Here is a 50,682-nt window from a genome sequence, read left to right as displayed (position 1 = left end):
GCGGACGACGGGATTCGAACCCGCGACCCTCACCTTGGCAAGGTGATGCTCTACCAACTGAGCCACGTCCGCATGCGACCGATTCGGGAGGTGCCCCGCATCAGGTGCGTGGAACACCTTAGCCAACCTCGCGAGCCGAACACAAACTGAGCCGCGCCTCGCCCGAGACCCCCGGACGCCGATTGTGCAGCGGCCGCGCCTCTGCGCTAGCCTTGTTCCTCGCGGGCGATTGGCGCAGTGGTAGCGCGCTTCGTTCACACCGAAGAGGTCACTGGTTCGAACCCAGTATCGCCCACCGCACGAAAGCCGCTCTGACGAGGTGAAACGAAACCTCGACGGAGCGGCTTCGCTGTTGCGTGCAAGACACGTGCAACCTCGCTCCTCACGTCGGAGAAGGCCGCCCCGCGACCGTCCGATGCAGCAATCCATCTCGTCGCCGAGACGCCCGTCGGCTCGGCAGCAGCGGTCGTGGCAGAGGCGGTTGATCGCTCCTCAACTCGCGAGGGGTGCTCAGGTCTCAGCGTGCGTGTCCGCGAGTAGGCGCAGCAGCTGATCGACACGACCGTCCCCGAGCCGGCTGTTCCGGCGCCTTCCCCTGACCCACACGTCGCACGGGACATCTCCGAACAATCTCGTCATTCAGACGAAGATCTCGCCACGCGGACCAGGGGCTTGCATCACAGGTTGATAACAGTCACGATTCAATTAACAACCGGCAAAGAAGCCGTCTTCCACCTATGCAAGTTAGGAAGGCACGGCCATGACCGCTCCCACCTTGGTGATGGTTGCTCGCAGTAGCAGCGACCCTCGCGTTGCCCAGGTGACGCACGTCCTGCGGCAAGGGCTGCAGACGATGCGCCCCGACCTGGACATTCAGGCTGCGTTCCGCGACCCCTGCACCCCGAGCGTCGCCCAGGTCGCCTCGCAACTCGCCGAGCGCGGCGTCCGCGAGGTCGTGCTCGTCCCGCTCGGGCTGACACACGCGATCGAGATCGACCCGGCGGTGCTCGCGGTCATGCACCAGGTCCGCGCTGATCACCCCGAGGTCGGCTTCGTCACCTCCCGGCCCATCGGCCCCGAGTTGAGCCTGCTCAACATCCTCGACGGACGCCTCCGCGCGGCCCTGCACCGGGCGCGCGTGCTGGAGTTGGACGGGCTCATCCTCTCCTCCGCCAGCACCGGCGACGTCCGCGGCTCGGCCCTGCTGGCCCGCCGCGCCCGCCAGTGGTCCACGCACCACCGCCTGCCCTGCCTCACGGCCGTCGCCGACGGCTCCGGCCCGTCGGTCGCGCAGGCGATCCAGGGGCTGCGCGCCCAGGGACGCCGGCACATCGCCGTCGGGTCGTTCTTCCTGTCCTCCGACGAGCTGTACCACGCGCAGGCCGACCAGGCCCACCGCAGCGGCGTCGTCGCGGTCTCCGACCCGCTCGGGCCGGCCCGCGAGGTGCTCGACCTGGTCCTCGCCCGCTACGCGTTCGCAGCCATGGACCTGCTGGACTTCGAGCAGGCCGACGAGCCCGCCCGCCACGACGACCTGCCCCTGGACGCCTTCAGCGCCTGATCACGCACGCGGCCGGCCGGGGTTCGTCCCCGGCCGGCCGTTGCGCGTTCCGGGGCCGAAAAAGCGCCCGTGCCCGCAGGACACGCCCGCCAACCCAGGACGCCGGCCCGGCCGGCGGCGTCCGGATGCAGCGGGAGGGTCACAACTCGGCCAGCCGTGCCTTCTCGGCCTCCACGTCGAAGTCGGCCGCCGGCCGGCCGAGGCCTAGGGCGTCTAGCTTCTCCCGCAGCAGCTCGGCCACCGCCCAGTTCCGGTACCACTTCTTGTTGGACGGGATGATGTACCAGGGCGCATGGTCGGGGTTGCAACGCCCGAGCAACTCGTTGTAGGCGTCGGCGTAATCGTCCCAGTGAGAGCGGGAATCGAGGTCGCCCGGGTTGTACTTCCAGTGCTTTTCGGGGTCGTCGAGCCGCGCCGCCAGCCGCTGCTTCTGCTCGTCGGCCGAGATGTGCAGGAAGCACTTGATGATCACGTAGCCCTGCCCCGCGAGCTCGGCCTCGAAGTCGTTGATCGTGGTGTAACGGCGGGCCCAGATCGCCTTCGGGACCAGCTCGTTCACCCGGACGACCAACACGTCCTCGTACTGCGAACGGTCGAAGACCCCGATCATGCCCGGGCCGGGCAGCGCGCGCCGGATGCGCCACAGGAACGGGTGCTCCCGCTCCTCCGCCGTCGGCACCTTGAACGCCGTGAGATCCACACCCTGCGGGTCGACCATGCCCACCGCGTGCCGGATCGTGCCGCCCTTGCCCGACGTGTCCATGCCTTGCAGCACGAGCAAGACGCGCGGCGCCGTCTCCGGGTTCTCCCGGCCCGCCGCATACAGCCGTTCCTGCAGGTCGGAGAGCACGGGGGCCAGGGCGTCGGTGAGCGCGGGGGCGTCCGACTTGCCCTCGCCGACGAAGCCGGGCGCAGCGTCGGTCTCGATGGTCCGAATGTCGACCTCGCCCTGGGGCGCGCGCAGCACCTCCGACAGCGGACGCCGCGGCTCCGGCGGCGCCGGGACGGCTTTCGCGGCCTTCTCCGCCTTGAGGGCGGCCTTGACCGCCTCCTTCTCGGCGGCCTTGGCGGCCTTCGCGGACTGCTTCTCGGCGGCCTTCTTGCCCTTGTCGGACTTGGACTTGCCGTCCTTCTTGCTCTTCTTCGCCATCCTCGCAGTGTGGCCGATCCGGGGGCCACGGCCAAGGGCTACGCGCCACGAACCGGGAACCGGACGCCGTCAGCCGGACGCCTCCCCCGGCTGCTGTCTGGCCCGGCTCGGCTGGACGCGCGGCGGTTCGCCAGGCATCTTCGGATACTCGGGTGGGTAGGGCATCTCCCCCTCGCCGGCCGCGGCGTCCCGGTCGTACCAGGCGAGCGCGGGGGCCAGCGAGGCCGGCGGCGTCGTCGCCAGCGCGGCCCACGGGTCGCCCACCGCGGCGAAGCGCGCGGGCATCGTGACGACGGTGTAGGCGGCGGGGTCGGCGTCCGGCAGTTCGTCCCACGTCAGCGGCGCGGAGACGCGCGCCAGCTCGGTCGGCCGGATCGAGTACGCCGACGTCATCAGCCGGTCGCGGGCCATCTGGTTGATATCGACGAAGATGCGCTCGCCGCGCTCCTCCTTCCACCAGTTCACGGTGACGCGGTCGGGCATCCGGCGGGCCAACTCGCGACCGATCGCGATCGCGGCGTGGCGAGCGTCGATGAAGTCGGTGGGCCCGACCGGGGCGTACACATGGACGCCCCGGCCGCCGCTGGTCTTCACGAACCCGGTCAGGCCCAGCTCCGTCAGGACGCCGCGCAATTCGAGGGCCGCCGCGACGGCGTCCTCGAAGCCGGTGCCGGGCTGGGGATCGAGGTCGAGGCGCAACTCGTCCACCAGGTCGGGCGCGGTGCCGCGCACGGGCCACGGATGAAAGCGGAGCGTCCCGAGATTCAGCATCCACAGGACGGTCGCGAGGTCGTCCGGACACACCGTCTCAGCCGTCCGCCCAGACGGGAACGTGATCGTCGCCCGCCCCACCCACTCCGGCACCGCCTTCGGCAGCCGCTTCTGGTAGAACGACTCCTCTCCCCCGACGCCGCCCGGCCAGCGCTCCATCGTCGTCGGACGCCCACGCAGCGCACCCAGCAGCCCCGGCCCGACGGCGAGCATGTACTCGGCCACGTCGCGCTTGGTCAGCCCGAGCTCGGGAAAGTACACCTTGTCGGGCGACGACAGCCGGACGCCGCGGCCGTCGACGTCCAGCGTGATCGCGGGGTTCGCCATGAGCGAGAGATTACGGGGCGGCGGCGTCCGGGGCCACGGAGGCGTCCGGGTAAGGTGGCGAGGAAACCCGGCCCGAGAACGGCGAATCGAGCGAGGAAGCGAGGAGACCATGACGACCAACCCCATCCCGCGCGTGCTCAAGACCCCTGACGAGTGGCGCGCGCAGCTCTCCGCCGCGGAGTTCCACGTGCTGCGCGAGGGCGGCACGGAGGCCCCGTTCCGCGGCGAGTACACCGACACGACGAGCGCGGGCACCTACGCGTGCAAGGCATGCGGCGCGGTGCTGTTCACGAGCGAGCAGAAGTTCTCCTCGCACTGCGGCTGGCCGTCGTTCTACGCGCCGGCGGCCGACGATCGCGTCCGCTACCTCACCGACGACTCCCTGCCCGGCGCGCCCCGCGTCGAGGTGCGCTGCGCCAACTGCGACAGCCACCTCGGGCACGTGTTCACCGGCGAGGGCTACCCCACCCCCACCGACGAGCGCTACTGCATCAACTCGATCTGCCTCGTGCACGACGAGACGCCCGCGGAGTAGCGCCCCACTTTTCCCGCCAGACGTCGAGCGACGGCGTTCGTGGGCGGCTGAGCGGTGGGCGATCGCCTCGTCAGGGGCTGAGCGTCGTCCTTCTTGGTCTCACTCGTGGAATCTCGGGGGCCCATCCGGCGGCTCCCAGGTGTTGTTCTGCAGAGGCCACCCGGCCGTCTCGAGCTTCTGGCCGACCCGGGCAAGTTCGTCGGGCGAGGGCAGCACCTCGGTGCGTTTCAGGAAGGCGGCTGCCACGTCGCGCCTGTCGGCGGGCAGCAGGTGCTTGCGCTCCAACTCGTGGCCGACGTCGCGAATCTCATCGTCACTGAGACGCCGAGACAACAGGGCGAGCAGCGGCACGACGTCGGCCTCGGGGATTCCGGTCGGATAGCCTTGCTTGAGCCAGGCGATGATGCGATCGAGGGCCGGGAACAAGGCGCCTCCTTCGGCTAGTGGGGGTCCGGCAGCTCGTGCACCGGCGTCAGCGGCCAGCCGCCCTCGGCGAGGCGTCCGGCCACCCGCCGCACGTCCGCGTCCGCCGGCGTCTGCCGCGCGAGTTTCCTGATCGCCGCCCGGATCTCCTCGTCGGTGATCGAACCGTCGATGCCGGCGGGGCCATCGCGAAGCTCGCGGGCGAGCTTCTCGACCTCGAAGTCGGTCAACGAGCGGTGCAGGACGCCGAGCAGCACGACATAGTCTTCTTGCGGGACGCCTTCAGGATACCCCGCCCGTAGCCAACGCAGGATTCGCTGCAGAACGCCAGGCGCGGGCTCGGTCATGTCAGTGGCCCCCACGCTTCACGAACGTCGGGAAGATGTGCTCGAACGAGACGACGTAGCCGAAGCCCGACGAGATGATGATCGCCAGCCCCAGCCCGATGACCGCCAGCACGACGGCGAACGCAATCGCGGCGCCGACCTTGCCGATCGGGTGCCCGGCCTCGTGGTCGACCTCCGCGTCGCCACCGGCCCCGTAGGCCAGCGAACGGACGCCGAGGGCGAAGATCGCCGGTAGCCCGGCTCCGATCAGCACGCCGATCAGCAGCACCTGGCCGATCGCAGAGAAGAACAGCTCCCACATGTCAGGCCTCCTGCCGTTCGAGCGTCGAGGTCGCACCGGGGGCGTGCGACTCGGCGGGGTCGTTTCCGTGCCAGTCCTCGTTCACATTGTCGGCATGGACCGGTTTGCTCCTGGAGCGTCGCACGAAGAAGAGGGCGAGCGCGCACAAGACGGCGAACACCGTCACGACGCCGGCGTACCCACCGATGGCGTTGCCGACCAGGTACATGACCGCGCCCACGACACCCGCGGCGGGCAACGTGATGAGCCACGCGGCGAGCATGCGGGCCGCCACGCCCCAGCGCACCTCGGCGCCCTTCTTGCCCAACCCGGTGCCCAGGATCGAACCGGTCGCGACGTGCGTCGTCGACAACGCGAAGCCCAGATGGCTGGAACTCAGGATGACCGCGGCGCTGGACGCCTCGGCCGCCATCCCCTGAGCCGGCTCGATCTCCACGAGCCCCTTGCCGAGGGTGCGGATGATCCGCCAGCCGCCCGTGTAGGTGCCGAGCGCGATCGCGGCGGCGCAGACGATCTTGACCTCCCACGGCACGGCGTGGGTGTCCTGCCACGCCCCGTAGGCGATCAAGGCCAGGGTGATGACGCCCATCGTCTTCTGGGCGTCGTTCGTGCCGTGCGCCAGCGAGACCAGCGACGCGGTGCCGATCTGGCCCCAGCGGAAGCCGCCCTGGCGGTAGCGCTCGGCGACGTTCACCGTGATGCGGTACACCAGCCAGGTGCCGATCATCGAGACGATGCCGGCCACGAACGGCGACGCCACCGCGGGAAGCACGACCTTGCCGAGCACGCCGTCGAGCTTCGTGCCGTCGCCCATCCAGTTCACCCCGGTGAAGCCCAGGCCCGCGATCGACGACCCGATCAGACCGCCGAACAGCGCGTGCGACGAGCTGGACGGCAAGCCGAGCAGCCACGTCAGCAGGTTCCACGTGACTCCCCCGATGAGGCCACAAAAGACGATCATCAGCAGGACGTGGCCGTTGTCAGCCAGGAACTCAGCCTTCGGAGCGCCGCTCTTGTCCTGGATGTTGACCACGGCGTTGGTCACGGTCAGTGCGACCTCGACGGACAGGAAGGCGCCGATGAGGTTCAGGATCGCCGAGAGCGCGACGGCGGTCTTGGGCTTGAGAGCCCCGGTAGCGATGGACGTCGCCATAGCGTTCGCGGTGTCGTGAAAGCCGTTCGTGAAGTCGAACGAGACAGCCGTGATGATCACGAGGACGAGCAACAATAACTCAACGGTCACGGGCAGCATTGTCTCGCCTGAGCGGGTGCCCGGAAAGCGTCGTCCAGGCAAACGTTGGATGAACTGCCAAGTCAAGGGCACGGACCTGCAACAAGAGGTTTGTAGTTACCATCGTAACCGCCCCACTTCGGCGCGTCAGGCGTCCCAGACCACCCCTGATTGTTAGCCTGATTCGTGTGGTTGCCAGCATGAACCAAGCCCATCGCCTATTCGACGAGGCGGTCGCCGCGGTCATGCGCACGCCCTGGCGTCCCGAGCTCATCATCGAAGAGATCCCCGCGCCGCAGCGTATCGCGCCGCAGTCGGCCGCGATCGCGGCCGACGTCGAGGTCAACGACTCCGAGTTGGGGAACGGACGCCTCGTCCTCCTCCACGACCCCGCCGGCAACCCGGCGTGGGACGGGGAGTTTCGGTGCGTGACGTATGCTCGCGCGGAGGTCGACGCGGAGATGATCACCGACCCGCTGCTCGCCGAGGTCGGTTGGTCGTGGCTGATCGACGCGCTCGACCGGCATCAGGCCGAGTACACCGCCCCCTCGGGCACCGTGACGGCCGTGGCGTCGCAGTCCTTCGGTTCGATGGAGGACGATCCGCAGCGCGCCGAGATCGAGATCCGCGCGTCCTGGACGCCGGTCGTCACCACCGGCGACGACATGATCGCCCACGCCCACGCCTGGCAGGATCTGCTCTGCCTCGTGTCCGGCCTGCCCATGCTGCCCGACGGCGTCGTGCCGATGCCCCTGAACCGTTCGGCCTCGCGGCGGCGATGAGCGAGGTCGAGGCCACCGACAGCCCCCCGAGCTACGAGCTCGTGGCGTCGCCCGCGGGCGGCGTCCCTCCCGTCGTCGACGACGCCGGCGCCTACGCCGACGCGAAGGCGTCCCTCGCCGGCGCCAGCGGCCCCCTCGCCGTGGACACCGAGAGGGCGCAGAGCTTCCGCTACTCTGCGAAGGCGTACCTGATCCAGCTCGCGCGCGGCGACGCCGGCACGGTTCTGCTCGACCCGGTCGCCTTCGAGGGGGCCGCCCCCCGGGCCGACCTGTCGGACCTCGGCGCGTCGTTGGCGGACGCGGAGTGGATCATCCACGCCGCCACCCAGGATCTGGGCTGTCTCGCCGAAGTCGGCCTCGTGCCCCGGCGGCTGTTCGACACCGAGCTCGCCGGACGCCTGCTCGGCCTGCCCCGCGTGTCGCTGTCCAGCCTGACCGAGCGCGCGCTCGGGAAGACCCTGGCCAAAGAGCATTCGGCGGCCGACTGGTCGAAGCGGCCGCTGCCGGCCGACTGGCTGAACTACGCGGCGCTCGACGTCGAGTTGCTCGTCCCGCTGCGCGATTGGGCGGCCGACGAGCTGGAGAAGGCGGGCAAAGACGAGTGGGCGCGACAGGAGTTCGCGTGGCTCGCCGAGCACGCCGCCGACCCGCCGCACCGGCGGGAGGACCCGTGGCGGCGGACGTCCGGCATCCACGAGGTCCGCGCGCCCGTCGCGCTCGCGGCTGTGCGGGAGCTCTGGCACGCCCGGGACGAACTCGCCGAGTCCCTCGATCGCGCGCCCGGGCGCGTCCTGGCCGACCAGGCCATCAGCGAGGTGGCCAAGAAGGTCAACGCCGGCCACCGATCGATCACCCGGCAGGAGCTCCGCTCGGTGCGCGGGTTCACCTGGCGGCTGGCGGCCCGCCACGAGTCGGTGTGGCTCGACGCGATCGAGCGGGCCGCCGCGCTGACGCGCACCGACCTGCCGCCGGCGTCCGTCTCACCCGACGGCCCGCCGCCGCCCCGAACCTGGTCGCACCGCAACCCCGACGCCGCCGCGCGCTGGGCGAAGGTACGGCCGCTCACGGTCGCTCTCGCCGAGAAGCTCAGCGTGCCCGTGGAAAACCTCATCTCCCCGGACGCCATCCGCCGACTCTGCTGGGAGCCTCCCGCCGAGCACACCGTCGACGCCGTGGACGCCTACCTGGCCGGCCGCGGGGCGCGCGCCTGGCAGCGCGAACTGGTCGTCGGCGCGATCACGCCTGCGCTGGGTTGACCCGCCGGTCGGCCGGCAGGTCGGCCTCGCCCTCCACCACGAACTCCACCACCGTGCGCGCCAGCGCCTGAGCGGTCAGCCCCAAATCCTCGAGGATCTCCGAGCGCGACCCCTGCGCGAGGAACCGCTGCGGGATGCCGAGCGGGTACACCGGCGTCCGCACTCCCTGCTCCGCGAGCTCGAGCGCCAGCCGCGTGCCCAGGCCGCCCGCGACACCACTGTCCTCCAGCGTCACGACGGCGGCGTGCTCGCGACACAATTCCACCAGGTCGCCCGACACCGGCAGCGCCCAGACCGGGTCGACGACGGTCGCCCCGATGCCCTGGACGCCCACCCGCGACCCGACCTGCACGGCCAGGGAGGCGAACTGCCCGTAGCCGACGATCAGCACGCGCGGATCGGACGCCTCCGCGAGCACGTCGACCGACCCGCGCCGCCGCACGGCCGGCACCGGGTCGGGCACCGCCTCTTTGCTGAACCGGATCACCGTCGGTGCATCCGACACCCCCACCGCCCGCTGCAGCGCCTCGTCGAGCCGCTGCTCGTCACGCGGATCGGCGAGCTGGAGGCCCGGCACCAGCCCGGCGATCGTGTGATCCCACATGCCGTTGTGGCTGGGCCCGTCGGTGCCGGTGACGCCGGCCCGGTCGAGCACGAACGTGACGCCCAGCCGGTGCAGGGCGACATCGAGGAGCACCTGGTCGAACGCGCGATTCAGGAAGGTCGCGTACACCGCGAAGACGGGGTGGAGGCCGCCGCGCGCGAGGCCCGCTGCGAACGTGGTCGCATGCTGCTCGGCGATGCCGACGTCGAACACCCGCTCGGGGAACTCGGCGGCGAACGCTCCCAGGCCCGTCGGGTGCAACATGGCCGCGGTGATCGCGACGACGGACGGATCGCGGCGCCCGATCTCCACCATCTGGTCGCTGAACGCCTCCGTCCAGGTGCGCCGGTGGACGCCGCCGCCGACCGGCAGGCCCGTCACGCAGTCGATGCGACCGACGGCGTGGAACCGATCCTCCTCGTTCTGTTCAGCCGCCTCGAACCCCTTGCCCTTCTCGGTGATCGCATGCACGATCACGGGCCCGCCGAAGGTGCGCGCCGCGTCGAGCGCCCGCTCCAGCGCGCCCAGGTCGTGGCCGTCGATCGGCCCGAGGTACTTCATGCCCAGGTCGCTGAACAGGCCCTGCGGCGCGATGACGTCTTTCACCCCGGTCTTGAGTCCGTGCATGAGGTCGTACACCGGGCCGCCCACGAGCGGGGCCGACCGGACGCCCCTCTTGATCACGTCGAGCGCCTGCTCGTAGCGCGGGTCGGTGCGCAGGCCCTGCAGGTGCCAGGCCAGGCCGCCCACGGTCGGCGTGTACGAACGGCCGTTGTCGTTCACGACGATGACGAGCCTGAGGTCGGGCTCGACCGCGATGTTGTTCAGCGCCTCCCAGGCCATGCCGCCGGTGAGGGCGCCGTCGCCGACGACCGCCACGACAGTCCGGTCTTCTCCGCGCAGCTGGAAGGCCTTGGCCAGGCCCGCCGACCACGACAGCGACGTCGACGCGTGGCTGTTCTCGACCCAGTCGTGCTCCGACTCCTCCCGCGACGGGTAGCCCGACAGGCCGCCCTTCTGCCGGAGATGGTCGAAGCCGGCCTGACGACCCGTCAAGATCTTGTGCACGTAGCTCTGGTGCCCGGTGTCGAAGACGATGGGGTCGTGCGGCGAGTCGAACACGCGATGCAGCGCCAGCGTCAGTTCGACGACCCCCAGGTTGGGCCCGAGGTGACCCCCGGTACGGCTCACCTTGTCGATCAAGAACTGCCGGATCTCCCCCGCGAGAGCGCCCAGCTCCCGCGGGGTCAGATCACGGACATCGCGCGGGCCATGAATGCCCTCGAGCAGAGACATAGGGTCGATTCTAGGCACATTCACCGCGTCGCTACCTCAGCCCGCGTCACAGCTTGCGTACGAAAACCCGGCCGCGCAGCACTTCCTCCACCAGCGCGACCTCCCGCTGCCGCCGCTTCAGCGCCGCCCCCTGCTCCTGCCATGCCAGCGTCGCCGCCTCGACCACCTCGGGCGACACCATGTCGCCCAGACTCACCCGCACCTCGGACAACCCCGCCTCGCACGAGCGCACCTGGGCGGCCACGCATTCGGCGGCGAACCGCGCCAGCACCACCGGGTGGCGCCGCAACACGGCGTACCCGCGGAAGTCGGCCGGGCAGCAGTCGAGCAGGAACTCCGCCGCCGTCTCCTCCCACCGCGGCGCGCCCGGAGGCCGCACCTGTACCGGCCAGCCGGGCGGCACGTACCCCTCCGACGCCCGCCCCTTGTCTCGCTGCGTCGCGGTGACCATCGCGCCCCCTTCATCGAACCTACGTTCGATTCTAGGACGCCGTGGTCCCTCTGCCAAGCCCGCGCCCCTGACGCCGGGCGACGGACGCCTCACAGGACGAACGTCACCAGCGCGGTCGCGACGACCAAGGCGGCGAACAGCCCTCCGATCACCCAAGGACGCCACGCCGGACGCCGCGGCCCGCCCAGCGTCGCCAGAGCGGCAGCCAGCGGCGCGCCGAGGAACGGCGTCCACAACATCTCCAGAGGCAATGCCGTCGACCACAACGGCAGCGACACGATGAAGGCCGCCATGACGGCCCACCACTCCCAGCCCAGCCGGAAGACGGCCGCACCGGCGGCGTCCGCGATGAGCCCGCTTGTGCCCAACCCGACCAGGAGCAGCGCGAGCGCGCGCTGGTCGATATCGACGCCCGTCTCGCCGAACGGGTTGAAGATCGGCCCGAGGATCGTCGCCGCGAAACCCACGATCACGACGATCATGACGCCGGCCAGGTAGGAATAGGCGATCCGGGAGCCGCCCGTCGGCGACTCCCGGATCCGGAACCTGATCTCGTCCATCGCGGACGAGGGTACCTCCTGACTCCGCTACTTCTTCAGCAGCGACCGCAGGACGTACTGCAGGATGCCGCCGTTGCGGAAGTAGTCGGCCTCCCCTGGCGTGTCGATACGGACGACGGCGTCGAACGTGACCGGCTCGGCCCCGTCCTTGGTCGCGGTGACCTTGACCGTCTTCGGCGTCGTGCCGTCGTTCAGCGCGGTGACTCCCTCGACGGAGAACGTCTCCTCACCGGTCAGGCCCAGCGAGTCGGCGGACTCGCCCTCGGGGAACTGCAGCGGCAGCACGCCCATGCCGATGAGGTTGGAGCGGTGGATCCGCTCGTAGCTCTCGGCGATCACGACGGTGACGCCGAGCAGCGACGTCCCCTTCGCCGCCCAGTCGCGCGAGCTGCCGGAGCCGTACTCCTTGCCCGCCAGGATGACCAGCGGGGTGCCGGCCTTCGCGTAGTTCTGCGCAGCGTCGTACACGAACGAGACCGGGCCGCCCTCCTGCGTGAAGTCGCGCGTGTAGCCGCCCTCGGTGCCGGGAGCGATTTGGTTGCGCAGCCGGATGTTCGCGAACGTACCGCGGATCATCACCTCGTGGTTGCCGCGACGCGACCCGTACGAGTTGAAGTCCTTGCGCTCGACGCCGTGACCGGTGAGGTACTGGCCCGCCGGGGTGTCCGCCTTGATCGCGCCGGCCGGCGAGATGTGGTCGGTGGTGACCGAGTCGCCCAGCTTCAGCAGCACCCGCGCGCCCGCGATGTCGGAGACGGGCTCCGGCTCGGCCGGCATGCTCTCGAAGTACGTGGGCTTGCGGACGTAGGTCGAGTCGGCGTCCCACTCGAACACGTCGCCCTCGGGCGTCGGCAGCTCGCGCCAGTCGCTCGTGCCGGCGAAGACGTCGGCGTAGCGCGTCCGGAACATGTCGGCGCTGATGGACGACCCCACGATCTCGTCGATCTCGGCCTGGGTGGGCCAGATGTCGCGCAGGAAGACGTCGTTGCCGTCGGCGTCCTGCCCGAGAGGCTCGGTGGTGATGTCGAGGTCCATGCGACCGGCGAGCGCGTACGCGACGACGAGCGGCGGGCTCGCGAGGTAGTTCATCTTCACGTCGGGGTTGATGCGCCCCTCGAAGTTGCGGTTGCCCGACAGGACGCTCACCACGGCCATGTCGTTGTCGTTGATCGCCTTGCTGACCTCGGGGATGAGCGGGCCCGAGTTGCCGATGCAGGTGGTGCAGCCGTAGCCGACCAGGTTGAAGCCGAGCTTGTCGAGGTACTCGGTCAGGCCGGCCTTCTCGTAGTAGTCGGTGACAACCTGCGACCCGGGCGCCAACGAGGTCTTCACCCACGGCTTGCGCTGGAGGCCCTTCTCGACGGCCTTCTTGGCGACGAGGCCGGCGCCCAGCATCACGCTCGGGTTCGATGTGTTGGTGCACGACGTGATCGCGGCGACCGCCACGGCGCCGGTCGGCAGCTCGAACTCCTCGCCGGAGCCGAGCGTGACGTCCACACCCTTCACCTCGTCGGTGTACGAGACGACCGTGTCGGCGAAGGTCTGCTTCGCGTCGGCGAGCACGATCCGGTCCTGCGGCCGCTTGGGGCCCGCGATCGACGGGACGACCGTCGCCAGATCGAGCTCGAGGTACTCGGAGAACCGGGGCTCGTGGTCGGGATCGTGCCACAGGCCCTGCTCCTTGCAGTAGGCCTCCACGAGCGCGACCTGCTCTTCCGACCGGCCGGTCAGCCGCAGGTAATCGGTCGTCTTCTCGTCGATCGGGAAGATCGCGACCGTGGACCCGTACTCGGGGCTCATGTTGCCGATCGTGGCGCGGTTCGCCAGCGGCACCTCGGCGACGCCCGGGCCGTAGAACTCGACGAACTTGCCGACGACCTTGTGCTGGCGCAGCCGCTCGGTGATCGTCAGGACGAGGTCGGTCGCCGTCGTCCCCTCGGGCAGCTTGCCCGTCAGCTTGAAGCCGACGACCCGCGGGATCAGCATGCTCACCGGCTGGCCCAGCATGGCGGCCTCGGCCTCGATGCCGCCGACGCCCCACCCGAGGACGCCGAGGCCGTTGACCATCGTGGTGTGCGAGTCGGTGCCGACGCACGTGTCGGGGTAGGCCTGCAGGACGCCGTCGACCTCGCGCGGGAACACGACGCGGGCGAGGTTCTCGATGTTCACCTGGTGCACGATGCCGGTGCCGGGCGGGACGACGACGAAGTCGTGGAACGCCGTCTGGCCCCAGCGGAGGAACTGGTAGCGCTCGCGGTTGCGCTTGTACTCCATCTCGACGTTGCGCTGGAAGGCGTCGGGGGTGCCGAAGACATCGATCTGCACCGAGTGGTCGATCACGAGTTCGGAGGGCGCGAGCGGGTTCACCTTCGACGGGTCGCCGCCCAGGTCGGCGATCGCCTCACGCATGGTGGCGAGGTCGACGATGCAGGGGACACCCGTGAAGTCCTGCATGATCACGCGCGCGGGCGTGTACTGGATCTCCTTGCTGGGCTCGGCGTTCTCGTCCCACGACCCCAGCGCCTTGATGTCGTCGGCGGTGATGTTCGCGCCGTCTTCGTTGCGGAGCAGGTTCTCGAGCAACACCTTGAGGCTGAACGGGAGGTTCTTCGAACCCTCTACCGAGTCCAGCTTGAAGATCTCGTACTCCGTGCCGGAAACATCCAGGGTGCCCTTCGCACCGAAACTGTTCTCGCTCATGCGGCGTCCTCCAGGTCTCGTCGTCGAAAACTATCTCGATATCAAGATAGCACGGCGTCGTGCTTTCACTGTCCCTACTGTGGTGATCCCCAGTGTTCTCGCATTCCCGGCGTCGCGCCACCAGTCTGTCCGCGACGGCGCTGCTCGTCGTACATGGCGCGCAACTCGTCGTCGCTCATCACCAGGTACACGAGCCCGCAGTCGTGGGGCCCCGTGACGCCCATCTGGCACAGGGAACACTTTTCGCCCGGACGGATCGGACACCGGGCCTCCACAGGTCGATTCACCACCGCGATTCTCTCATCACCTCGAGACATCCGCGGCTATCTGCCCAGGATCGTCACAGCTTCGACATGATGCGTCATCGGGAACAGATCGAACGCGCGAACCGACCGCACACCCCAGCCGGACGCCGCGGCCGTGGCCACGTCACGCGCGAGAGCGGCCGGGTCGCAGGCGACGTAGGCGATCGCGCGCGGCTCGAGGGCCAGCACGGCGTCCATCACGCGCCGCCCGGCGCCCGTGCGCGGCGGGTCGAGCACGACCAGGTCAGCGCGTCGCGGCAGCCGGTGGAGCGACCGCTCCACCGACCCGGCGACGAGCTTCGCCTCCGGCACGTTCCGGCGGGCCAGCGCGATCGCGGGCTTGCTGCCCTCCACCCCGAGCACCCGGACGCCGGCGTCCGTGAGCGCCCCGGCGAACAGCCCGACGCCGCAGTACAGGTCGAGGGCCGACTCCCCCGGCTGCGGCCGCAGCCCGTCGAGGACGGCGGCCACGAGCGTGTCGGCCGATGCTGGGTGGACCTGCCAGAACCCGTTCGCGTGGACGGACCAGCCGCGTCCGGCGGCACGCTCCCGCAGGACCGTGTCGTCGCGCGGCGTCCCCCAATGGACGCCGCCCTCCGCCGGCGCGACACCGACGAGCGCGTCGGCGCTCGCGGCGTCCTCGCCCACGGTGGCGGGGGGCGTGGCGAGCGCGGGCACCGCGATCCGGCAGCCGCCCTCGGGCAGCGGAACGACCCGGCCCGAGCCGTGCGCCTTGAGGCCGTGGGCGCCCTCGGGGGTCCGGTGGTAGCGCACGCGGGTTCGCCAGCCCAGGGCGGGCGGATCGACGGCCTCCACCACGGCGTCGAAGCCCAGCCCGGCGAGCCGGCGCAGTTGCTCGTCGAGCACGGACGCCTTGAGGCGTCGCTGCTCGCCGATCTCGACGTGCTGGAAGTCGCACCCGCCGCACTCGCCGGCGACCGGACAGGGGGCGTCCACGCGATGGGGGCTCGGCCGGAGCACCTCAGCGACGTCCGCCCGGCCGAAGCGCGCCCCGGCGTCCCGGACGCGCAGCGTCACGAGCTCGCCCTCCAGCGCATGGCGGACGAACCAGACGTAGGAGTCCAGGCGCGCCACCCAGTGGCCGCCGTGCGCCACGGGGCCGACCGTGACCGGCCCGATGACGTCGCCCGGCCGGACGAGGGCGGGATCAGTCGTCAATGTGGGTCCCGGAGTGGACGCGGCCGCGGCCCGCCTTCCGCCAGGCCGCCGTGGAGTTGCGCTGCGCGCGGGCGACCGCATGCTTCGACGACCGCAGCATGTACGGAACGGCCGTCACCATGACGCCCGGCATGAGGTTGAGCCGCGCCTTGAGGAACAGCCCCGTCTGGTTGTGCAGGATCCGCTCCCACCAGTGCCCCACGATCAACTCCGGCACGTACACGCAGACCACGTCGCGCGGGTTGCCCGACCGGATTCCGCTGACGTAGTTCAGGAACGGCCCGACCACTTCCCGGAACGGCGAGGCGATCACCTTCAGCGGGATCCCGACGTCCTGGGCTTCCCACTCGGCGCGCATCTGCCGGGTCTCGTCCTCGTTGATGCCGACCATCACGGCCTCGATCGAGTTCGCCCGGCTGGCACGCGCGAAGTTCACCGCCCGCAGCGTCGGCTTGTTCACCCCGCTGACGAGGATGACGGCGCGCACGCGGCTCGGCAACGTCCGCGCCTCTGTGGGGTCGAGAGCCACCTCGGTGGCCACGTTGTCGTAGTGCGCGCGGATGGCGCGCATGAGCACGAAGAGCACGGCCATCGCGATGATCGCCAGGTAGGCCCCGTAGATCAGCTTGGACGCCAAGACGATGATCAGCACCGTGCCCGTGCACGTCAGTCCGATGGCGTTGATCGCCCGCGAGCGCTGCATGACCGCGCGGGCCCGGGCGTCCGTCTCGGTGCGCAGGTGCCGGTTCCAGTGCCGCATCATGCCGAACTGGCTGACCGTGAACGACACGAAGACGCCCACGACGTACAGCTGGATCAGGGCGGTCACGCTCGCGTTGAACACGAGAACGAGGGTGATCGCCGCACCGGCCAGCAGCATGATGCCGTTGCTGTAGGCGAGCCGGTCGCCGCGGGTGTAGAGCATCCGGGGCAGGTAGCCGTCGCGCGCGAGGATCGAACTGAGCACCGGGAAGCCGTTGAAGGCCGTGTTGGCCGCCAGGATCAGGATGATCATCGTCATCGTGATCACGAAGTAGAACCCGGGCGTGAACGTGTTGAACACGGTCGCCGCCAACTGGCCCATCGTCGTGTCGTGGCCGCCCTCGACGCGCTGGCCGTTGAGGGTGAAGTACGAGCCGCCGTGCTCGTCGATCATCTTCGCGCCGGTGAGGTTCGCCAGCACGATGATGCCCCCGAGCATGCTGAGCGCGATGCCGCCCAGCAGCGCGAGCGTCGTCGCGGCGTTGCCGCTCTTCGGCTCTTTGAACGCCGGGACGCCGTTGCTGATCGCCTCCACGCCCGTCAGGGCGGCACAGCCCGAACTGAATGCCCTGGCCAGCAGCGCGATGAGCGCGAAGCCGGTGAGCTGGCTGTAGAACGGGTCGCCCACCACCTCGAACCGCGCGGTCGGCGCCTGCAGCGGCTCGCCGAGCGCGAAGATGCGCGTGAGGCCCCAGGCCGTCATGCCCAGGACGCCGATCATGAACCCGTACGTCGGGATCGCGAACAGGGTGCCCGACTCCCGGACGCCTCGCAGGTTCATCGCCATCAACAGCAGGATCACCACCGCCGCGATGAGCCCCTCGTGCCCCGCGATCATCGGGATCATCGCCTTCGCGTTCTGGACGCCCGAACTCACCGACACCGCGACCGTGAGCACGTAATCGACCAACAGCGCGCTCGCGACGACCAGCCCCGCCGTCGGCCCCACGTTGACCGTGGCGACCTCGTAATCGCCGCCCCCGGACGGGTAGGCGTGCACGGTCTGCCGGTACGACAGCACGACCACGAGCATGACCACCGCCACGGCGACCGCGATCTGCCAGGAGAAGGCGAAACCGGCCATGCCGGCCAGACTCAGCGTGAGCAGGATCTCGTCGGGGGCGTAGGCCACCGAGCTGAGGGCGTCCGATGCGAAGACCGGCAGCGCGATCCGCTTCGGCAAGAGGGTTTCCCCTAATTGCGCGCTCGAGAGCTTCCGTCCGACGAGCACGCGCTTCACGGGATCGGCGACGTTCACGGGGCTACACTCTACTCACGCTGGTTCCCATGCCAGACAGACGCTGGCCTCCATGTCAGCGGGCCATCAACACGGGAGGGCGTGCGCCTGTGCACATCGTCATCATGGGCTGCGGGCGGGTCGGTTCGTCCCTCGCGCGCAGCCTCGAGCGACGGGGGCACTCCGTCGCCGTCATCGACATCAACGCCGACTCGTTCCGGCGGCTCGGGCCGTCGTTCCGCGGCAAGACGATCAAGGGCGTGGGGTTCGACCGCAAGGTCCTGACAGCGGCCGGCATCAAGGAGGCCGACGGGTTCGCTGCCGTCTCCAGCGGCGACAACAGCAACATCCTGTCCGCCCGGGTGGTGCGCGAGACGTACGGCGTCCACAACGTCGTCGCCCGCATCTACGACCAGGGCCGTGCGGAAGTGTACGAGCGTCTCGGCATCCCCTCCGTCGCGACGGTGCGTTGGGCCGCCGACCAGGTGCTACGCCGCCTCCTGCCCGAGGGGTCGGAGCCGCTGTGGCGCGACCCGTCGGGCAGCGTCCGGCTGATCGAGGTGCACGTCGACAGCGCATGGGTCGGCACGCGCGTTGCGGAGATGCAGCGGCGCATCAAAGCCCCGATCCCCTTCCTGTCGCGGTTCGGTCAGGGCCTCGTGCCCGACGAGACCACGTTGTTCCAGGACGGCGACCTGCTCTACGCGGGCGTCGCGAACGACGACGAGTCCCGCGTCGAGGCCATCCTCGGCCAGCCGCCGGCCCAACACTGAAAGGCATCCCATGCGCGTCGCTATCGCCGGAGCCGGCAACGTCGGGCGTTCGATCGCCCGCGAACTCATCGCGAACGGCCACACCGTCCTGCTGATCGACCGGGACCCGAACGCGATCAAGACCGACAGCGTCCCGGGCGCCGAGTGGCTGCTGGCGGACGCCTGCGAGGTCGACTCGCTGGAAGAAGCCCGCATCGACAAAGTCGACGTCGCCATCGCCGCCACCGGCGACGACAAGGCCAATCTGGTGCACTCGCTGGTCGCGAAGACCGAGTTCGCGGTGCCGCGCACGGTCGCCCGGGTGAACCACCCGAGCAACGAGTGGATGTTCGACGAGGTGTGGGGCGTCGACGTCGCGGTGTCCACACCCCGGCTCATGTGCGCGCTGGTGGAGGAGGCGGTGACGGTCGGCGACCTCGTCCGGCTCTTCAGCTTCCGCGGCGGCAAGACCAACCTGGTCGAGATGACGCTGCCGTTCGACAGCCCGATCGTCGGACGCCGCGTCGCCGACCTGAACCTGCCGGGCGACTTCGTGCTCGTCGCGGTGATCCGCGACGGCGAGGCGCGCGCGCCGCAGCACGACGCCGCCCTCGAGGGCGGCGACGAACTCCTCTTCATCGGCAACCCGGACGCCGAGCATGCCCTCGCGCAGTTCCTGGCGCCCAGCGAGCAGCGGCTCCAGCAGGGCGACGACGATGACGATGATGACGACGACTGACCCGGTCAACTCACCGATCGCGCCCAAGGCGCCCGCGTGAGCAAGCCTCAGATGAGCTGGTACCAGGGGTTGTAGATGCGCCGCTCGCCGTCGACATCGGAGATCCGACCCTCCACCACGAGCTGACGGCCCGCCTCGATGCCGGGGATCTGGTGGCGGCCCATGAAGATCAGCGAGATGGTTCCCGTGCCGTCGGACAGTTGCGCCTCCAGCCACGGGGTCGACTCCATCGGGTGAACGGTCAGCACCTCGATCGTGCCGCGCAGCCGGGCCTTCTGCCGGTCGGAGCAATGCTGGATCGTGTCGGCGCCCGACTGCTCCGCCACCTTGCGCAGGTCGTCGTGGACGAGTTCGTCGTTCGACTTCGTCAGTCGCGACAACCAATCCTTGATCGACATCACGGCACCCCCCTCATCACCCGCGGGCGGCCAGTGCCCGCGGGCTCAACTCTCCGCCGGGGCGTCAGGAAGGCTCAGCGTGATCAACTCGCCGGGCACGCGCGGCTCGTCGTCGCGGTTCACCACGACGTTGCGGAAGAACTCGACGAAGACGTCCGCCGGCGGCTCCTCGCCCTCCGACATTCCGGCCTGCCCCATGAGCGTACCTCGCAGCAGCCAGCGCGGGCCCTCTACGAGCCAGATGCGGGAGACGTGGAAAAGCTGCTCTCCCTCGGGCCCCTCGACCGGAAGGACGCGCCGCACCTCGGGCCCGAACGGGCCCTCAGCGACCTCGGCGCTGCCGCCGGCCTGCTCGGCCTCCTCGATCGTGTCTTCCAGCAGTTCCTTGGCGAGGCCGCCGCTGCGCGGCGAGGCGAAGAGCGCCAGCTCCAGCCCCGAATCCTCATACATCGCCAGCGCCGCGTAGATCTGCTGTGTCTGCTCGTCGCCGTGGAGTTGCAGGTTCATGCCGGGGACCGGCGTGACCACCAGGGGGCCGAGCGTCAGGCGCTCGACGTCGTCGGCGTCCAGATCGACCTCGGAGTGGTCGAACGGACCGTCGGCACGGACGCCCTCACCGGCGTCCGGGTCGTCGGCGTCCTCGTCGTCGAACTGATCGTCGAGCGGCTCGTCGGTACCGTCGTCGACGGTCGAGGACGCCCCCTCGATCTCGGCGGCGTCCTCGTCGAGATCCGCCTGGGAGACCTCGGCGTCCCGCGTGGTCTCGTCGCCGTCGAGGACCTCGACGGGCGCCTCGGCCGCCTTGCGGTTCCTACGCCCAAAGATCACTGGCCATCCCCTTCGATCTCGCCGGACGCCTCGTCCGACCATTGACTCACTCCGCCGGTGGATCCGTGACCACCGTCGCCACGTGCACTCGAGGGTAGCCGCGGCACTTCGGTGAACTGGGCCCGTCCTACCCGTTGGAAGACTAGCTGCGCGATCAGGTCACCCCGTCGCAGGACGATGGCCTCGCGGGCGTCCGTATTGAGGAGACAGACGCGGATCTCGCCGCGGTAGCCGGCGTCCACCGTGCCCGGCGCGTTCACGATCGTGAGGCCCGCGCGGGCCGCGAGTCCCGACCGCGGATGGACGAACGCCGCCCAGCCGTCCGGCACCGCGATCGCGACACCCGTGGGCACCAGGACGCGCTGCCCCGGCTCCAGCCGGACGTCCACGCGCGTGGCCAGGTCGGCCCCGGCGTCCCCGGCGTGCGCGTATCGGGGAGCGGGAAGCTCGGGATCGAGCCGCTGCAGCAGCACCTCCACCGGCTCCGCCTCACTCATCGGACGCCTCCTGCTCGCTCCGCGGGCGTCCGGAGGACAGCGCGGCCAGCAACTGCTGCGGCTGCCGCGTGCCCACCAACCAGTAGGGATGCGGGTCGGCGGCGTCGTCTACGGCGATCTCGACCGATTCCGCGAGGTATGGACGGTCCACCACGAACGCCCGCACGTCGGCGTCCCGGCCCAGACGGTCGCGCGTCGCCGCGGCGTCGTGCGCGGCCGCGCTCCCCACGTAGGACCACTCCAGCAGGGACCTCTCGACCGTGATCCCGCGATCGTCCACGACGATCTCGACGCGGCCGATCTGCCACAGGACGGCGGCGATGCCGAGCGCCGTCACCACCCCGGAGGCGACCGCGACCCAGGGCCCGACGTAGAAGCCCACGGCCGTCACGAACGACAGGCCGAACGCCGCGGCGATCACCCAATACGACAGGGGACAACGCAGCTTCTCGCGATAGATCACCGCCCTAACCTAGCGTGAGCGGTGACCCTGGCTAGAATGACCAGCGCGCGGGGAGCCGCGCCTGTCCCACCTGACAAGGAGGAGCACCCCATGAGCGTGACGCGCAACATCATGTGGAACGCCTACTCGGGCCTCATCGCGGCCGGCAGCACGATCGCCGCGCACAAGGTCGTCGACGGCCTGTGGCGAGCGGTCACGGGCGATGAGCCGCCGGACCCGAACGATCCGGCCACGCCGCTGACCGAAGCCATGCTGTGGGCGGTCGCCGGCGGCCTCGGCATCGCGCTCTCGCAGTTGGTGGTGAACCGGTTCGCGGCCAACCGCTGGGAGAAGTTCACCGGCCATCTGCCGCCGAACATGCGCAACGTCCACGTGTCTTTGTAGCCAGGCCGCAACTCACGACGCCGCCGTCCCGATCGGGACGGCGGCGTTCTTCTTTGCCTGTCGTGGAGGAGGAGCGACGCGAGCGGTCAGCCGGCGCAGTCGACGCAGTAGATCTTGCCGTCCTTCACCTTCGCGATCTGGCTGCGATGCTTCACCAGGAAGCAGGACATGCACGTGAACTCGTCGGCCTGCCGCGGCAGGACGCGGACCGTGAGCTCCTCGTGCGAGAGGTCGGCTCCGGGCAGTTCGAACGTTTCTGCGGCCTCGACCTCGTCTTCGTCGACCTTGCCCGAGTTCTTGTCGTTACGTCGGGTCTTCAGCTCCTCAATGCTGTCTTCGCTCTCCTCGTCCGTCTTGCGAGGGGCGTCGTAGTCGGTGGCCATGGTTCCTTCCTTAGTCGACGGGGGCAAAACCCGGGGAATACATATCACACGTTCCCCGAGCGTGCGCACCGGCGAATGATAATTCGCCACGGACGCCGCGGTCACCCGGTTTTCCCTTCGTGACGCGGTAGGTTACTACCTAGGCAAAGCCTGCCGGGCATCGCCCACCGCATGGTCGGGGGCCTCGGGGCCCGTCGGTGCACGCTCACCGGGCGGAACGACGGCGGGCGCGCACCTATTCCCGACGATCCGGCCGAGGCGTCCGCAGCTCGACAAGTGGAGAATCGGTTATATGGACAGTGCACTGCGACCCCGCGACATCCAGGCCCGCATCCGGGCCGGGGAGTCGGTCGACGAGGTGGCGCGCGCGGCAGGCGTCCCGGCCGAGAAGCTGGCCGCCTTCGCTGCGCCGGTCATCGCGGAGCGCGAGCACGTCGCCGGCCTCGCCCAGACGCACACGATCCGCCGCCGGGGCGAGACGTCGTCGAACCGGGGGCTGCGGGCGGCCGTCCGCGAGCACCTCGGTCCCCGAGGCGTCGACGACGACACGATCGAGTGGGACGCGTGGAAGATCGAGGGACGCCGCTGGCAGGTCCGCGCGGCCCTCCCGTCCGCGCAGCCCCCGCGGGACGCGCTGTTCGTCTACGACGTGGCCGGGCGGTTCAGCGTCGCGTCGAACGACGACGCCCGGTGGCTCATCGGCGACGAGGTCGTGGTCATCGATCCGTCCCCCGACGACGAGTTGGCGATCGTCCGGGCAATCCAGTCCCCCGCGTCCGACGACGACGCCTCGGGCGAATCGGCCGCATCGGCGCCGTCGGCGCAGTCGGGGGCCGACGTCGGCGACGAGGAGCCGGTCCGCCGGCTGGCCCCGCCGTACGCGCCGAGCGCGACCGACGTGGAGGACGCGTTCCGCGAAGGCGAGTTGACCGAGGTCGACGGGGTGTACGACATCGTGCCCGGGCGCTCGGCCGACATGGACGTGCTGTACGACATGCTCGCCAGCTTCGACGAGGACTCGGTGAAGATCTACTCGGGCCTCATTCATCCACTCGGCGACGAGCCCGGCCCGGTGGCCCTCGACGCGGGTCCCGACGAGGTGGTGGAGGACGCCGGGGAGGAGACCGCCGACGACGACGAGGGCGAGCCGACCCAGGTCATCCCGCCCCTGGACGCCGCGACGGCCGCCGAGCGCGACCTCGGCGACGAGGTGCCCGAGCCGGTGGAGGACGTTCAGCCGACCCCCGCTCCGGAACCGGAACCGGAACCGGAACCGGAACCGGAGCCCGAGCCGGAACCGGAATCTGAGCCCGAACCCGAGCCCGCTCCGGAGCCCGAACCCGGGCCCGCCGTCGAAGCGCAGCCGGAGGGTGCGTCCGACGAGCCGCGGGAGGAGGAAGCGCCGGACGAGCCCGATGCGACCGCAGTGCCGCCGGGCGAGCCCGTCCCCCAACCCGCCGTCGTGGTGCCCGACCCGGTGGTGGAGCCCGTCGTCCCGGAGCCCGAGCCGACCGCCGAGGCCCCCGACGCGACGCCCGTCCCGGACGAGGCGCCCGTCCCCGACGAGGCGGCCTCCCCCGCCGAGGCTCCCGTCCCCGACGAGCCCTCCGCCGGTACCGCCCCCGAGTCGGCGTCGTCCGAGGATCAGCCACAGCCGGCGTCCGTCGAGGAGGAGCCGCAGCCGGCGTCCGAGGAGACCGGCGCGCCCGAGAAGCCGGCGGCGTCCGCGACGAAACAACCGGAGAAGCAGCCCGACACCGAGGACACGGTCGTCGTGAAGCCCAGGCCGGGGGCGCGGCGACGTCCGTCGCAGCCGTCGCTGGTGGACGACGCCACCGGGCCCATCCCGCAGCCGAGGCGCCGCTCGAAGCGGGCGTCGGTGCCGAGCTGGGACGAGATCATGTTCGGCTCGCCCCGCAAGGACGACTAGCTCGGGCCCGCGCCCGGCTCGAACGGCAGCGGATCGGGGCTGGGGTCGACCCGCCCCTTCGCCGCCGTCTGCCGCAGCCGGTGATGCCGGCGGCACAGCACCTCGTAGCGCACCTGGGCCGCGCGTCGCTGGTCGGTGTCGCCGAGAGCGACCTGGCTGCCCTCGGTGACCATCTCCCCGTCGACGATGCGCGCGTTGTGCGTGGCGAACGCCCCGCACCAGCAGCGCGGGCGCGCCTGCAGCAGCTCGATCCGGTCGCACAGCTCGATGAGCCGGCGCGAGCCGGGGAACAGCTCGGTCCGGAAGTCGGTCAGGATGCCGAAGCAGAAGACGTCCACGCCCAGGTCGTCGACGAGCCGGGCGAGTTCGTCCACCTGCGTCGTCGTGTAGAACTGGGCCTCGTCGCAGACGAGGAAGTCGACGCGGCGTCCCGCCGTGAGCTCGGAGGCGACGAACGACCAGAAGCCGAAGTCGTCGTCGACCTCGACGGCGGGCTCGTCCAACCCGATCCGGGACGTGATGCGGGCCTGGCCCGAGCGGTCCTGCCGGGTGAAGCGGTAGCCGCGGCGTCCGGCGTCCGTCTCCGTGTAGTCGATCTGGAGGGCCAGGGTCGACTTGCCGCAGTTCATCGGCCCGGTGAAATAGGTGAGCGCGCCCATCAGTCCACCAGCAGCGGGACGCGCATCTCGTCGGGCGTGAGCGAACCGTGCATCCCGACCAGCGAGAGCTCCTTCGGCTGCGACAACGTCATGACGGCATCATCGGACGCCATGGCCGCCAGCACGTCGCCGAACCGCGGGAGAAGCTGCGCGGAGACCGGACCGAACCAGCCCTCGTCGACGGCCTCGTCCCGCGTGCGCACCCACGCGGACGCCCCGAGCCGGTCGGACCACCGCCGAGCGACGGCGTCCGGACGATCGGTGTAGAGCTGCCGCAGGCGTCCCTCGCCGGCGACGAGCGTCAGGTCGGCGAGGAGGTCGGGCTCGTGCTCGACGACGACCTGGCGCTCCCGGGGGACGTCGACCATCCCGTGGTCCCCGGTGATCACCAGCCGGACGTCCGCGGGCAGCGCCAGACGCAGGGCGCGCGCCAGCCCGTCGACGAAGGCGAGCGTGTCGGCCCAGGCGTCCGAACGCCAGCCCTCGCCGTGGCCGCAGTGGTCCAACTGTCGCTCGTAGAGGTAGACGAGCGTGCGCGGGCCGGCGAGGGCGGCGTCCACGGCCAGCTCGATGCGGCGGGCGACATCCGCCTCCTCGGGGCAGCCGACGAAGCGGGCGCCGCGAAAGGCGGCGGTCGTCAGGCCGCTGCCGGCGAAACGCTTCAGCCCCACATTGGACGTCGCCACGCCCGCCTTCTCCAGCCGTTCGAAGACGGTGAGGCGCGGCTGGACGTCGAGCGCGGACAGCCCGTCCTTCCAGGTCAGCGCGTTGAGCAGCCCCCCGCCGAACGGGTCGCGGAACGAGTACCCGGCGATGCCGTGCTGCCCGGGCGCCAGGCCGGTGCCGAGGCTCGTGAGGCTGGTGGCCGTGGTGCTCGGGACGCCGCTGGTCAACCGCCGATCGCGCAGAAGGCCCGCGAGGTAGGGGGCCCGATCGGCCCGGGCGCGCAGGAGGCGCTCCCCCAGGCCGTCGACGAGCAGGACGACCCAGCGGTCGGCGTCCGGAAGGCCGACGACATCGTCCCCGAACCCCCACCGGGACGCGATCGAGGGCAGCACATCCGCGAGCGTCGCCGCGCCGTAGGCGGGCAGGAGCGGGGCGTCCATGCGTCAGGCAGTCGCGAGTTGGAGAGCCGTGCCGAACTCCACCAGGCGCTGCAGCGGACCGTCGCCGTCGGCGGCCGCGCTCATCCGGACCGTCAGATCGTCGGCCACGTCGGCCGCCGTGTAGCCGTGATCGGCCTCGCACGTCGGATCCTCGCAGGCCGCCGGCTCCAGCTCGAGGCGCCTCATGATGCCCCAGCCGACCGACAGCCAGACCTCCGACGGGTCGGCCCCGTCGTTGCCGTAGCGCTCGGGATTCGTCACCACGTGCGTCAGGCTCACCGAACGGATCTGCCGCAGCGGCACCGTCTCGACCGTCGACAGGGCCTGCGTGGGCCCCGGCCCCTCACCGTCGTCGGTGTGGTTGACGATGAACCGGGTCGGCGTCAGGACCAGCACCGTGACGTGCCGGTGGATCGCGTCGTGGTTGAACGTGGCCTCGTGGTGGACGACCGAATCGACGATGCGCTCCCCCGCCACCGCCCGGGCGACGGTCGCCTCGATGAACTCGGGGAAGTAGCCGGACGCGACGATCGCCTCGCGCAGCTCCCGCGTCAGTTCTCTGGTCGTCATTAGCTCATCCTCCCACTGCGGTCCCGCGTGACCAAAACAGCCGGACGACAAAACAGGCTACGTTGGGGCGCATGAGCAATCGCCCCTTCGTCGCGGCGCGCATCGAGCTGTGGCTCGACCAGCGGTTCGAGGCCCTGTTCCGTCGCCTGGGTTGGCGGGAACGGGTGATCACCTACACCGGTTACGGCAGCGAGGCCGGCGCCCGGCTGCTGGGCCGGGTCGTCCTGTCCCCCACGTTCAGCGACACCCAGATCGGCAAGGCGGCCGAGGAATTCCTGCGCCGGCGCGGCTGGCGCAACTTCTTCACGGCCGCGTGCGTGCATATCCGCTACGAGCTGACGTTCGGCGACGTGACCGTGCAGGGGACGTCCGACCGGGGCGGGTGCATCGACCATCGCGTCCGGGGGCACGGGGTGGAGCCGGGCTGGCGTCAGGCGCAGATCCGCGTCGAGGGCGGGGAGCCCACGCCCGCGCCGGTCCTGGTGTGTCCCGACGACGCGACGTTCGGCATCGTCAGCGACATCGACGACACGATCATCACGACGCTGCTGCCGCGCCCGTTCATCGCGGCGTGGAACACGTTCATCCGCACCGAGTCGGCCCGGCAGGCCGTGCCGGGGATGGCCGCGTTCTACCGCGAGCTGTTGGACGCCCACCCCGGGTCCCCGCTCATCTTCCTGTCCACAGGGGCGTGGAACACGCAGCCGTTCCTGCGTCGGTTCCTCAAGCGCCACCGCTACCCCGACGGCCCGATGCTGCTCACCGACTGGGGGCCGACGAACACCGGCTGGTTCCGGTCGGGCCAGCAGCACAAACGGCAGTCGCTGCTGCAGTTGTCGACCGACTTCCCGAACGTGTCGTGGCTGCTGGTGGGCGACGACGGCCAGCACGATCCCGAGATCTACGGCGAGTACGCGCGCAACAACCCCGACCGCGTCCGGCTGATCGCGATCAGGCAACTGAACCCGACCGAGCAGTTCCTGGCGCACGGCACGACCGAGCCGCTCGAGGGAGAGCCCGAGGGCCGGCACGACGCCGAGGTGGTCGAGGCGCCCGACGGACGCGGGCTGCTGCGGGCCCTCCGGCGCCGCAATCTGCTGCGCGCGTGAGGACGCCGACGGCCGGCGTCCGCGCGAAAGACCGTGTCACCGCGCCCGAACGCCGTCCGGCCGGACCACAATGACGATCTGAGTTGACGATCTGACAAGCCCGCGCGGAGGGCCGCCCGGCCCGGCCATCGTCCACGGGGACGCCCCGTCCCGCGCCCGAAGGAGTGAAGAGCACCCATGCCCCTGCCGCCCGACGACGAGATCACCGAGAGCATCGTCAACGTCGACGTCTCCGAGGAGATGGAGACGAGCTTCTTGGAGTATGCGTACTCGGTGATCTACTCCCGCGCGCTGCCCGATGCGCGCGACGGATTGAAGCCGGTGCAGCGGCGCATCCTGTTCTCGATGGACGACATGGCCATCCGTCCGGACCGGCCGCACGTCAAGTGCGCGCGCGTCGTCGGCGAGGTGATGGGCAAGCTGCACCCGCACGGCGACACGGCGATCTACGACGCGCTCGTCCGGATGGGGCAGCCGTGGGCGATGCGCCTGCCGGTGGTCGACGGGCACGGCAACTTCGGTTCGCTCGACTCCGGGCCCGCGGCCATGCGCTACACGGAGTGCCGGATGGCGACGGCGGCGTCCGCGATGACGGGGGGCCTCGACGAGAACACGGTCGACTTCAAGCCGAACTACGACGGGAAGGAGAACGAGCCGGTCGTCCTGCCGGCGGCGTTCCCGAACCTCCTGGTCAACGGGTCGACGGGCATCGCCGTCGGCATGGCGACGAACATCCCCCCGCACAACCTGGTCGAGTGCGTCCAAGCGCTGAAGCATCTGCTGAAGCACCCGGACGCCGGCGTCGACGACCTCATGCGCTACGTCCCCGGCCCCGACCTGCCCACGGGCGGAAAGATCGTCGGGCTCGACGGCATCAAGGACGCCTACGCGACCGGCCGCGGCACCTTCCGCATCCGCGCGAGCGCCCGCATCGAGCAGGTGACGCCCCGCCGCAAGGGCATCGTCGTCACCGAACTGCCGTACCTGGTGGGCCCCGAGAAGATCATCGAGCAGATCAAGACGCTCGTGCAGAACAAGAAGATCACGGGGATCTCCGACGTCAAAGACCTGACCGACCTCGCCAACGGGCTGCGGCTCGTCATCGAGGTGAAGAACGGCATCAACCCGGACGCCCTCCTCGCCCAGCTCTACCGGCTCACCAAGCTCGAGGACAGCTTCGGGATCAACATGGTTGCGCTCGTCGAGGGGCAGCCGCAGACGCTGTCCCTGGGCGACGCCCTGCGGGTGTACGCCGACCACCGCCTCGACGTGACGCTGCGGCGCACGCAGTTCCGCTACGACAAGGCGGCGGCCGATCTGCATCTCGTCGAGGGCCTGCTGATCGCGATCGTCGACATCGACGACGTGATCGCGATCATCCGCGGCTCCGACGACGCGGCCGCCGCGCGCGCCAAACTGATGGAGGCGTTCGAGCTCGACGAGGTGCAGGCGAACTACATCCTCGACCTGCAGCTGCGCCGGCTCACCAAGTTCAGCCAGATCGAGCTCGAGAAGCGCCGCGACGAGCTCGAGAAGCTCATGGCCGAGCTGCTCGGCATCATCGAGAACGACGATCAGCTCCGCGAGCTCGTCGCTCACGAGCTCGACGAGATGGCCCGCCTGCACGGGACGCCGCGCCGCACGGTCCTGTTGGCGGGCAGCGGGGCGGCGGTGACGGCGGCGTCCGCGGGGCCGCTCGAGGTGGCCGACGACCCCTGTTGGGTCATGCTCTCGTCGGCGGGCCTGCTGGCCCGGGCGGATACTCCCGACGAACTCTCCGACGCCGGACGCCGCGCCCAGCACGACCTCATCACCTCGGTCGCGCGCACCACGGCGCGTGGCGAGTTCGGGGCGCTGACCTCCGCGGGACGCCTGCTGCGCTGCCACGCGATCGAGCTGCCGAGCGTCCCGATCACCGCCCAGGCGCCCAACCTGCAGGGCGGATCGCTGGCGTCCGAGCTACTACCTCTGGACGCCGACGAGCGCATCCTCGCCCTGACCAGCCTGACCGACGCCACGTTCGGCTGGGCGCTCGGCACCGAGCAGGGCATCGTGAAGCGCGTGCACCCCGAGTTGCTCGCACGCGATTCGTGGGACGTCATCCGCCTCGACGACAACGACCGCGTCGTGGGGGCCGTCGAGCTCGCCGACGACTCCCCCGAACTCGTCTTCGTCACGTCTGACGCCCACCTGCTGCACTTCCCCGCCGCGGGCGTCCGGCCTCAGGGCCGCTCCGGCGGCGGCATCGCCGGCGTCCGGCTGGGCGCCGGTCAGCGGGCGATCTTCTTCGGGGCGGCCGCCCACGACGACCAACGCTCGGTCGTCACGGTCGCCGGGGCGTCCTCGGCCCTTCCCGGCACCGACGCCGGCTCGGTCAAGGTCACCCCCTTCAGCGAGTACCCCGGCAAGGGCCGCGGGACCGGCGGCGTCCGGTGCCAACGCTTCCTCAAGGGCGAGGACGCCCTCCAGCTCGCCTTCGTCGGGCCCGCGCCCGTGATCGCGGCGGCGACCTCCGGCGCGCCCGTGGAACTCCCGGCGCCCGACCCCCGCAGGGACGCCTCCGGCGTCCCCGTCGGCCAGCCGATCGCAGCCTTGGGCACGCGCGTGCACCGGCCCTGAGGCGGTCGGTCGCCCGGCCGCCGCGCCCTCGCCAATCCCCTCGCTCGATCCGCGTGCCCGAACGCTGTGGTTTGCTCACACCTCGTGGGCAAACCACAGCATCCGGGACCTCACCGGCCGCAACCCCACGGAACCCCCACCCGGGGCCAGCCGAGAATGTCAGAGCCGGCTGGCAGGCTGGCTTCATGGGGGATTTCGGGGGCCAGTCAGGAGACGAGTGGCGGCTCGGGGCCGGGGGCACTGACGCCATGCCGGACCGCGAGCCGGGCGTCGAGATGTTCGCGCGGCTGCTCGGCCTGGCGGGGCTGCGGCTCGACGTCGTCGACCACACGGGCGACTCAGTCGAGCCGTTCGGCGATGCCCAGTCGGCGCGCGACCAGGCCGGGCGCCGGTTTCCCGCGCATCTCGACGTGGTGATTCACGAGGGGTATCGCGAGGGCTTCCTCGAGCGGGAGTACCCCGCCGGGGCCCCGCGTCGGCGGCGGCGCGACCACGCCCGGGCGTCCGCCGGACGCGTCCCACGCGGCCACCCCACAGCGGCGGAGGTTCGCGACACGATCAAGGCGTGCAACGAGCGGCATCGCGAGGCCGTGCGCGCCCGCGCGCGGGCGAGGCTTGCGCTCTCCCCACCGGTCCCTGATACCTGGGAGTGCACGTGCGTGGTCGCCTGCCAGTGGTATCGCCACTGCGTCGACTCCTGCCCCTGTCAGTGCGAGGGCGACCCGCACCGAGAGGACGCCGGTTCAGCACTTCTGCTCGACGAGACCGGTGTCGACGTCGTAGAGGAACCCGCCGACGTCGCACCGGCCGGCCAGCAGCTCATGGTTGCGCAGCAGTTCGACGTCGTCGCGCAGCCGCCCGATCTGGTCGGGGTCGGCGCCGAAAACGAAATCGCCGACGTCCACCCCGGCGGATTCGAGGATGGACGCGCGAACCCCCGCGTCGTCCATCGCCGCGGCGGCGCACCGGGTGTGCGGAACGACGAGGATCCGCGACACGTTGAGCTTGTACGCCCCGAGCACGCACCCGGCCAGGGCGGCGGGTGTGACGCGGCCTCCCGGCGTCCGCAGGACCTTCGCCTCACCGACGCGCAGCCCGAACATCTCCAGCGGCTCGAGCCGCGAATCCATGCACGTGATGATGAGGACCCCCTGATGGGCGATCCCATCGAACCCATGCGGGAATGAGATGGAATACCGCTTGTTCGCCGCCAACAGGTCGTCGAATCCCTCGCTCATGCGCACTCCTCGTCGCTCGCGGTAGCCAGGCGCCCGCGGGGTGTCGCGGACGCCTTCGGCCTACCTTCACTCACTGTTTCGTTGCCGGCGTCACGGGCGGCGGCTACTTCCCGCCGTTGATCGTCGCCTTCTCGATCGCGCCCTGGGGCGTCTGGTACTTGTCGATCAACTGCTTGTAGCTGCCGTCATCGATCGTCGCTTGCACGGCCTTCTGCACCGTATCGCGCAACTGGGTGTTCTTCTTCGACACCGCGATACCGAGCGGATTGGCCAGATTCTGCTCGCCGACGACCTCGAACTTACCCTTCGACTCCCGGGTGTTGTACACGGCCACGGGGTAATCCTGCAGGCCGGCCGCCGCGCGTCCTTGCTGCACCTGGAGCATCGACTCGGGCTCGTGATCGAACTGCAGCAACTGGGTCTGCTTACCCTGCGCGTTGCACGTCTTCACCTTGTTGGCGGCCCAGTCGGCCTGCGTGGTGCCGCGCTGCACCGTGATGGTCTTGCCGCACAGGTCGTCGAAGGTCTTGATGCCCTGGGGGTTGCCCGCCTGCACGAGCATGACGAAGCCCGCCTTGTAGTAGTCGACGAAGTCGACCTGCTTTTGGCGCTCGGGGGTGTCGGTCATCCCCGACATCACCAGGTCGAATCGCCCGGAGTCGAGCTGCGTGATGAGCCCGTCGAACGTCGCGTTGTTCCAGACGATCGGCACCCCCACCTTCTTGGACAAGAGGTCGGTCAGTTCCTTGTCGAACCCGAGCACGGTCTTCCCGTCCGTGTCGTAGTACTCCATCGGCGCGTAGGCGATGTCGCCCCCGAGCTGGATCTCTTTCGCGTCCTTGATCTTCTGCGGCAGGGACGCGTACAGCGGGGCGTTCGTATCCACCCCGGTGGTGGCGGCGGGGGCGCTCGAGGCCCCTCCGCCCGGCGAACAGGCAACGAGCGACACGGCGAGCAAGAGCGCCGCGCCCAGGCGAGCCACGCGTGATTTGGCCATGACGAGGTCCTTTCTGACGATCACGACAACGGCAGTTCCGTCGTCGAGAGGGTGTACTTGGCGAGGATGGCGGGGATGGGAGCCAGGGACGCCCCCGGCTGGACCGGCACGCTCAGGTGCCCATCGTCCAGCACCCAGGGGGCGGTGAGGTCCTCCGCGTAGTACCGCGAGGACGCCGACGTGTCGCCGGGCAGCGTGAACCCGGGCAGCGCCGCGAGCGCGAGGTTGGCCGCCCTCCCGATGCCGGTCTCGAGCATGCCCCCGCACCACACCGGGACGCCGTGGGCGCGCGCCACGTCGTGGATGCGCCGCGCCTCCAGGTAGCCGCCGACGCGGGCCGGCTTCACGTTGATGATCGAGCAGGCCCCCAGCGCGATGGCCGTCGCGGCGTCCCGCGCCGACGTGATGGACTCGTCGAGGCACACCGGCGTCCGGAGCCGCCTGGCCAGTTCGGCGTGCCCCCGGACGTCGTCCTCGGCCAGCGGCTGCTCGATGAGCAGCAGATCGAACTCGTCCAGACGGGCCAGATGGCGGGCGTCCGCGAGGGTGTAGGCGGTGTTCGCGTCGACTTGGAGGGGCACGTCGGGCCCGATGAGCCGCCGCACCGCCCGCACGGGCTCGACGTCCCACCCCGGTTCGATCTTGAGCTTGATGCGCCGGTACCCGTCGGCCAGGTAGCCCTCCACCTGGGCGAGCAGCGTCGGCAGGTCGTCGGTGATGCCCACCGACACCCCGCACGGCACCCGGTCGTGCACCGCGCCGAGATACACGCCCAGCGACATCCCGGACGCCTGCAACTCGGCGTCCAACACCGCCGTTTCCACCAGGTGCTTCGCCATCGGATGCTTCTTCACCGGCCGGAAGACCTCCGCGAGCACGGACGCCGTCAGCCGCTCGGGCGGCAGTCGCAGGAGGCGCGGCAGCAGTTCGTGTTCCACGACCCAGGCGTCGTCGTCGAGGTACTCCTCGGAGTACAGCGGGTCGGGTTCGGAGCCGCACTCGGCCCAGCCCTCACCCACGTCCGTGACGAGCCGCAGCAGGATCGTCTCCCGGCTCGTGTCGGTGCCGAACGAGGTCCGGAAGGGCACCACCAGCGGCAGCCGCACCCGGACGATCTCCGCCCTCTCGATTCTCATCTACAACCACACCCCCTCGGCCGGAACGACGCTGGGTTCCGGCGGCCCGAATACATACCACCCGTCGCGCGTGCAGCCCACGGCCTCGAGTCCGGCGCCGAAGGCGGCCTGCATCCGTTCTCGGACGAACCCGCGCCACCCGGACGCCTCCGCGGCGTCCGTGCGCCGCAAAGCGACGATGTCGGCGGGCACCCGCACGAACGCGGCCCCGTCGACGGCCGCAGCGGCCGGCGACCCGTCGGGGCCCAGAACGCCGCCCTCCGGCAACGCGCCCGGCCCCTTTGGCGCCTCGACCTCCCCCGCGGCGGCCTTGACGACCCGCGGCGCCGCGAACTCCCACCGGGCGACGAGCCGATCCGCCTCGTCGTCGCCGTTGAGTTCATCGCTCATGTACCCGTAGAACGCCTGCTCGTACGTGATCGCCCGCGCGCCGAGCCGGGTCAGGTTGAAGAAGGCGTTGCGGGCGACCAGCGGGTCGAACGTCCACGACATCGCCTCGAAGCCGTGGTCGAGCCCCCAGGCGCGCTGGTGCAGCTTCAGCGCGCGCCCGACGCCGCGGTCGCCCAGCCCGGGAGCGGTCGCGGCGATCATGCCGTAGGCCTCACCGCGTCCGGACGCCGGCGCCAGCACCGCCGCACCGGCCAGCGAGCCCCCGGCGAACGCCCCCGACACGAGGCCTCCGGCGTGCACGAGCGAACGCATCACCTCCGAATGCACGGGGGCGCCCTCACGCGTGCGGCCCCAGACGGTCTCGAAGAGCGCGGACGCCTCCGCCAGGTCAGGCATGCCCTCCAGGCCACGGAGCGTCAGGCCGCCGCGGCGCGCGGCCGCGCCGGCGGCGTCCCACGGCTCGCCCCGCATGAGGTCAGAGCACCTTCGACAGGAACGCGCGCGTGCGCTCTTCCCGCGGGTCGGCGAGCACTTCGGTGGGCAGGCCGTCCTCGACGATCACGCCACCGTCCATGAAGGCCAGATAGTCGCCGACCTCGCGCGCGAACCCCATCTCGTGCGTGACGACGACCATGGTCATGCCGTCTTCGGCGAGCTTCTTCATGACGGCGAGCACGTCGCCGACGAGTTCGGGGTCGAGCGCCGACGTGGGCTCGTCGAACAGCATCAGCTCGGGATCCATCGCGAGGGCCCGCGCGATCGCGACGCGCTGCTGCTGCCCGCCCGACAGCTTGCCCGGGTACGTGTCTGCCTTGTCGGGCAGCCCCACCATCGCCAGCAGGTCGCGAGCCCGCTCGCGGGCCTTGGACGCCGGGACCCGCCCGACGTGGATCGGCGCCTCGCAGATGTTCTCCAGCGCGGTCATGTGCGGAAACAGGTTGAACCGCTGGAAGACCATGCCGATGCCCCGGCGCTGGTCGGCGACCTCCTTCTCGCGCATCTCGTGCAGCTTGCCGTCCTGCTCGCGGTAGCCCACGAGGTCGCCGCGGACCCGGAGGGTGCCGCCGCTGATCGTCTCCAGGTGGTTGATGCACCGCAGGAACGTCGACTTGCCGGACCCGGACGGCCCGATGAGCACCGCGACCTGCCCCCGGACGACGTCCATGTCGATGCCCTTGAGCACCTCCAGCGCGCCGAAACGCTTCGTCACCCCGCGGGCGGACACCATCAACTCGGCGTCAGACACCGGCTCGCTCACTTCTGCCTCCCGAACTTGAGGTTGTCGAGGACCGTTCTGCCGACGGTCTTGCCGCCGTCGCCGCCGCTCCACTCCGCCCGGGTGAAGTGCCGCTCCAGGTAGTACTGGCCCACGCTGAACACCGATGTCAGGACGAGATACCAGATGGAGATCGTCAGCAGCATCTCGATGACCTGCAGGGTCGTCGAGTAGATCCGCACCGCCGCCTGCAGCAACTCCATGTACTGAATCGAGTACGCCAGCGACGACGTCTTCAGCATGTTGATGAACTCGTTGCCGGTCGGCGGGATCACGACGCGCATCGCCTGCGGCAGCACGATCCGACCCATGGTGAGCCGGGGTGTCATGCCGAGAGCGCCCGCGGCCTCGACCTGGCCCTTGTCGACCGACTGGATGCCCGATCGGACGATCTCGGCCATGTAGGCGCCTTCGTTGATGCCGAGGCCGAGCAGCGCCGCGATGAACGGTGTCATCACCTGGTTCATCGGGATGCCGGTGCCCGGCACCGTCGGGAACACCAGCGAGAGGTTGTACCAGATCATCAACTGCACCAGCACCGGCGTGCCCCGGAACAGCCAGATGTAGAAGCGGGACACGCCGCGCAGCACCCAGTTGTCCGACTGCCGCATGACGGCGGCCACGACGCCCAGCACGATGCCGACGACCTGGGCGAGCACGGAGATGAGCAGCGTGTTGGCCATGCCGAGCAGCACCTGCTGCTCGGTCAGGTACCGCGGGATGACGTCCCACTCGATGCTGGCTTGGGAGAACGCCCAGGCCAGCGCCACGAGCAGCGCGAGCACCAGGCCCGCACCCACCCAGCGCCAGGGGTGGCGTACAGGCACAGCCTCAATGTCGGTGTCGGCGTACGCCATGCGACAACTCCTCCCGGTCGCGGCGCACGGAACCTCTCCGCCCACCCGAGCCTTCGTGGGCAGCACAGTAGCCCCCGGTCATGCCGACCGTGTAACGATCCACGGTGCGGCGGCGCGAACTGCCCTCTGACGTGCCGCGATTCGCATCGGACGCCGCCGCGCGCCCGGCGACCGGGGCGGGTGACACCCGCCGGACCTCAGGCGTCGATGCGCTCGGCATCGACGGCGTAGGCGCCCTCGATGATGAACTCCTTGCGCGGCGCCACGTCGTTGCCCATCAGCTTCTCGAAGGTCGCCATGGCCTGCTCGAGCGCCTCGCCCTCCTCGACCGTGATGCGCCGCAGTGTCCGGTGCCGCGGATCCATCGTCGTCTCCTTGAGCTGGTCGGCGTCCATCTCTCCCAGACCCTTGTACCGCTGGGGCTCCTTGAAGTGGACGCCCTTCTTCGTCAGCTCGGCGTACTTGCGGTGATACTCGGCGTCGGAATAGGTGTAGACGTACTTCTCCTGCCCCTTGCGCGGGTTCGTCAGTTCGAACCGGTGCAGCGGCGGCACGGCTGTGTAGACGCGGCCCGCCTCGATCATCGGGCGCATGTACTTGAAGAACAGGGTGGTCAGCAGGCACCGGATGTGAGCGCCGTCGGAGTCGGCGTCGGCCATGAAGATCACCTTGCTGTAGCGGGCCGAGTCGACCTCGAAGGTGCGCCCCGACCCGGCCCCGACGACCTGGATGATCGCGGCGCACTCGGCGTTCTTCAGCATGTCGCCCACGGACGCCTTCTGCACGTTCAGGATCTTGCCCCGGATCGGCAGCAGCGCCTGAAACTCGGAGTTGCGCGCCAGCTTCGCCGTGCCGAGCGCGGAGTCGCCCTCGACGATGAACAGCTCGGTGCGGTCGAGATCGCTGCTGCGGCAGTCGGAGAGCTTCGGCGGCAGCGACGAGCTTTCCAGCGCGTTTTTGCGCCGCTGGTTCTCGCGGTGCGCCCGCGCGGCCACGCGCGTGCGGGACGCCCCGACCACCTTCTCCATCACGGCGCGCGCCTGGGTGCGCTGGGCCGCCTTGGTGGAGGTGAGGAACGCGCTCAACTCGGCGTCCACGATCTTGGCGACGAGCCGCGCGACGGGCGGGGTGCCCAGCACCTCCTTGGTCTGCCCCTCGAACTGCGGCTCGGGCAGCCGGACCGTGACGACGGCGGTCAGCCCCTCCAGAATGTCCTCCTTCGTCACTTCCTCCCCCGACTTCAGCAACCGCGTGCCCTCCAGCGACCGGCCGAACGCCCGCACGAGCCCGCGCTCGAACCCCGTGACGTGGGTGCCGCCCTTCGGCGTCGCGATGATGTTCACGAACGACTGCACACGCGTCTCGTACCCCGTGCCCCAGCGCAGCGCGATGTCGACCCCGAGCGGCCGCTCGACGTCGGTGGGTGTCATCGCCCCGTTCTCGTCGAGCATCGGGACCGTCTCGACGAACTTGTCGTTGCCGTGAAGGCGCAGCACCTCGGTGACCGCCTCGTCGTCGGCCAGAAACTCGGTGAACTCGGAGATGCCGCCCGAGTACCGGAAGGTCTCGCTCACGACCTCCTCGGAGCGCTCGTCGCGGATCGCGATCTGCAGCCCCGGCACCAGGAACGCCGTCTGCCGCGCCCGCGCCAGCAGTTGCGTGCGCGAGAGCCGCGCGTCGGCGAGGAAGATCTGCCGGTCGGGCCAGTAGCGCACCCGCGTGCCCGTCTTGCCCTTCGCGACGCGGCCCACCTTGCGCAGCTCGCCGGACGGCGTGAACGGCGCCTCGGGCCCGTCGCCCTCGAACACGCCGGGCACGCCGCGGCGGAAGCTCATCTCCCACGTCGCCCCGTTGCGGTCGACCTGCACGTCGAGCCGCGCCGCCAGCGCGTTCACGACGGAGGCGCCGACGCCGTGCAGGCCGCCGGTCGCGTTGTACGAGCCGGCGCCGAACTTGCCGCCGGCGTGCAGCTTCGTGAAGACCACCTCGACGCCGGACAGCCCGGTACGCGGTTCTTTGTCGACCGGGATGCCGCGCGCCTGGTCGCGCACCACGATGCCGCCGTCGGCCTGGAGCACCACCTCGATCTCGTCGCCGAACCCGGCCAACGCCTCGTCGACGGCGTTGTCGATGATCTCCCACAGGCAGTGCATGAGCCCGCGCGTGTCGGTGGAGCCGATGTACATGGCCGGACGCTTGCGCACGGCCTCGAGCCCCTCGAGCACCAACAGGTGGCGGGCCTCGTAGTCTCGCCGGTCGGTCTTCGGCTTGGCGGTCGTCGGGTTCGCGGTCGTGCTCACGCGGGAAGCTTAGCCACGGCAGCCGACAGTTCTTCGCACCGGCTCTCCGATGCGCGGGGTCCGGGACGCCGGCCGCGCACGGGCCGCGCCGGCGCCTTCGCCGGACGCCGAGCCGGCACCCCAGGACGCCGCCGGCGCCCCTCGGCTGACGGACTCACCGGTGAGTCACAGCCAGATCGTCCAGCGTGCAGGTAGTCTCGGGAGCGCAGGCGGGAACAAAACCCGTCCCGGAGGGCGTTGAGACAATCGCTCGAAGCCCCCAGCACCCGGGGGCCAAGCGCCTGCAGAGAGGAAGGAACCGATGAGTACCACTGTTCTGGAACACCTGACCGCCGCTGATCGTTGCGACCGGTGTGGTGCCCAGGCGTACCTGCGCGTGACCCTCCCCTCGGGAGGCGAGCTCTTGTTCTGCGCGCATCACGCCCGAGCCCACAGCGACAAGCTCAAGCAGGTCGCTCTCAACATTCACGATGAGACCGCCAAGCTGAGCTGAGTGGCGACAAGCCAACAGAGCCCCGGGACGAGTCCCGGGGCTCGCTTGCGTTCTGACGCTCCTGCACCGACAACCCCTCCGGGCGGGGCGCGGTCGCGCCCGGCGCGGCAAGATGGGCCCATGAGCATCGAGGCCGTTTCCGGAGACATCACCACCGAACGCGTCGACGCGATCGTCAACGCCGCGAACTCGAGTCTGCTCGGGGGCGGGGGCGTCGACGGCGCGATCCACGCGGCCGCCGGCCCGGCGCTGCTCGCCGAGTGCCGCGCGCTGCGCGAGTCGACGCTGCCCGACGGACTACCCGTCGGGGACGCCGTCGCCACCGGCGCCGGCGACCTGCCGTGCCGCTGGGTGATCCACACGGTCGGCCCGAACCGCCACGCCGGCCAGACAGACCCGGCACTGCTGGCGTCCTGCTTCACCCGGAGCCTCGACGTCGCGGCCGACCTGGGCGCCACATCGCTGGCGTTCCCGGCGGTCAGCGCCGGCATCTACGGCTGGGACGCCGACGAGGTCGCCCGCGTCGCGGTGGCGGCCGTCAACGGCTACGCGGGACGCCGCCCCGACACGATCCGCTTCGTGCTGTTCAGCGAGCGGCTGCTGTCGGCCTTCCGCGCCGCACTCGCGGGTTGATCTCGACCTGACAGGCAACGACGCCGGCGAATCCGCCGGGGGCGGGCTCGCCGGCGTCGCGACCGACGCGCGCGGCGGCGTCCGAGAAGAACGGAAGCCGCAGGCGGCCGTCAGTCCAGATAGTCCCGCAGCACCTGCGAGCGCGACGGGTGCCGCAGCTTGCTCATGGTCTTGGATTCGATCTGACGGATGCGCTCGCGCGTGACGCCGTAGACCTTGCCGATCTCGTCGAGGGTCTTCGGCTGGCCGTCGGTGAGCCCGAAGCGCATGCTCACCACGCCGGCCTCGCGCTCGCTCAGCGTGTCCAGGACGTCGTGCAACTGCTCCTGCAGCAGCGTGAAGTTCACGGCCTCCGCGGGCACGACCGCTTCGGAGTCCTCGATCAGGTCGCCGAACTCCGAATCGCCGTCTTCGCCCAGCGGCGTGTGCAGCGAGATCGGCTCACGGCCGTACTTCTGCACCTCGACGACCTTCTCGGGCGTCATGTCGAGCTCCTTGGCGAGCTCCTCGGGCGTGGGTTCGCGCCCCAGATCCTGCAGCATCTGCCGCTGCACGCGGGCGAGCTTGTTGATGACCTCGACCATGTGCACCGGGATACGGATCGTGCGCGCCTGGTCGGCCATCGCACGCGTGATCGCCTGCTTGATCCACCACGTGGCGTACGTGGAGAACTTGTAGCCCTTGGTGTAGTCGAACTTCTCGACGGCGCGGATCAGACCGAGGTTGCCCTCCTGGATCAGGTCGAGGAACAGCATCCCGCGACCCGTGTAGCGCTTGGCCAGCGAGACGACCAGGCGGAGGTTCGCCTCCAGCAGGTGATTCTTCGCGCGGCGGCCGTCCTCCGCGATCCACTCGTAGTCGTCGACGTCGGGATCCTTCACCGACCCGTCGGTGATCGACTCGTCGGCGAACAGCCCCGCCTCGATGCGCTTGGCGAGCTGAACCTCCTGCTCGGCGTTCAGCAGAGCCACCTTGCCGATCTGCTTCAGGTAGTCCTTGACCGGGTCGGCGGTCGCGCCGGCCGCCATCACCTGCTGCTCGGGCTCGTCGGTGTCGTCGGCGTCGGAGACCACGAAGCCCTCGTCCTCGACGAGCTTCTTCTCCTCCTTCGCGGCCTCCGCCGGCTCGAACTCGTTCTCGTCGACCTCGTCCAGCGTGCGCTTCTTGCCTCCGACGGTCAGGACGACGTCGTTGCCCTCACGCTGGAACTTCACGTCTTTGGAGGCGGTGATCGCCTCCTGGACTGTCAGGTCCTCTTCGCCGTCCGTCTCGGTGTCGGCGGCGTCCTCGTCCAACTGCTCGGGATCGACCTCGTCGGGCGTGGCCGAGACCTCCAGATCGTCCGCCTCCTCGGCGGCGACCTTTGCGTTCTGCATGGTCTCCGTAGCGGCCTTCGCCTTCGTGGACGGCCCCTTCGAGGACGCCCGCGCACGGCGCGGTTTGGCGGGGCTGCTCTTCGCGGCAGCGGCGGGGGACTTTGCGGAGCGTGGAGTCACAGTGATCCTCTCATCCGGTTTAGGGCGCACAAGAACCGGGACTTGTCAATGGCTTGCGCAGAGGGCCATTCTTGCACGTCCATTCACACTACCCAAACGGCGTGGTGAGCCCGCTGATGCTCGCGCGCGGCGCGCGCTGCGGCGGGACCCGCGCGCCACGATCGCCACCCCGAGGCGCCGCTATCGTGGCGGGATGCCCATCATCGTGTCCCCCTCGGTCACCGCGCCGGTCGCCCCCGTCGAGCCGTACACCCGGGTCGAGCACTCCGACCGCGTCGACGACCCCTACCGCTGGATGGCCGACAAGACCGACCCGCGCCTGCTGCGCTACCTGACGGCCGAGAACGAGTACACAGCCGCCGTCACCGCCCCCCTGGCAGGGCTGCGCGACGAGCTGTACGCCGACCTGGACGCCCGGACCCAGCAGACGGACCTCTCCGTGCCGAGCTTCGTCACGCACACCTCCGGGGACAGCTTCTGGTACTACACCCGGACGGTCGAGGGCCTGGCTTACCCCATCCACTGCCGGGTGGCGGCGTCCGGGCGCGATCAGATCCCCGACGTGGGCGACGCCCCGCTGCCCGACGAGACCGTCCTGCTCGATGTCAACGCCCTCGCCGAGGGCGAGGCGTACTGCGCGCTCGGCTGGGCGGACGTCTCCCCCGACGGACGCCTCCTCGGCTACTCCGTCGACGTCGCGGGCGACGAGCGCTACGACCTGGTCGTGAAGGAGATCGCGACCGGCGAGACGGTCGGCGACCCCATCCTCGGGGTCGGCGCCGGGGGCGCCTGGGCCGGCGACGACTGGGTCTTCTACCTGCGCGTGGACGCGGCGTGGCGTCCCCACGAGGTGTGGCGTCACCGCCTGGGGACGCCGCCCGCCGGTGATGTCCTGGTGCTCGCGGAGCCCGACGAGCGGTTCTGGATGGGCGTGGACGCGGCCCGCGGCTACGAGTGGGTCCTGATCGAGATCGGCAGCCCGACCACGACCGAGTGTCACCTCATCCCCACCGCCACCCCGGACGCCGCCCCGCGCTGTGTGGCACGGCGGCGTCCGGGCGTGGATTACACGGTCGAGGTGGCTCCCGACGCCCTCTACATCCTGCACAACGACGGCGCTCAGGACTTCATGCTCAGCCGTGCCCCGGTGGAGTCCACCTCTCCGGACGACTGGACGACCGTGATCCCCGCGCGCCGCGGCGTCCGGCTGAACGGCGTCACCGCGTACACGCGCGGGCTGCTGGTCAGCCAGCGCGTCGAGGGGCTCACGGGGTTGGCGTTCCTGCGGAGACTGCCCGACGGCTCGCTCGGCGACCCGCAGCCGATCCTGTTCGCCGAGCCGCTGTACACGGTCGGGGCCGAGGAGGATCCAGATGTCGACACCGATCGCGTCCGGTTGATGTTCGAGTCGCTCGCCACGCCGCCCGAGCTCATCGAGTACCAGTTCGACACCGGCGAACGCCGCGTCCTGAAGCGGACGCCCGTCCGCGACCATCCGCGGCACGGCCCCTTCGACCCGAGCGCGTACGTCCAGGAGCGGCTGTGGGCCACCGCGCCCGACGGCGTGGAGGTGCCGCTGTCGGTGATCCGGCCCGCCGGCGTGCCGCTGGACGGCTCCGCGCCGTGCCTCCTGTACGGCTACGGCAGCTACGAGGTGTCCATCGACCCGTTCTTCTCGATCTCGCGGCTGTCGCTGCTCGACCGGGGCTACGTGGTCGCGATCGCGCACGTCCGCGGGGGCGGCGAGCTGGGGCGGTCGTGGTACGAGTCCGGCAAGCTGGACGCCAAGCCCACCACGTTCACCGACTTCATCGCGTGCGCGCGCCATCTGGTGGACGCCGGCTACACCAGCCCGGAGCGGCTCGCCATCGAAGGCGGCTCGGCGGGAGGCCTGCTGATCGGGGCGGTCATGAACCTGGCGCCGGATCTCTGTCGGGCGGCGCACGCCGCCGTCCCGTTCGTGGACGCCCTCACGACGATCCTGAACCCTGAGCTGCCGCTGTCGGTCATGGAGTGGGAGGAGTGGGGCGACCCGCTGCATGACCCGCGCATCTACGACGTCATGAAGTCGTACTCGCCGTACGAGAACGTCCGCGCGGCCCGCTACCCCGCGATCCTCGCCACGACGTCGCTCAACGACACGCGCGTCGAGGTGACCGAGCCCGCCAAGTGGATCGCGCGGCTGCGCGCGACCGCCACCAACGGCCCCGACCGGCCGATTCTGCTGCGCACCGAGATGGTCGCCGGACACGGCGGCGTCTCGGGCCGGTACGCGGGCTGGCGGGATCGCGCGTTCGAGCTGGCCTGGATCATCGACCAGACGACCCGGTAGCCGCGGCGTCCGGGTGCCGCGCGCAACCGACTCGGGTTTGATGCGGCGTCCGACCTCGGTCGTGAGCTGGGCCGTCAGGGCACACCTCAGGGTGTTTTCGGGGCACTGCCCGAACAAAATCGAGCCCTTCCGCGTTGTACTAGGTGCACGACGAAAGGATTCGTACATGATCTCGAGTGCTCACCGGACACGCACGAGCGACGGCATCGATGGCAAGGACGCGGTTGGTCTGTACCTCGATGGCATCGCCAAGACCCCTCTGCTGACCGCCGAGCAAGAAGTCCACCTCGCCCGCGAGATCGAGGCCGGGCTGTATGCCCAGTCGATTCTGGACGGGGTCACCTCCGACGCCGACCGCGGCGATGCCGCAGTGGACGCCACGGACGACGAGTTGCGCGAGATCGTCCGCAGGGGCGACCTGGCGATGCACCAGTTCGTGACCGCCAACCTTCGTCTCGTCGTCTCGGTGGCCCGCAAGTACGGCCGCCAGGCGATGCCGCTGCTGGATCTGGTGCAGGAGGGCAACACCGGCCTCATCCGCGCCGTCGAGAAGTTCGACTACAGCAAGGGCTTCAAGTTCTCCACCTACGCCACGTGGTGGGTGCGTCAGTCGATCAGCCGTGGCATCGCGCAGCAGGGGCGCATCGTCCGGCTGCCCGTTCACGTCGCCGAGCAGATCAACCAGGTCTCGGCCACCCGGCGCACGCTCGAGCGTCGCCTCGGCCGCGAGCCGGAGGTCGTCGAGATCGCCGAGGAACTCGACATCGACGAGGAGAAGGTCATCGACCTGATCCGCCTCGCCCGCGAGCACGTCAGCCTCGACGCCCCGGTGGAGGAAGACGGCGACACCGCGCTCGGCGACCTGATCGCCCGCGACGCGACGCCCGGCCCCGATGAGATGGTGCTCGACGCGGAGGATCGGCAGCGGCTCGAAGCGCTGCTCGACTGCCTCGACGACCGTTCGGCCGATGTCGTCCGCCGCCGCTACGGGCTGCTCGACGGCCGTCAGGCCAAGCTCGCCGACATCGCCGCCGTGTGGGGCATCACGGCCGAGCGCGTCCGGCAGATCGAGCGTCACGCGATCGCCAAGCTGCGTGACGAGAGCGCGCTGGCGGCCTGACACCCCAGGCTCGCCGGCCCATCAGAGGGGCTCGTCCGGTTTCGTCATCCGGATGAGCCCCTCTTGTGCGCACGAGGCGCCGAGCGTCTTGCCGGCGTAGAGGCGTCCCATCGACAGCCCGAGCGCGTTCGAGGCGTTCGGGGACGCCTGGTCGTAGAGCACCCAGCGATCCGCCCGGATCGGGCGGTGGAACCACATCGAGTGGTTGATCGTGGCCACCTGCATCTGCGGGCTGTAGAAGTCCACCGGATGCGTAAGCGTGCTGACGGCCAGGATCGTCAGGTCGCTCGCGTAGGCGAGCACCTGCTGGTGGACGCGCGGATCTGCCGGAAGGTCGTCGGCCGTCTTCACCCAGACGAGCAGCCGGGCGTTGCGGTCGAGTTCGCTGGTCAGCGAGCTGTCGGCGTACCGGACGTCGAGCGCCGCCCACTCCTGCATCCACGCCCGCTTCGCCCGGCTCGACCGGACCGCGAGCACGTCGGCCAACGGCGGGCAATCCTCGGGCGGGGGCGGCGGCTGGAAGGCGCTGATCTGGTGCTCGAACCCGTCCTCCGGGGTCTTGAACGACGCCGCCATCACGAAGATCGGCCGCCCCTCTTGCTCGGCGACCACGCGCCGGTTCGAGAACGACCCTCCGTCCAGCATCACCGAGACCTGATAGTCGATCGACGCCTTCGGCACCCCCGGCCTCAAGAAGTAGCCGGTCAGCGAGTGGCACAGCCGGCCGTCGGGGACGGTGGAGTACATCGCCGACAGCGCCTGGCCCATCACCTGCCCCCCGTAGGTGCGCTGCATCGTGGTCCGCGGATCCTGCCCGCGGTAGCGGAGATGGTCGACCTCCTCCAACTCGAGCAACTCGACCAATTCCTGGACCGTCTGTGGCATCAGGACCCCTCCCCCTCGTCGTCCCGTTCGGCGAGGAAGCGCTCCGCCGCCGCGCCGATCTCGTCCGCCGAGGGCACCGACCGCTGCCCTTGCCGGGCCAGGTCGTCGTACTGCGCCTCCAGCGTCGCGATCAGCGCCGGCAGATCCTCGTCGCCGGCCATTTCGTTCTCCAACGCGTCCAGCGTCGCCTGCACCGTGCCCGCCAGCGGGTCGCGCGGCAGGACGAGGCCGGCGGCGTCCATCACGCGATCGAGCGCCGTCACCGTGGCGGGCGTGAACGCGCCCTGCGCGAGGTAATGGGGCACGTAGGTGACGAACCCGCGGCCCAGCAAGCCGCGCTGGCCCGCCCGGTATTCGAGCAGCGTCGAGAAGCTGCCCGGCACCTGGACGCGCTCGAAGGGCATCGGGTTCTCCCCCACCAGCTCGGGCGACGTGGCGTGTGCGGTGACCAGAACCGGGCGCGTATGGGGGACGCCGAAGGGGGTGCCCGTCGCGGTGACGAACTGCGTCACGCCGAGCCGGCCGGCAAGGTCGAGAATGGCCGTGCAGGCGCGCTCCCACTGCGAGTCGGGCTCGGGCCCCTCGAGCAGCAGGAAGTCACGGCCGGCGTCGTCCGTCATGCGGTGCAGCACCAGGCGAGGCATCTCCACCTCGACCCAGGTGTTCACGTCGAACGTCATGGGCGGACGCCGCGAGCGATAGTCGTGCAGTTGGTCGCAGTCGAACTCGGCGACGACCTCGTGAGGGCACTGCATCAGCAGATGCTCGGCGAGGTTGCGGGAGACGCCGCCCGCATCCACGTAGCCCTGCAGGAGGTGCAGCATGACCGGTGCATGCCCGGCCACCACATCCCACTGGTCGGCGTTCGTGGTGTACAGCGCCTCGGGATCCAACATGGCGTCACTCTACTGCCCGGGAACGACACGGCCGGGAGGTCGACGTCCGCGATGAGCGAGAGAAGTAACCGGGCTGCCGGTGGACCAGCAAGGACGGGCCAGCGCGGGCGGCCGCGATCAAGGGGTGGGATGGCTGGCGAGAATGTTCGGAGGGGCCGGTGCCTGGTCCGGCCCCTCCGGGCGGGGTATTGCCGATGTCCAAACTACGGGGCTCGGGGGACGTCCGACAGCGGCGTCCGGAGGCTCGCGACGAAAGGCGGAGGCAGACGGCACTTTGGTACCGAGGAACATCCCGGCGTCCGGCAGAAGTGGCCTGATCAAGCCGGAATGTTTCCGAGCTAGCGTGAGCTTGCGGGCGCGGCCGCCCGGAGGAGCGCGGTCCCGTCCACGATCCCGAATCGCCGGTGATCGGGGGCTGTCCGCGACAAGATGGGCACCATGTCCGACGAGCCCGCACCGCACGAGTCCCCCGATGCGCCGCCGCGCATCAGCCCCAGCCCCGTCAGGCGAGACGAGCGGGGCACGTGGACGCTGACCTCCCACGCCGACGTCCAGGGGGCGGCGCTGGACGATCGCACGTTCAGCAACGCGGCGTCCCGCTTTCTGCAGGTTCCGAACGGCCTCGACGGGCCGACGCACACCGCCTACCGGGCGCTGGTCGAGGAGTTCTTCACGGCCCATCGCATGGACGCCGTCGAGCCCGAGCTGCGTCGCGTGTCGGCCGAACTCGTGGAGGCCCTGGACGTGCCGGGCTCGCTGGACGCGGTCGAGGCGGGCGCCCGCTACGCGGTGCGCGCCCAGAGCGTCTGGCTGGGCTGGCGGGCCGACCTCGAGGAGGACCTTCTCGCCTGGATGCGGGACAACCACGCGGCGACCCGCTCCGGCGACCGGGCCCGGACGGCCGAGGTGGCCGAGCGGTTCGACGCGATCATCCGGTCGCTGCTGGCGGAGCGTCGCGGCGTCGCGGGCGTCCCGGTGGACATCACCGCCGAACTGATGAACACGACCGTCCTCGGGAAGCCGCTGCGGGAGGAGGAGATCGTCTCGATCCTGCGCAACTGGACCGGCGGCGACCTCGGCTCGATGGCCCTGTGCGCGGGCGTGGTGTGCGCCTACCTGGCCGATCATCCCGAAGTGCAGACACGGCTCCGCGACGGCGTGAGCGACCGCGAGTTCGACGCGGTGGTCGACGAGATCCTGCGGATCGACGACCCGTTCGTCGCCAACCGCCGCGTCGCCACCGCGGACGTCTGCCTCGGCGGGCAGCAGATCGCCGCCGGGGACCGGCTGAGCCTGCACTGGCGCGCCGCGAACCGCGACCCGAAGATCTTCGACGACCCGGACGCCTTCGATCCCGACGCCCACGCTCCGTACAACCTCGTCTACGGCATCGGGAAGCACGTGTGCCCGGGGCGTCCCCTCGCGACGCTGGAACTGCGCGTCTTCGTGCGCGCGCTGCTGGCCGCGACGTCCGCGATCGAGTCGGATCCGGAGCGCCCCCGCGAACGCGAGCAGCCGCCGGTGGGCGGCTACGCGGTCGTGCCGCTGCGGCTTCGCTGAGCATCCGAGCCCGCAACGGCCCGGCTGCCGGTGCGGGACGTCCTCCGACGTGGGGCATCAGGGCCCGTCCTGGAAGCGTGAGCGGGCAATGCTGTGGTTTGCCCACGAGGTGTGAGCAAGCCACAGGCATCGGCGTGCCTCCTCTCGGACGGCGAACCGCCGGCGGCAGGAGCTGACGCCCAGCGCCGGCGTCCGGAGCCGCCCATCTTCATGGGCAGGTCACGCCCATGCCAGAAGGCCGGCGCTCAGGCGAGCAGGGACGCCACTCTCACCCGAGCGCCGCGATCGCGGCGCGGACGCGCTTGGCGGAGACCGGCTGGGCGGTCCCCAACGACTGGGCGAAGAGGCTCACGCGCAACTCCTCGAGCAGCCAGCCCACCTCGACGGCGTCCGTCGGCAGGTCGCCGACGTCGTAGCGCTCCACGGCGGCGGCGTAGGCGTCCTCCAGGTCGGTGATCAGACCGAGGTTCTGCGCCTCGCGGGCGGGATGCGTTCGCCAACCCTCGATGCGGCGCTCGATGGCGTGGACGTACCGCTCGAGGCGTCCGAAGTGGGGCTCTGGCGTCGCGGCGACGAAGCCCGGGAACACCAGGTTGCCGAGTTGGGCGCGGACGTCGCCGACCGAGTCGTCGTCCGGACGCCCCTGCAGGGCCCGTTCGACCGCCTGCGTCCGGACGAGGACACGCCCGGTCGTCGCGACGATGCGCTGCATGGCGTCCGCGGCGTCGGGACGTACCGCGTCCACAGCGCGCCGGAAGGCGTCGGCATCCCGGACGGCGTCGGCGTCGACGCCCTTGGCGAGCAGCAGCGCCCCGGTCGCGGCGAGGCGGGCGTCCGCGAGGGCCGCGTTCGTGCTCGGGTAAGGCCCCGCGGCGAGCGCGAACTTCGTCTCGTTGCCCATGCGCGCGAACACCGATTTCGTCGGGTCGGGGCTCGCGAGGGTGACGAGCCTCCGCAACCCGGACGCCTGCCACCGGCGCGCCCGCTCGCGCGTGTTCGCCACCTTCACCCCGACCGACGTCGTCTGGTCGACCAGGGCGGGGTACCCCAGCAGAGGCGACCCGCCCCCGGCGAGCTCGACTTCCTCGGGCAGCGTCCCGAACTCCCACGACGTCGCCCCCGCGTGTGTCACGCCGGGCGCCGCTCGATTCAGCCGCGCGTTCAGCGCGGGCGCGAACTGCTTGCGCAGGGCACCGAAGTCCTTGCCAGAGCCCAGTTCAGATGCCGCCGGCGGCTTCGTCGCGTCCGTCACGACGTACGTGACGCGCAGATGCTCGGGGACGGCATCCACGTCGAACTCGGACGCCTCGACCGGCCGCCCCGACAGCGCGGTCAACGCGCGGGCCAACGCCTCGGGGAACGGCTCGCCGGGCCGCGGCTCGCCCAGGTGCTCGACGGCGCGGCGTCCCCAGTCCGGGGCGGGCACGAAATGCACCCGCTGCTGCTTGGGCAGCCGCCGGATCATCTCGGTCGCGAGCTCGGCGCGCAGGCCCGGCACCTGCCAGGAGAAGGGGGCGGCGTCCACCTGGTTGAGGACGGAGACGTCCAGGTCGACGGACACCCCGTCGCTCTGCGTGCCGGGGTCGAACGTGTAGCTGACCGGGACGTCGGTGCCGCCGACGGTCCAGACCTCCGGGAAATCACCGGAGTCGACCTCGTCGGCGTCGGCGTCCAGGACGTCGTCCATCGTCAGGTCGAGCACGTGCTCGTCGCGCCGCCGCTGGTCGCGCCACCAGCGGTCGAAATGGGCGACGGTGGTGATGCCCGCCGGGACGCGCGCGTCGTAGAACGCGTAGATCGCGGCGTCGTCGACGACGAGGTCGCGGCGCCGGGTGCGCTCCTCCAGGTCTTCGGCCTCGCGCCGGACGCGCTCGTTCCGCGCGAAGAAGTGGTGCCGCGTCCGCCACTGCCCCTCGACGAGGGCGGAGCGGATGAACACCTCCCGCGCCACGACCGGGTCGATGCGCCCATAGCTCACCGTGCGGTCGGCGACGATCGGGACGCCGAGCAGGCTCACCTTCTCCGTCGCGACGCACTGGCCCGCCGACGCCGACCAGCGCGGCTCGGAGTAGCTGCGCTTCAGCAGGTGCTCGCCGACCTGCTCGACCCACTCGGGCCGGATCGGCGCGACCGTCCGCGCCCACAACCGCGATGTCTCGACCAGTTCGACCGCCATCACGAGCTCGGGCGTGGCCTTCGCGGCCGCCGAGCCCGGCTGGATGGCGAACCGGACGCCGCGCGCCCCCACGTACTCGGGAATCGGACGCCGCCCCCGGCGCGGCCCGCGGTTCTCCCGCGCCGTCGTCCGGACGTCGATGAGCCCCACGTGCGACAGCAGGCCCGCCAGCACACTGCGGTGGATGCCGTCCCAGTCGATCGGCGCCCGCCCGGCCGTCTCCCCCGTCGCCTCCCCGCCCTTCGGCGTCCCGGACGCCTTCTCCGCCGCCCGGCCGCGGCGTCCGCGCTTGCCGGACGGGGACTCCGCCTGATCGCGCCCCCCGGACGCCCGCTCACGGCGTCCGCCCATCTTCAGGTCGCGGGTCGCCTCGCGGAGCTGGGTCGTCAGGTCTTGCCACTCACGGATGCGCAGGAAGCTCAGGTACTCGTCGCGGCACAACCGGCGAAAGGCGCTGCCGGAGAGCTCGCGGCGGCGTCCGCGGAGGTACTTCCACAGGCGCAGCAACGCGGCGATGTCGGACGCGTCCCGCTCGGCGTCGTCACCACCGGCCTCCAGCGGACGCCAGAACCGCCGGTGCAGGCCGTCCGCCTCGGCCTGGTGCTCGGCCGGACGCTCCCGCACGTCGGGGATCGCCAGCCCGGCGACGATCGCGGTGGCGTCCTTCAGGCAGCCCTCCTCG

The 50,682-nt window shown here is 70.5% G+C and carries 48 protein-coding genes and 2 tRNA genes (1 of these 50 running past the window's edge); 16 read left to right on the top strand and 34 right to left on the bottom strand.

The features are described from left to right. Positions 1-72, bottom strand: a tRNA-Gly gene (locus WMJ97_RS02330). Between the two features lie 151 nt (positions 73-223). Here WMJ97_RS02330 and WMJ97_RS02325 point away from each other — a divergent pair. Then, positions 224-295: transfer RNA gene (locus WMJ97_RS02325), tRNA-Val, on the top strand. A gap of 465 nt (positions 296-760) precedes the next feature. Then, positions 761-1,561, top strand: coding sequence for a CbiX/SirB N-terminal domain-containing protein (locus WMJ97_RS02320; RefSeq protein ID WP_347347342.1), 801 nt, complete (start codon positions 761-763; stop codon positions 1,559-1,561). A gap of 139 nt (positions 1,562-1,700) precedes the next feature. Here the strand turns inward: WMJ97_RS02320 and WMJ97_RS02315 are convergent, their stop codons facing one another. Together WMJ97_RS02315 and WMJ97_RS02310 are read right to left on the bottom strand one after the other, a co-directional pair. Then, positions 1,701-2,711, bottom strand: coding sequence for a PPK2 family polyphosphate kinase (locus WMJ97_RS02315; protein ID WP_347347341.1), 1,011 nt, complete (start codon positions 2,709-2,711; stop codon positions 1,701-1,703). A 69-nt stretch (positions 2,712-2,780) separates the two neighbouring features. Then, positions 2,781-3,809, bottom strand: coding sequence for a DNA primase small subunit domain-containing protein (locus tag WMJ97_RS02310; RefSeq protein ID WP_347347340.1), 1,029 nt, complete (start codon positions 3,807-3,809; stop codon positions 2,781-2,783). Positions 3,810-3,918: 109 nt separating this feature from the next. Here WMJ97_RS02310 and msrB point away from each other — a divergent pair, with 109 nt between their 5' ends. Then, positions 3,919-4,344 (top strand): peptide-methionine (R)-S-oxide reductase MsrB, encoded by a 426-nt coding sequence (gene msrB / locus WMJ97_RS02305; protein WP_347347339.1) that lies wholly within the window; start codon positions 3,919-3,921, stop codon positions 4,342-4,344. A 99-nt stretch (positions 4,345-4,443) separates the two neighbouring features. Here msrB and WMJ97_RS02300 read toward each other — a convergent pair whose 3' ends face one another. The 4 genes from WMJ97_RS02300 to WMJ97_RS02285 are packed head-to-tail and all read right to left on the bottom strand — an operon-like array spanning position 4,444 to position 6,667. Next, entirely contained in the window at positions 4,444-4,770 is a 327-nt protein-coding gene (locus tag WMJ97_RS02300; protein WP_347347338.1) for a DUF3349 domain-containing protein, read from the bottom strand. Between the two features lie 14 nt (positions 4,771-4,784). Then, entirely contained in the window at positions 4,785-5,114 is a 330-nt protein-coding gene (locus WMJ97_RS02295) for a DUF3349 domain-containing protein (protein WP_347347337.1), read from the bottom strand. A 1-nt stretch (position 5,115) separates the two neighbouring features. Beyond that, on the bottom strand, positions 5,116-5,415 hold the full coding sequence (locus WMJ97_RS02290; RefSeq protein ID WP_347347336.1) for a hypothetical protein: 300 nt from the start codon (positions 5,413-5,415) through the stop codon (positions 5,116-5,118). Position 5,416: 1 nt separating this feature from the next. Further along, entirely contained in the window at positions 5,417-6,667 is a 1,251-nt protein-coding gene (locus WMJ97_RS02285; RefSeq protein WP_347347335.1) for an inorganic phosphate transporter, read from the bottom strand. Between the two features lie 179 nt (positions 6,668-6,846). Between WMJ97_RS02285 and WMJ97_RS02280 the strand changes: the two genes are divergently transcribed. Both WMJ97_RS02280 and WMJ97_RS02275 read left to right on the top strand, forming a co-directional pair. Beyond that, positions 6,847-7,428 carry a DUF3000 domain-containing protein gene (locus tag WMJ97_RS02280; RefSeq protein WP_347347334.1) on the top strand — a complete coding sequence of 194 codons (582 nt, stop codon included), beginning with the start codon at positions 6,847-6,849 and terminating at the stop codon, positions 7,426-7,428. Continuing rightward, entirely contained in the window at positions 7,425-8,684 is a 1,260-nt protein-coding gene (locus tag WMJ97_RS02275; protein WP_347347333.1) for an HRDC domain-containing protein, read from the top strand. The genes WMJ97_RS02280 and WMJ97_RS02275 overlap by 4 nt, the downstream gene beginning before the upstream one ends. Here the strand turns inward: WMJ97_RS02275 and dxs are convergent. The 7 genes from dxs to WMJ97_RS02240 form a co-directional block, all read right to left on the bottom strand. Beyond that, the gene (gene dxs / locus WMJ97_RS02270; protein WP_347347332.1) at positions 8,665-10,584 is read right to left on the bottom strand and encodes a 1-deoxy-D-xylulose-5-phosphate synthase; all 1,920 of its coding nucleotides are present in this window, start codon (positions 10,582-10,584) and stop codon (positions 8,665-8,667) included. The two genes, WMJ97_RS02275 and dxs, sit on opposite strands and share 20 nt — an antisense overlap. Before the next feature lie 46 nt (positions 10,585-10,630). Beyond that, complete coding sequence (locus WMJ97_RS02265) at positions 10,631-11,035, bottom strand: hypothetical protein (RefSeq protein ID WP_347347331.1); 405 nt, start codon at positions 11,033-11,035, stop codon at positions 10,631-10,633. A gap of 89 nt (positions 11,036-11,124) precedes the next feature. Further along, positions 11,125-11,595 (bottom strand): hypothetical protein, encoded by a 471-nt coding sequence (locus WMJ97_RS02260; RefSeq protein ID WP_347347330.1) that lies wholly within the window; start codon positions 11,593-11,595, stop codon positions 11,125-11,127. A gap of 27 nt (positions 11,596-11,622) precedes the next feature. Beyond that, entirely contained in the window at positions 11,623-14,295 is a 2,673-nt protein-coding gene (gene acnA / locus WMJ97_RS02255; RefSeq protein WP_347347329.1) for an aconitate hydratase AcnA, read from the bottom strand. 74 nt (positions 14,296-14,369) lie between these two features. After that, positions 14,370-14,612: a DUF6767 domain-containing protein gene (locus WMJ97_RS02250; protein WP_347347328.1), complete on the bottom strand. Its 243-nt coding sequence runs from the start codon at positions 14,610-14,612 to the stop codon at positions 14,370-14,372. A 6-nt stretch (positions 14,613-14,618) separates the two neighbouring features. Continuing rightward, positions 14,619-15,779, bottom strand: a complete 1,161-nt coding sequence (locus tag WMJ97_RS02245; protein WP_347347327.1) for a TRAM domain-containing protein — start codon at positions 15,777-15,779, stop codon at positions 14,619-14,621. Next, positions 15,769-17,799 carry an APC family permease gene (locus tag WMJ97_RS02240; protein ID WP_347347326.1) on the bottom strand — a complete coding sequence of 677 codons (2,031 nt, stop codon included), beginning with the start codon at positions 17,797-17,799 and terminating at the stop codon, positions 15,769-15,771. Before WMJ97_RS02240 ends, WMJ97_RS02245 begins: the two co-directional genes overlap by 11 nt. A gap of 104 nt (positions 17,800-17,903) precedes the next feature. Here WMJ97_RS02240 and WMJ97_RS02235 point away from each other — a divergent pair, with 104 nt between their 5' ends. Together WMJ97_RS02235 and WMJ97_RS02230 are read left to right on the top strand one after the other, a co-directional pair. Next, positions 17,904-18,551, top strand: a complete 648-nt coding sequence (locus tag WMJ97_RS02235; protein ID WP_347347349.1) for a TrkA family potassium uptake protein — start codon at positions 17,904-17,906, stop codon at positions 18,549-18,551. A 10-nt stretch (positions 18,552-18,561) separates the two neighbouring features. Beyond that, entirely contained in the window at positions 18,562-19,269 is a 708-nt protein-coding gene (locus tag WMJ97_RS02230) for a TrkA family potassium uptake protein (RefSeq protein ID WP_347347325.1), read from the top strand. Positions 19,270-19,316: 47 nt separating this feature from the next. Here the strand turns inward: WMJ97_RS02230 and WMJ97_RS02225 are convergent, their stop codons facing one another. Genes WMJ97_RS02225 through WMJ97_RS02210 form a run of 4 tightly spaced genes read right to left on the bottom strand, consistent with a single transcriptional unit; the run spans position 19,317 to position 21,455 of the window. Then, positions 19,317-19,667 (bottom strand): OB-fold nucleic acid binding domain-containing protein, encoded by a 351-nt coding sequence (locus tag WMJ97_RS02225; protein ID WP_347347348.1) that lies wholly within the window; start codon positions 19,665-19,667, stop codon positions 19,317-19,319. Positions 19,668-19,712: 45 nt separating this feature from the next. Next, positions 19,713-20,495, bottom strand: a complete 783-nt coding sequence (locus tag WMJ97_RS02220; RefSeq protein ID WP_347347324.1) for a DUF3710 domain-containing protein — start codon at positions 20,493-20,495, stop codon at positions 19,713-19,715. Further along, the gene (dut, locus tag WMJ97_RS02215; RefSeq protein ID WP_347347323.1) at positions 20,492-20,992 is read right to left on the bottom strand and encodes a dUTP diphosphatase; all 501 of its coding nucleotides are present in this window, start codon (positions 20,990-20,992) and stop codon (positions 20,492-20,494) included. The genes WMJ97_RS02220 and dut overlap by 4 nt, the downstream gene beginning before the upstream one ends. Further along, entirely contained in the window at positions 20,985-21,455 is a 471-nt protein-coding gene (locus WMJ97_RS02210; RefSeq protein WP_347347322.1) for a DUF3093 domain-containing protein, read from the bottom strand. The genes dut and WMJ97_RS02210 overlap by 8 nt, the downstream gene beginning before the upstream one ends. Positions 21,456-21,545: 90 nt before the next feature. Here WMJ97_RS02210 and WMJ97_RS02205 point away from each other — a divergent pair, with 90 nt between their 5' ends. Then, positions 21,546-21,839, top strand: coding sequence for a DUF4235 domain-containing protein (locus WMJ97_RS02205; protein WP_347347321.1), 294 nt, complete (start codon positions 21,546-21,548; stop codon positions 21,837-21,839). An 86-nt stretch (positions 21,840-21,925) separates the two neighbouring features. Here WMJ97_RS02205 and WMJ97_RS02200 read toward each other — a convergent pair whose 3' ends face one another. Beyond that, positions 21,926-22,222, bottom strand: coding sequence for a DUF4193 domain-containing protein (locus WMJ97_RS02200; protein ID WP_347347320.1), 297 nt, complete (start codon positions 22,220-22,222; stop codon positions 21,926-21,928). A 247-nt stretch (positions 22,223-22,469) separates the two neighbouring features. On the opposite strand from WMJ97_RS02200, the gene sepH reads away from it, so the two are divergent. After that, on the top strand, positions 22,470-24,152 hold the full coding sequence (gene sepH, locus WMJ97_RS02195) for a septation protein SepH (protein WP_347347347.1): 1,683 nt from the start codon (positions 22,470-22,472) through the stop codon (positions 24,150-24,152). Here the strand turns inward: sepH and WMJ97_RS02190 are convergent. From WMJ97_RS02190 to WMJ97_RS02180, 3 genes are read right to left on the bottom strand one after another with little or no spacing between them, the layout of a single operon-like run. Further along, on the bottom strand, positions 24,149-24,811 hold the full coding sequence (locus WMJ97_RS02190; RefSeq protein ID WP_347347319.1) for a thymidine kinase: 663 nt from the start codon (positions 24,809-24,811) through the stop codon (positions 24,149-24,151). The two genes, sepH and WMJ97_RS02190, sit on opposite strands and share 4 nt — an antisense overlap. Beyond that, on the bottom strand, positions 24,811-25,917 hold the full coding sequence (locus tag WMJ97_RS02185) for a nucleotide pyrophosphatase/phosphodiesterase family protein (RefSeq protein WP_347347318.1): 1,107 nt from the start codon (positions 25,915-25,917) through the stop codon (positions 24,811-24,813). Before WMJ97_RS02185 ends, WMJ97_RS02190 begins: the two co-directional genes overlap by 1 nt. Before the next feature lie 3 nt (positions 25,918-25,920). Next, positions 25,921-26,487, bottom strand: a complete 567-nt coding sequence (locus tag WMJ97_RS02180) for a DUF5998 family protein (RefSeq protein WP_347347317.1) — start codon at positions 26,485-26,487, stop codon at positions 25,921-25,923. A gap of 71 nt (positions 26,488-26,558) precedes the next feature. On the opposite strand from WMJ97_RS02180, the gene WMJ97_RS02175 reads away from it, so the two are divergent. Then, positions 26,559-27,596, top strand: a complete 1,038-nt coding sequence (locus WMJ97_RS02175) for a phosphatase domain-containing protein (protein ID WP_347347316.1) — start codon at positions 26,559-26,561, stop codon at positions 27,594-27,596. A gap of 177 nt (positions 27,597-27,773) precedes the next feature. Then, the gene (locus tag WMJ97_RS02170) at positions 27,774-30,215 is read left to right on the top strand and encodes a DNA topoisomerase (ATP-hydrolyzing) (RefSeq protein WP_347347315.1); all 2,442 of its coding nucleotides are present in this window, start codon (positions 27,774-27,776) and stop codon (positions 30,213-30,215) included. Positions 30,216-30,553: 338 nt separating this feature from the next. On the opposite strand, the gene WMJ97_RS02165 is transcribed toward WMJ97_RS02170, so the two are convergent. The 8 genes from WMJ97_RS02165 to WMJ97_RS02130 all read right to left on the bottom strand — a co-directional run bounded on the left by WMJ97_RS02165 (position 30,554) and on the right by WMJ97_RS02130 (position 38,409). Continuing rightward, positions 30,554-30,796 (bottom strand): hypothetical protein, encoded by a 243-nt coding sequence (locus tag WMJ97_RS02165; protein WP_347347314.1) that lies wholly within the window; start codon positions 30,794-30,796, stop codon positions 30,554-30,556. Between the two features lie 162 nt (positions 30,797-30,958). Beyond that, positions 30,959-31,453, bottom strand: coding sequence for a carbonic anhydrase (locus WMJ97_RS02160; RefSeq protein ID WP_347347313.1), 495 nt, complete (start codon positions 31,451-31,453; stop codon positions 30,959-30,961). A 103-nt stretch (positions 31,454-31,556) separates the two neighbouring features. Then, a complete protein-coding gene (locus tag WMJ97_RS02155; RefSeq protein WP_347347312.1) occupies positions 31,557-32,450 on the bottom strand; it encodes an ABC transporter substrate-binding protein in 894 nt (297 codons plus the stop codon). 20 nt (positions 32,451-32,470) lie between these two features. After that, complete coding sequence (menC, locus tag WMJ97_RS02150) at positions 32,471-33,586, bottom strand: o-succinylbenzoate synthase (RefSeq protein ID WP_347347311.1); 1,116 nt, start codon at positions 33,584-33,586, stop codon at positions 32,471-32,473. Then, on the bottom strand, positions 33,587-34,447 hold the full coding sequence (locus WMJ97_RS02145; protein WP_347347310.1) for a GNAT family N-acetyltransferase: 861 nt from the start codon (positions 34,445-34,447) through the stop codon (positions 33,587-33,589). A gap of 4 nt (positions 34,448-34,451) precedes the next feature. After that, positions 34,452-35,204 carry an amino acid ABC transporter ATP-binding protein gene (locus WMJ97_RS02140; protein WP_347347346.1) on the bottom strand — a complete coding sequence of 251 codons (753 nt, stop codon included), beginning with the start codon at positions 35,202-35,204 and terminating at the stop codon, positions 34,452-34,454. Between the two features lie 26 nt (positions 35,205-35,230). Beyond that, positions 35,231-36,109 (bottom strand): amino acid ABC transporter permease, encoded by an 879-nt coding sequence (locus WMJ97_RS02135; protein ID WP_347347309.1) that lies wholly within the window; start codon positions 36,107-36,109, stop codon positions 35,231-35,233. A 197-nt stretch (positions 36,110-36,306) separates the two neighbouring features. After that, positions 36,307-38,409, bottom strand: coding sequence for a DNA topoisomerase IV subunit B (locus tag WMJ97_RS02130; protein ID WP_347347308.1), 2,103 nt, complete (start codon positions 38,407-38,409; stop codon positions 36,307-36,309). Positions 38,410-38,710: 301 nt separating this feature from the next. On the opposite strand from WMJ97_RS02130, the gene WMJ97_RS02125 reads away from it, so the two are divergent. Both WMJ97_RS02125 and WMJ97_RS02120 read left to right on the top strand, forming a co-directional pair. Beyond that, positions 38,711-38,902 (top strand): hypothetical protein, encoded by a 192-nt coding sequence (locus WMJ97_RS02125; RefSeq protein ID WP_347347307.1) that lies wholly within the window; start codon positions 38,711-38,713, stop codon positions 38,900-38,902. Between the two features lie 120 nt (positions 38,903-39,022). After that, positions 39,023-39,535: an O-acetyl-ADP-ribose deacetylase gene (locus tag WMJ97_RS02120; protein ID WP_347347306.1), complete on the top strand. Its 513-nt coding sequence runs from the start codon at positions 39,023-39,025 to the stop codon at positions 39,533-39,535. Positions 39,536-39,645: 110 nt separating this feature from the next. Here the strand turns inward: WMJ97_RS02120 and WMJ97_RS02115 are convergent, their stop codons facing one another. Beyond that, positions 39,646-41,037 (bottom strand): RNA polymerase sigma factor, encoded by a 1,392-nt coding sequence (locus WMJ97_RS02115; RefSeq protein WP_347347345.1) that lies wholly within the window; start codon positions 41,035-41,037, stop codon positions 39,646-39,648. Positions 41,038-41,224: 187 nt separating this feature from the next. Between WMJ97_RS02115 and WMJ97_RS02110 the strand changes: the two genes are divergently transcribed. After that, positions 41,225-43,363, top strand: a complete 2,139-nt coding sequence (locus WMJ97_RS02110; protein ID WP_347347305.1) for a S9 family peptidase — start codon at positions 41,225-41,227, stop codon at positions 43,361-43,363. Positions 43,364-43,529: 166 nt separating this feature from the next. Beyond that, positions 43,530-44,483 carry a sigma-70 family RNA polymerase sigma factor gene (locus WMJ97_RS02105; RefSeq protein ID WP_347347304.1) on the top strand — a complete coding sequence of 318 codons (954 nt, stop codon included), beginning with the start codon at positions 43,530-43,532 and terminating at the stop codon, positions 44,481-44,483. Between the two features lie 21 nt (positions 44,484-44,504). Here the strand turns inward: WMJ97_RS02105 and WMJ97_RS02100 are convergent, their stop codons facing one another. Continuing rightward, positions 44,505-45,368, bottom strand: a complete 864-nt coding sequence (locus tag WMJ97_RS02100; protein WP_347347303.1) for an acyl-CoA thioesterase domain-containing protein — start codon at positions 45,366-45,368, stop codon at positions 44,505-44,507. Further along, on the bottom strand, positions 45,368-46,264 hold the full coding sequence (locus WMJ97_RS02095) for a PAC2 family protein (RefSeq protein WP_347347302.1): 897 nt from the start codon (positions 46,262-46,264) through the stop codon (positions 45,368-45,370). The genes WMJ97_RS02100 and WMJ97_RS02095 overlap by 1 nt, the downstream gene beginning before the upstream one ends. A gap of 438 nt (positions 46,265-46,702) precedes the next feature. Between WMJ97_RS02095 and WMJ97_RS02090 the strand changes: the two genes are divergently transcribed. Continuing rightward, positions 46,703-47,824, top strand: coding sequence for a cytochrome P450 (locus WMJ97_RS02090; protein WP_347347301.1), 1,122 nt, complete (start codon positions 46,703-46,705; stop codon positions 47,822-47,824). A gap of 268 nt (positions 47,825-48,092) precedes the next feature. On the opposite strand, the gene hrpA is transcribed toward WMJ97_RS02090, so the two are convergent. After that, positions 48,093-50,682: the 3' portion of an ATP-dependent RNA helicase HrpA gene (hrpA, locus tag WMJ97_RS02085; RefSeq protein WP_347347300.1), read on the bottom strand. The gene runs 1,340 nt beyond the window's last position; 2,590 of the gene's 3,930 nt are visible here — the last part of the coding sequence; the start codon falls outside the window, past its right edge; its stop codon occupies positions 48,093-48,095.

Origin of the sequence: Nigerium sp., from assembly GCF_039811905.1 — a bacterium.
GTDB lineage: Bacteria > Actinomycetota > Actinomycetes > Propionibacteriales > Propionibacteriaceae > Propioniciclava.
Note: the sequence above shows the minus strand (reverse complement) of the source record. Positions and strands in the feature narration are given on the sequence as shown.

What these genes read in the sequence shown, in the direction of transcription:
- WMJ97_RS02140 (WP_347347346.1), bottom strand. Translation starts at nt 35,204, where the DNA reads ATGGTGTCCGCCCGCGGGGTGACGAAGCGTTTCGGCGCGCTGGAGGTG.
- WMJ97_RS02190 (WP_347347319.1), bottom strand. Translation starts at nt 24,811, where the DNA reads ATGGGCGCGCTCACCTATTTCACCGGGCCGATGAACTGCGGCAAGTCG.
- msrB (WP_347347339.1), top strand. Translation starts at nt 3,919, where the DNA reads ATGACGACCAACCCCATCCCGCGCGTGCTCAAGACCCCTGACGAGTGG.
- WMJ97_RS02160 (WP_347347313.1), bottom strand. Translation starts at nt 31,453, where the DNA reads ATGAGCGAGGGATTCGACGACCTGTTGGCGGCGAACAAGCGGTATTCC.
- WMJ97_RS02110 (WP_347347305.1), top strand. Translation starts at nt 41,225, where the DNA reads ATGCCCATCATCGTGTCCCCCTCGGTCACCGCGCCGGTCGCCCCCGTC.
- WMJ97_RS02185 (WP_347347318.1), bottom strand. Translation starts at nt 25,917, where the DNA reads ATGGACGCCCCGCTCCTGCCCGCCTACGGCGCGGCGACGCTCGCGGAT.
- WMJ97_RS02165 (WP_347347314.1), bottom strand. Translation starts at nt 30,796, where the DNA reads ATGCCGCTCGTTGCACGCCTTGATCGTGTCGCGAACCTCCGCCGCTGT.
- WMJ97_RS02175 (WP_347347316.1), top strand. Translation starts at nt 26,559, where the DNA reads ATGAGCAATCGCCCCTTCGTCGCGGCGCGCATCGAGCTGTGGCTCGAC.
- WMJ97_RS02125 (WP_347347307.1), top strand. Translation starts at nt 38,711, where the DNA reads ATGAGTACCACTGTTCTGGAACACCTGACCGCCGCTGATCGTTGCGAC.
- WMJ97_RS02135 (WP_347347309.1), bottom strand. Translation starts at nt 36,109, where the DNA reads ATGGCGTACGCCGACACCGACATTGAGGCTGTGCCTGTACGCCACCCC.
- WMJ97_RS02095 (WP_347347302.1), bottom strand. Translation starts at nt 46,264, where the DNA reads ATGTTGGATCCCGAGGCGCTGTACACCACGAACGCCGACCAGTGGGAT.
- WMJ97_RS02105 (WP_347347304.1), top strand. Translation starts at nt 43,530, where the DNA reads ATGATCTCGAGTGCTCACCGGACACGCACGAGCGACGGCATCGATGGC.
- acnA (WP_347347329.1), bottom strand. Translation starts at nt 14,295, where the DNA reads ATGAGCGAGAACAGTTTCGGTGCGAAGGGCACCCTGGATGTTTCCGGC.
- WMJ97_RS02265 (WP_347347331.1), bottom strand. Translation starts at nt 11,035, where the DNA reads ATGGTCACCGCGACGCAGCGAGACAAGGGGCGGGCGTCGGAGGGGTAC.
- WMJ97_RS02310 (WP_347347340.1), bottom strand. Translation starts at nt 3,809, where the DNA reads ATGGCGAACCCCGCGATCACGCTGGACGTCGACGGCCGCGGCGTCCGG.
- WMJ97_RS02280 (WP_347347334.1), top strand. Translation starts at nt 6,847, where the DNA reads ATGAACCAAGCCCATCGCCTATTCGACGAGGCGGTCGCCGCGGTCATG.
- WMJ97_RS02235 (WP_347347349.1), top strand. Translation starts at nt 17,904, where the DNA reads ATGGGCTGCGGGCGGGTCGGTTCGTCCCTCGCGCGCAGCCTCGAGCGA.
- WMJ97_RS02180 (WP_347347317.1), bottom strand. Translation starts at nt 26,487, where the DNA reads ATGACGACCAGAGAACTGACGCGGGAGCTGCGCGAGGCGATCGTCGCG.
- WMJ97_RS02205 (WP_347347321.1), top strand. Translation starts at nt 21,546, where the DNA reads ATGAGCGTGACGCGCAACATCATGTGGAACGCCTACTCGGGCCTCATC.
- WMJ97_RS02285 (WP_347347335.1), bottom strand. Translation starts at nt 6,667, where the DNA reads ATGCTGCCCGTGACCGTTGAGTTATTGTTGCTCGTCCTCGTGATCATC.
- WMJ97_RS02155 (WP_347347312.1), bottom strand. Translation starts at nt 32,450, where the DNA reads ATGGCCAAATCACGCGTGGCTCGCCTGGGCGCGGCGCTCTTGCTCGCC.
- WMJ97_RS02090 (WP_347347301.1), top strand. Translation starts at nt 46,703, where the DNA reads ATGTCCGACGAGCCCGCACCGCACGAGTCCCCCGATGCGCCGCCGCGC.
- WMJ97_RS02100 (WP_347347303.1), bottom strand. Translation starts at nt 45,368, where the DNA reads ATGCCACAGACGGTCCAGGAATTGGTCGAGTTGCTCGAGTTGGAGGAG.
- WMJ97_RS02260 (WP_347347330.1), bottom strand. Translation starts at nt 11,595, where the DNA reads ATGGACGAGATCAGGTTCCGGATCCGGGAGTCGCCGACGGGCGGCTCC.
- WMJ97_RS02170 (WP_347347315.1), top strand. Translation starts at nt 27,774, where the DNA reads ATGCCCCTGCCGCCCGACGACGAGATCACCGAGAGCATCGTCAACGTC.
- WMJ97_RS02290 (WP_347347336.1), bottom strand. Translation starts at nt 5,415, where the DNA reads ATGTGGGAGCTGTTCTTCTCTGCGATCGGCCAGGTGCTGCTGATCGGC.
- WMJ97_RS02230 (WP_347347325.1), top strand. Translation starts at nt 18,562, where the DNA reads ATGCGCGTCGCTATCGCCGGAGCCGGCAACGTCGGGCGTTCGATCGCC.
- dut (WP_347347323.1), bottom strand. Translation starts at nt 20,992, where the DNA reads ATGAGTGAGGCGGAGCCGGTGGAGGTGCTGCTGCAGCGGCTCGATCCC.
- WMJ97_RS02295 (WP_347347337.1), bottom strand. Translation starts at nt 5,114, where the DNA reads ATGACCGAGCCCGCGCCTGGCGTTCTGCAGCGAATCCTGCGTTGGCTA.
- WMJ97_RS02120 (WP_347347306.1), top strand. Translation starts at nt 39,023, where the DNA reads ATGAGCATCGAGGCCGTTTCCGGAGACATCACCACCGAACGCGTCGAC.
- WMJ97_RS02275 (WP_347347333.1), top strand. Translation starts at nt 7,425, where the DNA reads ATGAGCGAGGTCGAGGCCACCGACAGCCCCCCGAGCTACGAGCTCGTG.
- dxs (WP_347347332.1), bottom strand. Translation starts at nt 10,584, where the DNA reads ATGTCTCTGCTCGAGGGCATTCATGGCCCGCGCGATGTCCGTGATCTG.
- WMJ97_RS02250 (WP_347347328.1), bottom strand. Translation starts at nt 14,612, where the DNA reads ATGTCTCGAGGTGATGAGAGAATCGCGGTGGTGAATCGACCTGTGGAG.
- WMJ97_RS02145 (WP_347347310.1), bottom strand. Translation starts at nt 34,447, where the DNA reads ATGCGGGGCGAGCCGTGGGACGCCGCCGGCGCGGCCGCGCGCCGCGGC.
- WMJ97_RS02320 (WP_347347342.1), top strand. Translation starts at nt 761, where the DNA reads ATGACCGCTCCCACCTTGGTGATGGTTGCTCGCAGTAGCAGCGACCCT.
- WMJ97_RS02315 (WP_347347341.1), bottom strand. Translation starts at nt 2,711, where the DNA reads ATGGCGAAGAAGAGCAAGAAGGACGGCAAGTCCAAGTCCGACAAGGGC.
- WMJ97_RS02200 (WP_347347320.1), bottom strand. Translation starts at nt 22,222, where the DNA reads ATGGCCACCGACTACGACGCCCCTCGCAAGACGGACGAGGAGAGCGAA.
- menC (WP_347347311.1), bottom strand. Translation starts at nt 33,586, where the DNA reads ATGAGAATCGAGAGGGCGGAGATCGTCCGGGTGCGGCTGCCGCTGGTG.
- WMJ97_RS02225 (WP_347347348.1), bottom strand. Translation starts at nt 19,667, where the DNA reads ATGTCGATCAAGGATTGGTTGTCGCGACTGACGAAGTCGAACGACGAA.